Below are 57,671 nucleotides of genomic sequence, written 5' to 3'. Positions count from 1 at the left end.
TGAGGACACCCTCGAGCACTGTGGGAGCGAGCTTGCTCGCGATGAGGCCGGCACATCCAGCATTGATGTTGGCTGACACTCCGCCATCGCGGGCAAGCCCGCTCCCACAGTTGAACTGTGTCGGACGCGAAATCTGTGAACACCTTCGAACATTGTGGGAGCGAGCTTGCTCGCGATGAGGCCGGCACATCCAGCATTGATGTTGGCTGACACTCCGCCATCGCGGGCAAGCCCGCTCCCACAGTTGAACTGTGTCGGACGCGAAATCTGAGGACACCCTCGAGCACTGTGGGAGCGAGCTTGCTCGCGATGAGGCCGGCACATCCAGCATTGATGTTGGCTGACACTCCGCCATCGCGGGCAAGCCCGCTCCCACAGTTGAACTGTGTCGGACGCGAAATCTGTGAACACCTTCGAACATTGTGGGAGTGAGCTTGCTCGCGATGAGGCCGGCACATCCAGCATTGATGTTGGCTGACACTCCGCTATCGCGAGCAGGCTCGCTCCTACAGGGATTGCGTTTAGTCGGCGGGCTGCAGTGCCCACTCGCGCAACACATTCTTGGTCACTTTGCCCGCCGCATTGATCGGCATGCTTTGCAGCACCTGCACCCGGCGCGGAACCTTGTAGTTGGCCATCTGCTCGCGGCACCAGGCGAGGAACCGTGCCTGTTCGATTTCCATCCCGGGAGCAGGCAGCAGGAACGCCATCGCCACTTCACCCATGCGCTCATCGGGAATGCCGATCACCGCTGCCTGGGCCACGCCCGGATAGGTCAGCAAACACTGTTCGATCTCCGCCGGGTACACATTGAAGCCACCGGTGATGAACATGTCCTTGAGGCGGTCGGTGATGCGCAGGTAACCCTGTTCGTCGAGCATGCCGATGTCGCCGGTGTGCAGCCAGCCGTCGGCGTCGAGAATCTCCTGGCTGGCTTCGGGGTTGTTGAGATAACCCTGCATCAGGTTGTAGCCGCGAATCTGCACTTCACCGGGAATGTTCGCCGGCTGGCTGCGGCCGCTGTTGCCGACACAACGTACTTCTACCCCCGGCATCGCCCGGCCACTGGTATTGGCGACCAGTTCCGCAGAGTCGCCGGCGCGGCAGATCGTGGCGAAACCGCAGACCTCCGTCAGGCCATACGCTGTGACGATGGTGACGAAGCCCAGTTCGTCGCGCATGCGGTGGATCATCTCCACCGGGATCGCCGCCGCCCCGGTCACCGCCACGCGCAAGGAGCTCAGGTCGAATTCACTGCGTTGCGGATGGGCCAGCAACGATTGATACAGCGTCGGCGGCCCGGGCAACACGGTGATGCGTTCGCGCTGCACGCATTCGAGCACGGCCTGCACGTCGAACACTTGTTGCGGCAGGAGGGTGCAGCCACGCATCAGCGCTGCCAGCCAACCGGCCTTGTAGCCGAAGGAGTGGAAGAACGGATTGACGATCAGGTAGCGATCGCTCTCGCGCAAGCCAACGATATCGCTCCAGTCGCGCACGATGCGCAGGTTCTGACCGTGGCTGGTCATCACGCCTTTGGGTTTGCCGGTGGTGCCCGAGGTGAACAGCACGTCGGACAAGGCCTGCGGGCCAACGCTCTGTTCGCGGGTGCGCAAGGCCAGGTGCGGCACGTCGACCCCCAGGTCCATAAACCGTTCCCAGGCCAGGGTGCCTGAGTTGGCACCGCGCACGCTGACGATGTGGCGCAGCTCAGGCAGGTCTTCCGACGCCAGCATGCCGGGGTAGTCCGCGCCGAGGAATTCGCCGATGGCAAACAGCACGCAGGTGCCGCTTTCGCGCAGGATGTAGCCGGCCTCGCTGCCTTTCATCCGGGTATTGAGCGGCACCAGGGCGGCGCCGACACTTTGCAGGGCACCGGCGGCGACAATCCATTCCCACACGTTGGGTGCCCAGACCGCCACGCGGTCCCCGACCTGTACGTCGAGGGCCAGCAGTGCGCGGGCAGCCTGGCGGCGCAGTTGGTCCAGTTGTCGGTAGCTGATGACGTGGCCCGCGTCCTCGATGGCCGGGCGGTCGCCGTAGGCCTGGGCCGCGTTGGCGAACAGTTGAGCGATGGTCAGTGCGGTGGCGACAGGCGGCATGGGGCCTCCCCGGTTAGAAGACAGTTGCGAAAAAGGGAGTAGGCCGGGCAGGGCGCCCGGCCGGATTGCGAATTACTGCGCGGGTGGGGCGAAACGGCGACCGGCGGAAAAACCACCGTCCACGGCGATCATCTGGCCGCTGACAAAGGACGCTTCGTCGGACGCCAGGAACAGCGCGACGTTGGCCACTTCTTCCGGTTGCCCGGAGCGGCTGAGCATGTGTTGCGAGGCGAAAAACGCGTGGACCGCCTCATTTTCGCGGACCATGCTGGTCATCGGCGTTTCGATCAGGCCCGGGCACAGGCCGTTGACGCGAATGTTGGCGTAGCCGTAGTCGATGGCCATCGAGCGGGTCAGCTGGTTGATGCCGCCCTTGGACACGTTGTAGGCCACGTTGCCGTCGCAGCCTTGCAGGCCGAAGATCGAACCGACGTTGATGATCGAGCCGCCGCGTTGCGACACCATCGATTCCAGCGCGTATTTGCTGGTGAGCATGCTGCCGGTCAGGTTGATGTCCATCACCCGTTGCCAGGCGGCGGTGGTGGTCTGGGTCACGCTGCCCTGGTCGGCGACGCCGGCGGCGTTGACCAGCACGTCGATGCGCCCGAAGCGGCTGACGACTTCTTGCATGACCTGCTGCACCTGCGCTTCGTCGCGCACGTCCAGGGTCATGAACAGGCCGGGAAAGTCTGCCGGTGCGCTGCCGATGTCCAGCCCGACCACTTGCGCGCCTTCGGCAGCGAAACGGCGCACGCAGGCCAGACCGATCCCCGAAGCGCCGCCGGTGACCACCGCGACCTTATTCTGCAAACGAGCCATAACTGCACCTCTTTATTGTTGTGGGCTAATGCTGTGGCCGAGTCTAACCGCAGACCGGACCTGAGTGATCGTCCAATGAGACTAAGCAACAGATCTCAAGACCGGCACATTTCAACTGTAGGAGCGAGCCTGCTCGCGAAAAACGCTCAGAGAATGCGGTCATTCAGACAGGGCGCATTATCGTTGACGTCCATCGCGAGCAGGCTCGCTCCTACAGGGGGATGCGTATCTTCAATCCGGGAATTTCAGGCGTACCCGGGCACCCGTCGGTCGGCTTTGGCAGGCCAGTGTCCAACCGTCCGCGAGTTCTTTTGCGCTCAACACGTCGTTGCGCGCCAATTGGATTTCGCCTTCCTTGACCACACACATGCACGCGCCGCAGAAACCTTCTTCACAGGACGACGGCACATCCAGGCCGGCGGCCTTGCAACTTTGCAGCAGGGTGTCGCCCGGCTGGCAGGTAATTTCGTGTTGCTGGCCATCGAGTTCGACGATCAGCGCTTCGCACTGCGAACCCATCGCTGCCTCGCGGGCGAGGGCTTCTTCGGCCAATAGTTCGTCGGGGTCCGGCGGTGAGACGAAACGTTCGACATGGATGCGCTCGGCCGCTTCGCCCAGTACCAGCAGCGTGCGCTCCACGGTGTCCATGAACGGTCCAGGCCCGCAGATGAAGTAGTCGCCACCGGCCGATCCGCGCAGCAGATGACGGACCTGATGGTTCGTCAGGAAACCCTGCACCGAATCGAGGACGTGCACCACGTGCAGTTGATCAGGATGCGCCTTGATCAACTGGCACAGTTCGTCCTTGAAAATCACCGACGCCTCATCGCGGTTGGCGTAGATCAACTTGATCGGCCGCCGGCTGCTGTGCAGCACCGATTTGAGGATGGAAAACACCGGGGTGATGCCCGAACCGCCCCCGAACAGGACCAGGGGCTTTTCGGTGTCCGCCTGCGGGTCCAGGCAGAAATGCCCGGCCGGTGGCAGCACTTCCAGCCAGTCGCCGACCTGCACTTCGTTCATCCAGTTCGACACCCGGCCACCGTCGACCCGTTTCACCGTGACCTTGGGCAGCGCGTCCGCGAGGGGCGAGCTGGCCATGGAATAGCAGCGGGTCAACAGTTTGCCGGCCAAGGGCACGCGAAAACTCAGGAACTGGCCCGGTTTGTAGCGAAAGCGCTCACGCAGGGTTGGCGGTACGTCCAGCACCAGCGAGCGCGCATCGGCGGTCTCGTCGATCACCGCGCACACTTGCAATGAGACACTTGCCGTCGTGTGTTCGGCCGGGGTCAGGTTCTGTTGTTGCGTGCCCATGTTCACCTCGGCCTCAGAGCCCGCTGATCAGTTGGGCGTTGTCGACGCGGATCTCGGCACCGTTGACGAAGCGCGACTCGTCGGCGGCGAGGAACAGCACCACGTTGGCAATGTCCCGTGGCGCGGCCATGCGGTTCATCGGGTCCTGGTCGAGGGCTTCCTGCGGGATTGGCTGACCACCGGCCAGGGCCTGGGTCATCGGCGTGTTCACGCCATCCGGGTGCACGCTGTTGCAGCGAATGCGGTAGCCCTGCTGCTTGCAGTGCAGCGCAATGGAACGGGTCATCGCCGCCACCGCGCCTTTGGACGCCGAGTAAGCGCAGAACATCGGCATCGCGCCCAAGGCCGCGACTGACGACATGTTGATGATCGAGCCGCCACCGGTTTCCTTCATGGCCTGGATCGCGTACTTGCAGCCGAGGAAGTAGCCTTCGCCGTTGATCTTCTGCACCTTCTGCCACAGCTCCAGGGTGGTGTCTTCGATGCTTCCCAGGGCGAGGATCGCGGCGTTGTTGACCAGCACATCGAGACGGCCGAAGTGTTCGACGGTGGTTTTGACCACCTGTTGCCAATCGCTTTCGCTGGCGATGTCGTGGCGGATGAACAGCGCGTTGGCGCCGATTTCCGCAGCGACCTGACGGCCGGCTTCTTCATTGAGGTCGGTCAGTACCACTTTGGCACCTTCGCGGGCCAGCAGCAGGGCGTCTTCGCGACCGATGCCGCTGGCGGCGCCGGTGATGATGCAGACTTTGCCTTCTACACGTTGCATTGTTGTTCTCCTGATCGTGCGGTTTGAAGTGCGATTTGGTCGGCCACGTGGGCGGCAGCCCGGCGACCGGAATAAATGCAGTCGGCCAGGGACAGGCCGGAGACATACAGGTTGGAAGCGACCCCGACCGCATTGCGGCCGGCGCTGTAGAGACCGTTTATTGGCTGGCCGGCGTGGTCCAGCACCCGACCGCTGTCTTCGCAGACCTTCAGTCCGCCGAGTGTGATGACCGGGCAGGGGAAGAGTTTGCTGTCGAAGGACAGGTCGAGGGCGTACCACGGGCCTTGGTCGAGGTTGGTGAGCATTGCGGCGGATTTGCCAAACTCGTCGGCGACCTCACCGCGTGCTGCTCGGGAGTAGCGTTCGACACTTTGGCGCAGCAGTTCGGGCGGCAGGTTGCAGCGTTTGGCCAACCCGGCCAGGCTGTTGCTGCGCTTGGCGTTGAACAGCAGATTGAGCAGCACCGGCAGGCGTTGGAAATTCCAGACTTTGCCGGGGCCGACCTGACTGAGTGCTTCTCGAACCAGCGCCCGATTGAGAATCAGAATGGCGCGGCCATCCTGTTCTTCGACCATGGCGTGGCCGAGGGTCGCGCCGTAGATTTCTTCGTTGGCGTATCGCTGTCCGCGAGCATTGACGATCAGCCCGCGGGCCCAGGCCAGTGGCGGGTTGATGAAACGCCAGGCGCTGACCTTGTCCATCCGCGCCACGCTGCCACCGGCGCTCTGGCCCAAGGCGATGCCGCTGCCATTGCACCCGGTGGCGCCCAGCGGCAAACCGGCCAGGTACTGCGGCGCGTGTTGGCGCACCAGATCGCGATTGAAGATAAAGCCGCCGCTGCTCAGCAACACCGCCTGTTCGGCGCGAATCAATTGGCGAATGGCGCTGGTCTGTTCGATGCGACGCTGACGGGCGCGCAAGCGGTCGGCCAACGCTGGGGCGTACATATGAATGGCCGCGGCCCAGCGTGACAGACGCGCATGTTGTTTGGCGGCGCGGCTACCCGACGGCAGTTGCCAGGCTTCGACGCCGATGACCTTGTCGTCGAGGTCGAGCACCAGGCGCCGCACTTCGCACTGGCTGCGCAGGCGTGCGCCGTGACGCAAGGCACTGGCCTTGAGCGGGGCGAACAGGCTGGCGCCGGACATGCCCGGGCCTTTGGTGCGGTGGCCACGGGGCGCCGGCTTGGCGCTGGCGGCGTAGGCCGGCACGGCTTCGTTGCCGGAGTAATAGAGGTAGTACTGGTCACTCGGGTATGAGGTTTTGTGCGGCGGCACGCTGGCCTCGAACGCCGCGCCTTGTCGCTCCAGCCAGGCCAGTTGCTCGCGGCTGCCGTCGCAGAAGTGCTTTAGGGTTTCGCCGCTGACGGCCTCCCCGACTTCCTGACGCAGGTAATTGAACATGGCTTCGCTGCTGTCTTCGTAGCCAGCCTGACGCTGATACGGCGTACCGCCGCCGGCATACACCACGCCACCGCTGAGTGCCGTGGCGCCGCCGCCTTCGAAGCGATCCAGTGCGAGCACCGACAGGCCACGAGCGCTGGCTTCGATGGCGGCACAGGCGCCGGCACCGCCAAACCCGACGATCAGCAAATCGCAACGCTCATCCCATGGCAACTGGTCGGCGCTGTTCACTCGCAACGCCGTCAACCCGTTCACGCCGTTCATGTCCAGGCCTCAGCCGGCTACAGCGAAGGAAGGAGTGGGTTTGGCGGTGGTGGTGTAGCTGCCGTCGAGGTAGACCAGCGGGGTGATGGCATCGGTGGTGTGAATCTGCAGGATGCGTCCGATGAACACGGTGTGGGTGCCGTAGCTGAAGTGGCCGTCCTGGCGGCAGAGGATTGCCGACTGTGCGTCACCCAGGTAAGGAATGCCGCCGGGGCTGGTCAGCCAGTTGCCACGGTCGAAGCGTGCTTCGCCCTTGATCGCGCCGCTGCACAGGTTGGCCAGGTCTTGTTGTTCGACGCCGAGGATGTTGACGCAGAAGTCGGCGCCGGTTGCCAGTGCGGCGTGGGGCGAGGCGGTCTTGTTGACGCAGATCAGCAGCGATGGCGGTTCGGTGCTCAGGGAGTCGACCGCGGTGGCGGCCATGGCGAAGCGTTCGGTGCCGTTGCTGGTGCTGATAATGGTGACTGACTTGGCCAGGCGGCGCATGGCCTGGAGCATGTCGGCTTTGAGATTGACGTCGTTCATCGCACTGGGCCTTTTTGTTGGTTGGGGAGTGCGATGGATTCTTGCTCTGGCTCTGGTCTGGGGCATCGTCCGAGGGGACTAGGCCTTGGCGGCCTCTGGGCCGACCAGGCTGTCGGGTTGATTGAGTACATATCCGTTTCTGCGGTAACGGCGGCTAATGGTTTCGCCCTGACGGCGACTCACTTTTTTTAACAAGCGCCTCAAAAAAAGTAAGCAAAAAAAGCGCTCGCCCCGAGCGTCCGGCCCCTCGCCAAGGCTCGGGGTTCCTTCACTCCGGTATTCATCCGGGGGCATTGCCCTCCGGTCTGCTTCGCGAGACCTACATGCAATGAGTTCGGCTGCGCCGAACGGCGCTACGCGCCAGTCCCCGGATGAACACCTCCGCTCAGCCTCCCGAGGGGGCGGGTGGATCAAGATCAAAAGCTGCAGGCGAGCTAACGCTCGGCCTGATGAGTGGTGAAGAGCGAAGGCGTACGCTGACCTGCTTTTGCTCTTCTGTGGGAGCGAGCTTGCTCGCGATGGCGGCCCGACGGCCGACCGAAATCTTGCAGATGTACTGAGTACCGGTGGGAGCGAGCCTGCTCGCGATGGCAGCCTGCCAACCAACACATCCCTTTCAGATACACCCCCTGATACCTGTTCCCCCAAAACCATATGGTCCGTTTGAGGGATGTCCACTCTGTTGCGCATTGCTTGAATGCCAGTGTAGGGGCGCTACACCCGCCCCGTTGCACGCGCGCCCCGGCGGATGGGGTGAACAAAGGAGAACAATAAAAATGCTCAACCAAGACCTGATTCGCCAGCGTCTGAGCCAACGTGCCCGTGAGTTGGTGCCGATCCTGCGTGAACGCGCCCTGAATGCCGCGCAAGCAGGCCAGTTGCCTGAAGAAACCCTGAAGGATTTCCAGGACGCCGGGTTCTTTCGCATCCTGCAACCGTCCCGTTGGGAAGGTTATGAACTGGAGCCCAAGGATTTCTTCGACGTACAGATGACCCTTGCCGAAGGCTGCATGTCCTCGGCCTGGGTACTGGGGGTGGTGGCGATCCACAATTGGCAACTGGCGTTGTTCGACGACCGCGCGGCCCAGGATGTCTGGGGTAGCGACTCCAGCGTGTTGATCTCCTCTTCCTATATGCCGGTGGGCAAGGTCGAGCGGGTCGACGGTGGCTTCAAGTTGAGCGGTCGCTGGGGTTTTTCTTCCGGCAGCAAGCATTGCGACTGGGCGTTCCTCGGTGCGCTGGTGCCGCCGGCAGAGGCGGGCGGGGTGCCGGATTATCGGACGTTCCTGGTGCCGCGCAGCGACTACCAGATTCTCGACAACTGGAACGTCATGGGCCTGGAAGCCACCGGTTCCCACGACATTCTGGTGGAAAACGCTTTCGTTCCCGAGTACCGCACTCATCGCTCCCTGGACGGTTTCATGCAGAACAGTCCGGGCAACGAGGTGAACACTGCACCCTTGTTCCGCCTGCCGTTCGGGCAGATTTTCGTGCGTGCGGTTTCGTCGTCCGCTATCGGTGCCCTGCAAGGCGCGGTGGATCAGTTTGTCGAGCACAACCGTGCCCGGGTCGGGGTCAATGACGGTCGCAAGATGGTCCAGGACCCGGCCGCGCAAGCGGCGCTGGCTAATGCCATGGTCTGCGTCGACGAGTGCAAGACCGCGCTGCATCGCAACTTCGCCCTGATGCTGGAGCGCGCGCAGAAGGGTGAGCCGTTGAGCATGCCCGAGCGGGTGAAGATGCGTTACGACTCGGCGCTGGTGGCAGACAAGTGCGCCAAGGCCGTTGGCGACCTGATGTTCAACAGCGGTGCTTCGACGATCTTCCGCAGCCATCCGATCAACCGTGCCTTCCGCGACATTCACACCGGTCGCGCCCACGTCGCCAACAGCCCGGCCAAGTATGCCTGGAACCTCGGTGGGGTCAGCATGGGTCAGGACAGCAGCGACTTTTTCCTCTGACTTTTTTACTGAATCGGGCTAGTCCGTTTGCGTGATTCGAGCGCCCCGTCGATGCACGAGCATTGACGGTAAGGCGAAGGTCTACGGCGCCGACTGCGCATCCAAATAAGCACAAGGATCAACCATGAAATTTTCCCTGATTTACGAAGCACAGACGGTGGATTCCAGCCGTGAAGGCGACCGCAAGATTTTTGAAGACACCGTTGAGCAGGCCGTGCTGGCCGACAAGCTTGGCTTCGACACCTTTTGGTGCGTGGAACACACCGCGCTGAGCAACTACTCGCACATGTCCGCGCCGGAAACCATGCTGGCGTTCGTGGCCGGTAAAACCGAGCGCATCGGCATCGGCCACGGCGTGGTCTGCTTGCCGCCGGCGATGAACCATCCGGTGAAAGTCGCCGAGCGCATCGCCACCCTCGACCTGTTGTCCAAGGGCCGTGTGCACTTCGGCGTGGGCAAGGGCGGCACCCAGCAGGAAGCCGGCACCTTCGGCTACGACCTGGCGACCTTGCAGCCACAGATCGACGAGATGATGTACTTGATCCCGAAAATGTTCGTACAGGACGAGATCGAGCACAACGGCGACTTCGTGCAGATCCCCAAGCGCCCGATCCATCCAAAGCCTTACCAGGATCCGCACCCGCCGATGTACCTGGCATGCACCAACACCGAGTCGCTGAAAAATGCCGGCGGTCGCGGCATGGGCGCACTGGTGTTGGGCTTCGGTGGCCCGGAAGAGATCGCCAAGAAGGTCGAGGTGTATCACACGGCCTACGACAACCGCGATGAGAAGAAGCAAGTGGGCTTCCGTCCTAACCGTCACATCGCCGCGCTGTGCCCGGCCATTGTGCTGGACGACAACGCAGAAGCGCGCCGCATCGGTATCCGTGGCCAGCGTTACTTCATGGAATCCCTGGGCTACTGGTACGGCGGTGGCGAGCGTCCGGACCCGGAGAAGTGGAAAGACGACACCTACGTCGATGGCAACGGCCAGAGCGTGATCAAGTCGCGCTTCGCCTCGGAAGAAGTCAGCGTCGACTTCTCCGACCCGACCATGGCGATGATGAACCCGAACCACGCCTACGGCACCGTCGAGGATTGCATCGGCTACGTGCAGCGCCTGATCGATGCCGGCGCCGACGAAATCCTGTTCATCTGCCAGATGGGTACTGTGCCGCAGTGGGCGCAACTGGAAACCCTGAAGAACATTGGCGAGAAGGTGATTCCGCATTTCCGTAAGGGCTAAGTCCTGCCACATAAGGCATGAACACCGCACAACCCTTGTGGGAGCGGGCTTGCTCGCGAAGAGGTCGGCACATTCAACATTCATGTTGCCTGACACACCGCCTTCGTCGGAACGCCGCCCGGAGCAAGCCCGCTCCCACAGTTTGATCGCATTTCAGGTCCGGCACGGACGTCAGGCCAACTTTCCAACGGGTCCCCAAGGCCCGTTTTTTTATGCCTGCCGAATAAGATTGAACACCGCATACCCCTTGTAGGAGCGAGCCTGCTCGCGATGAACCGGAGAGCGCCGCGGGGTGTCAGGTTTCCAGCGTTATCGTTGACGACCATCGCGAGCAGGCTCGCTCCTACAGGTTTTTGGCCTATAGATAGCGCCTGTTTAACGGCTGTCAGCGTTACTTGATGAAAGCTACAATGCCTTGCGTCGTTGCCTACAGGTACGCCAGAATCCGCCGGCTTGTGCGCCTTGGACCCCCTCGGTAACTTGATTCGCGTCACTGCTCTTCAGTGATCGGGTTTAGCAGCTCGGGTATAACCTAAGTCGTACGACGCTTCTATCAGTCAGGTTTTTGCGCCTGCATTTTGATGGTAGCTGTACGCAGGGCGCCCTTGGGCGCGCCGGCTTCTTAGGTTCCCCGGTCTGCTAACCTGCGTGCAGCTGCCACCCTCTTCGTTTAGCAGCAGGAGGTTGGCACATCATTAGGAACCTGAGATATGTTCAAAGTCACACCAAACCCACCGAACACCGATCCAGCATCCCCATACGAACCCGATTCAAAAAAACTGCACGAGGCCGCCGAGCGTGCCCTCGCTTACCACTTCCCCTCGACCGCCGACATCAAAGCCGCCCCTCGAACCATCAGCACCTTGTTCACCGTCGCCCCCGGGGCCACGACCGAAACCCTGGTGGTCTATCTGGTCGAGACGCAGGCCTCGGTGGATGTGATGGTGCATCAACTGGTGGATCATCTGGAGGGCGGTGACCGCAATGCCCTGCTGGGCATTTCCAATAGCGTGATGCTGGCGGAGATCACCGCAAACCGTGTGCTGGATCAAATCGAACAACCTGCATAAAGCCGCCCTTTGTGGGAGCGAGCCTGCTCGCGAAGAGGCCGGCACATTCAACATCCATGTTGCCTGACACACCGCCTTCGCGAGCAGGCTCGCTCCCACAGGTTTTTCGCGTCACAAGCCATCAAATCCGCTAGTCCCATTGGACGATGTTGCCCCTCCCCGAACCCGTTTGAATAGGCCCTACATAAAGTCTCCCCCGGCAGTCGCCGAAGGGCGGCACCGCCTGAGTAAAACGAGGAGTGCATCCATGGATATCCGTGGTCTGGGTTACGTCACCCTGTTATCCAGCGACCTGGCGCAATGGCGCCATTACGCAAGCCAGGTGCTGGGCATGATGGTCATCGGATCTGATGACGACGAGCACCTGTACCTGAAAATGGACGAGCGCCACTACCGCATCCTGGTGCAGAAGAACGCCGAGAACAGCTTCGGTGCCTGCGGCTGGGAAGTGGCCGGCAGAGCAGCCCTGGAACAGGCTGTCAGCGAGTTGCAACAGGCCGACGTGCAAGTGACCCGTGGCACCGCCGCCGAAGCGGAGCTGCGCAAGGTCCAGGAACTGGTGCACTTCAGTGATCCGGATGGCAACCGCCACGAAATTTTCTGGGGCCCGTTGCAGGACTTCGCCCGTTTCGTCTCGCCAGTCGGCGTCAAAGGTTTTGTCACCAACGACCTCGGCATGGGCCACGTCGTATTGCCGGCCCCGGCCTTCGAGCGCTGCCGCGATTTCTACGAACAGGTGATGGGTTTCGGTCTGTCCGACCTGATGAAAGTCCGCTTCACCCCGGACCCGGCCGAGCCACAAAAACGCATCCACTTCCTGCACTGCAACAACGGCCGCCACCACTCGCTGGCGATTTTCGAGTGCCCGATGCCCCACGGTTGCGTGCACATGATGGTCGAGGTCAACGCGCTGGACGAAGTCGGCCGCGCCCTGGATCGCGTCCACGCCAATGGCGTGAAGCTGTCGGCCACTCTCGGTCAGCACACCAACGACCAGATGATTTCTTTCTATATCAAGACCCCGTCCGGGTTTGACCTGGAATACGGCTGCGATGGCCTGGTGGTCGACTGGGACCGCCACACGCCGTTCGAAAGCACCGTGGTCAGCCACTGGGGCCACGACTTCAGTGTCGGTCGCCAATGAGGAACAAGACGATGGACAAGCAAATGAGCACCGCCGAAATTGTCGGCCAACTGCGTGACGGCATGACCATCGGTATCGGTGGCTGGGGCCCACGCCGCAAGCCGATGGCGCTGGTGCGCGAGATTCTGCGCTCGGACCTCAAGGACCTGACCGTGGTTGCCTACGGCGGTGCCGATGTCGGCATGCTCTGCGCTGCGGGCAAGATCAAAAAACTGGTGTTCGCCTTCGTCTCCCTGGATTTCATTCCGCTGGAGCCGTATTTCCGCAAGGCGCGCCAGGAAGCGGCGCTGGAAGTGATGGAAATCGACGAAGGCATGCTGCTGCTCGGCCTGCGGGCGGCGGCGATGAATGTGCCGTTCATTCCGACCGCCGTGGGCCTGGGCACTGATGTGCTGCGCCACAACCGCCAGATCAAGTTGATCGCCTCGCCCTATGCCGATGACAAGGATTGGGTTGCCATGCCGGCGCTCAAGCTCGACGCGGCGCTGGTGCACGTCGACCGCGCCGACAAACGCGGCGTGTGCCAGATCAGCGGACCCGATCACTACATGGACGACCTGTTCGTGCGGGCCGCGACCCACAGCTACGTGACCTGCGATGAGCTGGTCGACAGCGAGTATTTCCATCAGGACAGCGCTCACGCGCATCAAGTGTTCTGGGAACGCAACCTGACCACCGCCGTGGCCCACGTGCCGGGCGGGGCGCATCCGTCTTCGTGCGCGCCGCTGTACGGTTTCGACGTCGCGCACTTCAAGGCCTACAACGCCACGGTCCAGGCGGCCGATGGCTGGCAGGGCTACGTGCGCGACTACGTCGACTGCACCCACGAACAGTATCTGGAAAAGGTCGGCGGCCTGGCTGCGATCCGTGAACTGCCGTTGCCGATTTTCTAAGGAGCCTTTCGATGAGCACTACTGATTTCAGCCTCGCTGAGTTGATGATCTGCGCGGCCTCTGAAGCCTGGCGCGAAGACGGCGAAGTATTGGCCTCCGGCATCGGCGTGATCCCGCGCCTGGCCGCTTCGCTGGCCATGTTGACCAGCAACCCGCAACTGCTGATGACCGACTCCGAAGCCTACATGGTTGCCGAGCCGGTGCCCTTGGGCGCGCGCAAAGGCTATGAACCCAAGCGCGACAGCTGGATGGGTTTCTCGCGGATTTTCGACAACGTCTGGGGCGGCAAGCGCCACGCGCTGGTCGGCCCGACCCAGATCGACCGTTACGGTCAGGCGAACATTTCCTGCATCGGCGACTACGCCAAACCGAAAGCGCAGATGCTCGGTGTGCGCGGTTTCCCCGGCAACTCGATCAGCCATGCCAACTCGTTTTGCGTGCCGAGCCATAACCGTCGGGTGTTCGTCGAAGGCGAGGTCGATATGGTCGCCTCGGTCGGCTACAACCCGGCTCGCCTGGCGCGGGGCTGGTCGCTGGACGATATCGATATCCGCCTGATCATCACCGACCTCTGCATCCTGGATTTCCAGGGCCCGCAGCGGCAGATGCGCATCCGGTCGCTGCACCCCGGCGTGACGGCGGCGCAAGTCCAGGACAACACCGGCTTCGAGCTGCACGTTCCAGATGACTGCCCGACCACGGCAGCACCGACGGCCGAGCTGTTGCAGCTGATCCAGCGCCTGGACCCGCACAACCTGCGCTCCCTGCAACTCAAAGACAACCCGCCAGGCCAACGCTGAGCAACGCGTTGCGGAGAAAAGTGATGGCTGAACATAACGATAACAATCAGGCCGAGGTGGTGCTGTACGAGGTGCGTGGCGCGGTGGCCCTGGTCACCATGAACCGCCCCGAGTTCCACAACGCGCAGAACTCGCAGATGACCTATGCGCTGGACGCGGCGTTTCGCCGGGCCTGCGATGACGATGAAGTGAAGGTCATTGTGCTGCGTGGCGCCGGCAAGCATTTCTCCGCCGGGCATGACATCGGTACACCGGGCCGCGACGTCGACAAGACCTTCGACCGCGCCAGCCTGTGGTACGACCATGTGAACAAACCGGGCGGCGAGTTTCTCTATGCCCGCGAGCAGGAAGTCTATCTGGGCATGTGCCGCCGCTGGCGCGAAATGCCCAAGCCGACCATCGCCATGGTCCAGGGCGCGTGCATTGCCGGTGGGCTGATGCTGGCCTGGGTCTGCGACCTGATCGTCGCCAGCGAGGACGCCTACTTCGCCGATCCGGTGGTGCGCATGGGCATTCCCGGTGTGGAGTATTTCGCCCACGTGCATGAACTTAATCCGCGCATCGCCAAGGAATTCCTGTTCCTCGGCGAGCGCATGCCAGCGCCGCGTGCCTATCAGATGGGCATGCTCAATCGGGTGGTGGCTCGCGACGAGCTTGAACAACAGACCCTCGACATCGCCGGGCGCATCGCACAGATGCCGCGCCTGGGCCTGCAACTGAGCAAGCAAGCGGTGAACAACGCCGAAGACCTGATGGGCAAGCGCGCGACCATGGACATGGTGTTCGGCCTGCATCACTTCGCCCACGCCCACAACGAACTGGTGTCCGGCGACCGCCTCGGTGGCTACGACGCCAAGGCCATGGCCAGTTCCCAGCGCAAAGCGGGCGAGGCGTGAACATGGCGATCTCGTTGAATACCCGTTTGACTGAACTGCTCGGTTGCCGCTACCCGATCATCCAGACCGCCATGGGCTGGGTCGCCGACCCGAAACTGGTGGCGGCCACGGGCAATGCTGGCGGCTTTGGTTTTCTCGCCGGGGCGACCATCGAACCGCAGCAGATGGAAGCGGCGATTATCGAAACCCGGCGCCTGACCGATCAGCCGTTCGGCGTGAATTTCCATATGTACCAGGCCAATGCCGGCGAGATCGTCGAGCTGGTATTGCGCCACAAAGTCCGGGCGGTCAGCTACAGCCGTTCGCCGGGCAAACAAATGATCAGCCGCCTTAAGGATGCCGGCGTGGTGTGCATCCCCACGGTGGGCGCGCTCAAGCATGCGCAGAAAGCCGTGGAAATGGGCGCCGATGCGGTGACCGTACAGGGCGGCGAGGGCGGGGGACACACCGGTTCCGTACCGACCTCGATGTTGCTGGATCAGGTGGTCAATGCCGTATCGGTGCCCGTGGTGGCGGCCGGCGGATTCAAGGATGGCAAGGGGCTGATTTCGGCCTTGGCCTACGGCGCCGAAGGCATCGCCATGGGCACGCGGTTCCTGATGTGCGCCGACAGCCCGGTGCCCCAGGCGACGCTGGCGCGTTACCTGGCGGTCAAGGACCCGGCGGCGATCATCATCAGCCGCGCCATCGATGGCATGCCGCAACGGATGATCCGCAACGAATTGCTCAACCAGCTGGAAAACAGCGGTGGTCTCAAGCGCCTGTTGCTGGCGTTGCAAAGTGGCCTGGCCTACCGCCGCCACACCGGCATGAGCCTGACGCAACTGTTGACCAGCGCACTGAAGATGCGCGGCAGCGGAGAGTTGACCGCCGCGCAAAGCATCATGGCCGCCAACGCGCCGATGGTGATCCAGAAAGCCATGGTCGACGGGCAACCGGCCTCGGGCGTGTTGCCCGCCGGGCAGATCGCCGCATCCATCGACAGCTTGCCCAGCTGCGCCCAATTGATTGAACAGATCGTCCGCGACGCCGAAGCGCGCCTGGGCGAGCTGTGCCGCCGTGTGTCGTAAGGGGCCATGCATTGTGAAGGAAGGAAACCATGAAACCATTTAGCGTCAGCATCGAACACGGCATTGCCGAACTGGTCTTCAACCGACCACCGGTCAACGCCTTCAATTGCCAGGGCTGGGCCGATATCGCCAGCGAGATCGAGGGCCTGGGCCGCAACAACGACGTGCGGGTGATCGTGATCCGTGCCGAAGGTCGCGGCTTCTGCGCCGGGGTCGATATCAAGGAACTGGCCGCCGACGGCAACCTGATCGTCGCGGTGAACAAGGGCAACTACGACAGCTTCAAGGCCATTCACCGCAACCCGAAACCGGTGATCGTCGCCGTGCACGGCTTTGTGCTGGGCGGCGGCATCGGCATCTGCGGTGCCGCCGACATCATCGTCGCTGCCGAGTGCGCCACTTTCGGCGTGCCGGAAGTGGATCGCGGGGCCATGGGCGGCGGTGCGCATTTGCAGCGTTTGTTCCCGGTGCAGAAAGTCCGCCACATGTACTTCACCGGCGAGGCGATCGACGCCGCCGAGGCCTACCGCCTGGGCGCGGTGGAGCGGGTGGTCAAGCGCGAAGACTTGCGCGAAGCCGCGTTGCAGATCGCCCGCACCATCGCCGCCAAGAGCCCCGGCATGATCAGCCTGGCCAAGGAGGCGTTGAGCGGCATCGAAGACGGCAATCTGGAAGACAAATACCGCTGGGAGCAGGGCTTCACCCTCGAAGCCTACCGCTCACTGGACTCTCAGGAAGCACGCGACTCGTTCGTCGAGAAACGCGATGCCCGATTCAACGGCTGAAGGCATATCCATGGACCTGACCTATACCCCGGCCCAGCAGGCCTTTCGTGCCGAGGCGCGGACCTGGCTGGCGGCCAATGTACCGAGTGAACCGCTGCAATCGTTCGACACCGAGCCTGGCTTTGCCCAGCATCGGGCGTGGGAAGCCAAGCTCAATGAAGGCCGTTGGGGCATGGTCACCTGGCCGACCGAACTCGGCGGACGCGGCTGCGACCTGATCGAGTGGCTGATTTTCGAAGAGGAATACTACCGCTCTGGCGCCCCGGCACGGGTCAACCAGAACGGCATCTTCCTGCTCGGCCCGACCCTGATGGAGTACGGCAGCGCAGAGCAGAAGGCGCGATTCCTGCCGCGCATGGCCACCGGCGAAGACATCTGGGCCCAGGCCTGGTCCGAGCCGGGTGCCGGTTCCGACATGGCGGCGATCCGTTCCAAGGCAGAGCGGGTGGGCGACCACTACGTGATCAATGGCCAGAAAACCTGGTCGACCCGCGCGGTGTGGGCCGATTGGGCGTTCGGTATTTTCCGTACCGACTCGCAGTCCCAGCGTCATCACGGCCTGACCTTCATCCTGCTGCCGCTGGACACGCCGGGCATCACCGTGCGGCCGATTCCGCAGCTCAACGGCTTGCCGGGTTTCGCCGAGATTTTCTTCGACGACGTCAAGGTGCCGGTGGAGAACGCCCTCGGTGGCGAAGGCATGGGTTGGCACGTGGCGATGTCCACCGCCGGTTTCGAGCGTGGTTTGTTGCTGCGTTCACCGGCACGCTTCCAGGAAACCGCCAAGCGTCTGGTGCAACTGTACCTGGCCCACCGCGAGCAGGCCGACCGCGACCCGGCCATTGGCGAGGCGGTGATGCGCGCCTGGCTGGATGCCGAGGCCTACACCCTGAGCACCTACATGACCGCCTCGCAACTGGTGCAGGGCGGCAAGATCGGGCCGGAGTCGTCGACCAACAAGATCTTCTGGTCGGAACTCGATCAGCGCATGCACGACACCGCCATGAGCATTCTCGGCCTGCGTGGCGAGCTGCTGCCGCAAGCCCCGGCCGCCGGTGACGTCGGCCATTGGCTGGAAGGTTTCCTGTTTGCCCAGGCCGGGCCGATCTACGCCGGCACCAACGAGATCCAGCGCAACATCATTGCCGAACGCATGCTCGGCATGCCGCGTGCCTGAGGAATAGACCATGGACTTTAGTTTCAGCCGCGACCAATTGCTGTTTCAGGACAACGTCCGCAGCTTCCTGATCAACGAAGTCACCCCGGAACGCATCCGCGAACTGTGGCAGAGCGACAGCGGGCGCAGTGAGCAACTCTGGGCGCAACTGGTAGAACTCGGCCTGACCGCCCTGACCGTGCCCGAAGCGCAGGACGGCATGGGCATGAATGAGCTGGACTTCGTGTTGATCGCCCAGGAGTGCGGTTACGCCGGGCTGCCCGAACCGCTGGTGGACACCATGCTGATCGGCGTACCGATGCTCGCCGCCCTCGATGAGCAACACGCGCCACTCAAACAAAAATGGCTGTCGCGAGTGGCCGAGGGCCGTGCGCGTCTCGCGGTGGCCGAGCCAGGTAATCCGCTGGTCAGCGATGCCCATGTCGCCGATCTGCTGTTGCTGGCCAATGGCGATGAAGTGCATGCCTTGGAACGTGATGCCGTGTGCCTGACCCGCAACGAGTCGGTCGACCCGAGCCGCCAACTGTTCCAGGTCGAGTGGACGCCAACACCTGCCACTTGCGTTGCCAGCGGTGAACAAGGGCGGCGCCTGTGGGCAGCCGCCTTCAACCGTGGTGCCCTCGCCAGTGCCGCGCAATTGCTCGGGCTGGCCAAACGCATGGTCGACCTGGCGGTGGACTACACCTTCGAGCGCAAGCAGTTCGGCAAGCCGGTGGGTTCGTTCCAGGCGGTCAAGCACTTGATGGCCAACGTCGCAGTGCAGATCGAGTTCGCCAAAGGCCCACTCTATCGCGCCGCCTATGCGGTGGCCGAGCAGCAACCGGGGCAGGACGTGCTGGTGTCCCACGCCAAACTGGCAACGGCCGAAGCGGCCATGCTCGCGGCGAAGAACACCATCCAGGCCCACGGCGCCATGGGTTACACCTGGGAAGTCGACTTGCATCTGTTCATGAAACGCGCCTGGGCCCTGGACAAGGTCTGGGGCGATCGCGGCCATCACAAAGGGCGGATTCGCGCGGCGCTGTTTGACGGCAAGCTCGCGCTGGGAGCGGGTAGTACGTTCTAACCAGTCATTAAGGGTGACTACATCCCTGTGGGAGCGAGCTTGCTCGCGATGAGGCCGGCACATCCAACATCAATGTTGACTGACACTCCGCCATCGCGAGCAAGCTCGCTCCCACAGGTTTTTCGGCGCTCTCAATACTCGATTTCATTTTTTATACCGAGGTAGACCATGCCTGAAGCTTATATCGTCGACGCCCTGCGCACGCCCACCGGGCGGCGCAAGGGTGGTCTGAGCCAGATCCACGCCGCCGACCTGGGCGCCCATGTGTTGCGCGCGCTGGTCGAGCGCAACGCCATTCCCGACGAGGATTACGACGACGTGATCTTCGGCTGTGTCGACACCATCGGTCCGCTGGCCGGTGACATCGCCCGCACCAGTTGGCTGGCGGCCGGCCTGTCGCAAGCGGTGCCGGGCACCACCATCGATCGCCAGTGCGGTTCGTCCCAGCAAGCGGTGCACTTTGCCGCTCAAGCGGTGATGAGCGGCACCCAGGACGTAGTCATCGCCGGTGGCGTGCAGACCATGACCCAAATCCCGATTTCCTCGGCGATGATTGCCGCCGAGCCCTTGGGCTTCACCGATCCATTCAGCGGTTCCGAAGGCTGGGTGCGGCGCTATGGCGCGCAACCCCCGACGCAGTTCCGTTCGGCGCAGATGATCGCCGAAAAGTGGGACCTGTCCCGGGCGCAACTTGAAGCCTATTCGCTTGAGTCCCATCGACGTGCCTTGCAGGCCATCGAGCAGGGCCGCTTCAACCGCGAGATCGTGCCACTGGCCGGCGTGCTGCATGACGAAACGCCGCGCCAGACCAGCCTGGAAAAAATGGCCGAGCTGGAATTCCTGTTCGGCTGCGACCGGGTGACCGCCGCGGTGTCGAGCCAGACCTGTGACGCGGCCAGCGCGATGCTGATCGTCTCGGAAGCGGCGCTCAAGCGTTACGGCCTGACGCCACGGGCACGTATCCATCACCTGAGCGTGCGTGCCGAAGACCCGATCTGGATGCTCACCGCGCCAATCCCGGCCACGGCTTACGCACTCAAACGCGCCGGCATGAAACTGGAAGACATCGACCGGGTGGAGATCAATGAAGCCTTCGCCTCGGTGGCCATGGCCTGGTTGAAAGAGACCGGTTATCCCCATGAACAGACCAACGTCAACGGCGGCGCGATCGCCCTCGGTCATCCATTGGGCGCCACCGGCACCCGCTTGATGTGCACCTTGCTGCATGAACTGGAACGCAGCGGCGGACGCTTCGGCATGCAGACCATGTGCGAAGGCGGTGGACAGGCCAATGTGACGATTATCGAGCGTTTGTAAACCAGGATGCACACCGATCCTGTAGGAGCGAGCCTGCTCGCGATGGACTCAAGAACGACGCGGTTATCCAGATACCCCGCGTATTCGTTAACGACCATCGCGAGCAGGCTCGCTCCTACAGGGGATTGTGTCGACCCGTGATGAATTTGAAGGATGTAGAACATGAAAATCTGTGAAAACCGCGTCGTGATCATCACCGGTGCCGGCGGTGGTCTGGGCCGTGCCTACGCGCTGGCCTTCGCTGCCGAAGGCGCGAAAGTGGTGGTCAACGACATCAACCGCGAAGCGGCGCTCGCCGTGGTCGGCGAAATCCTCGGCCAGGGCGGCAGCGCCGTGGCCAACAGCGATGACATCACCCGCTATGACTCGGCGGGGCTGATCGTGCGCCAGGCCATCGAAACCTTCGGCGACCTGAATGTGGTGGTCAACAACGCCGGCATTTGCCGCGACCGAATGTTCGCCAGCCTCAGCGAAGCCGACTGGGACGCCGTGGTAGCCGTGCACCTCAAAGGCCACTTCTGCATTTCCAGCCACGCGGTGAAGTACTGGCGCGAGCAGGCCAAGGGCGGTGCCAAGGTCGATGCGCGGATCATCAACACCAGCTCCGGTGCCGGTTTGCAGGGTTCCATTGGCCAGTCCAACTACGCGGCGGCCAAGGGCGGTATTGCCTCGCTGACGCTGGTGCAGGCGGCTGAACTGCGCCGCTACGGGATCACCGCAAACGCCCTGGCGCCGGCCGCGCGCACCGGAATGACCGAGCAAGTGTTCGCCGACGCCATGAAAAAGCCTGAAGAAGGCTTCGATTACTTCGCCCCGGAAAACGTCGCACCGCTGGTGGTGTGGCTGGGTTCCGAGGCATCTGCCGAGGTGACCGGGCAGATGTTCGAAGTCGAGGGCGGCAAGTTGTCGATCGCCGACGGCTGGCGCCGTGGTCCGCAACTGGATCGTCAGGGCCGTTGGGCAGTAGGCGAGATGGGCGAAGCCGTCGCACAGCTGGTGGCTCAGGCCGTTCCGGCGGCGAAGGTTTACGGCAGCTAAAAAAGTCCGGTCCGGGGAGGGGCGTGCATGGCTATAATCGGCCCACGTTCCAAAACCGATCACCTGTGGGAGCGAGCCTGCTCGCGATGGACGTTAACGATAACGCGTTGATTCTGGATAAACGCGTTGCGCCTGAGTCCATCGCGAGCAGGCTCGCTCCTACAGGTGGTCGACGTTTCCCTCCGTCACCACACGAGACCTGCCATGACCATTTCCCTGTACGACGCTTCCGTGCCTGTTTTCCAGCAAATGCTCAACGCCCTGAGCGATGTACTGAAGAAGGCCGAGGCTCACGCCACCGAAAAAAACATCGACCCTAACGCCTTCCTGCAAGCGCGCCTGTTCCCGGACATGTTCCCGCTGGTGCGTCAGGTGCAGATCGCCGTTGATTTCGCCAAAGGCATTTCTTCGCGTCTGGCCGAAGTCGAGCTGCCGAAGTACGACGACACTGAAACCACCTTCGCCGAGCTGCAAGCACTGATCGCCAAGGTTCTGGCCTACATCGGCGAGTTCACGCCGGAGCAGATCAACGGCAAGGAAGGCATCGAGATCGTCACCCGTCCGGGCACGCCTAAAGAGAAGCGCTTCAGCGGCCAGTCCTACCTGCTGACCTACGGCCTGCCGCAGTTCTTCTTCCACATCACCACCACTTACGCACTGCTGCGCCACAACGGCGTGGAAGTGGGCAAGCGCGACTACATGGGCGCGTTCTAAACCGTCCAGGTACAAAAAAGCCCCCGCAACCTTTGGCTGCGGGGGCTTTTTCATGTGTACGAATTTTTCCGCTGCACCACGAACCCTGTGGGAGCGAGCTTGCTCGCGATGAGGGAGTGTCAGTCGACATCAAAGTTGAATGACCCACCGCTATCGCGAGCAAGCTCGCTCCCACAGGGGGTTGTGTCAGGCCAGGCGTTCTGCTTTTGCCTCTTCACCCAGGCAAGCCGCCGCGGTGAACAGCACATCGGTGGACGAGTTCAGCGCGGTTTCCGCCGAGTCCTGCAACACACCAATGATGAAACCAACCGCCACCACCTGCATGGCGATCTCGCTCGGGATGCCGAACAGGCTGCACGCCAGTGGAATCAGCAACAGCGAACCACCGGCCACGCCCGAGGCGCCGCAGGCGCAGATGGCTGCGACGACGCTCAACAGGATCGCGGTCGGAATGTCCACGGCGATGCCCAGCGTGTGCACGGCCGCCAGGGTCAGTACGGTGATGGTGATCGCTGCGCCGGCCATGTTGATGGTCGCGCCCAGCGGGATCGATACCGAGTAGGTGTCTTCGTGCAGGCCCAGACGCTTGCTCAACTCCAGGTTGACCGGAATGTTCGCCGCCGAGCTACGGGTGAAGAACGCCGTGATGCCGCTTTCGCGCAGGCAGGTGAGCACCAGCGGGTACGGGTTGCGACGCAGCTTCCAGAACACGATGAGCGGGTTCATCACCAGTGCCACGAACAGCATGCAGCCCAGCAGCACGGCCAGCAGGTGGGCGTAACCGATCAAGGCGCCGAAACCGGAAGTGGCCAGGGTCGAGGCCACCAGGCCGAAGATGCCTAGCGGTGCGAAGCGAATCACCACTCGCACGATCACGGTCACACCGTTAGACAGGTCGCCCAGTACTTCACGGGTGGTGTTGCCGGCATGGCGAATGGCGATGCCCATGCCGATGGCCCAGGCCAGGATACCGATGAAGTTGGCGTTCATCAGGGCACTGACCGGATTATCGACCACGCTCAGCAACAGGCTTTGCAACACTTCGCCAATCCCGCCTGGCGCTGTGACCGCGACGTCCTGGGTCGACAGCACCAGGTTCGACGGGAACGTCATGCTGGCAACCACCGCCACCACGGCCGCGGCGAAAGTGCCCAGCAGATACAGGAACAGAATCGGCCGGATGTGGGTTTCCTGGCCGTGCTTGTGGTTGGCAATCGACGCCATGACCAGCACGAACACCAGAATCGGCGCGACGGCTTTCAGCGCCGAGACAAACACTTTGCCGATGAACGCCGTGGACTTCGCCATGTCGGGGGCAATCAGCGCCAGGGCAATACCGGCGATCAGGCCGATCACGATCTGTGTGACCAGGCTCAAGCGTTTAAGGCGGTGCAATAGAGAAGGGGATGAAGCAGTCATAAAACGGCATCTCTGATTTTTTATAAGTGCAAGGTTTCACCGCGCATGCAGCCCGCAGGAAACCGAAGAGGATCGTGACATCGACGCCAAAAATGGCCGACGAACACTGGGTGTACGTTTTTCAGGGCGCGGACTTTATCACAGCGTAGGAGTGATCTTTCAGACCTGTGACGAACTGCCACCCTGGCATTCAACGAGATAGGCAGGTTCGTGCAACCGCGTTCGGAAACACTCTGTTAAGATTCGCCATCCTCATTTTCATGTCTGCCAGTGGGCCTTCGGGCTATCGCTGGTGTCGTCGTTTTCTGGAGTTCTGCATGCTGTTGCCCATTCTTCTGTTGTCTGCCGCCGGCTTCACGGTGCTGACCACGGAATTCGTCATCGTTGGCCTGTTGCCGGCTATCGCCCGGGATCTGGAGGTCAGCATCCCGCAGGCCGGCCTGCTGGTGACCCTGTTCGCTTTCACCGTCGCCGCGTTCGGGCCGTTCCTGACGGCGTATTTCGCCCGCTTCGAGCGCCGCAAGCTGTTCATCTCGGTGCTGATCATGTTTGGCCTGGCCAACACGCTCGCGGCGCTGGCGCCGAACATCTGGGTCATGGCGTTTGCCCGATTGATCCCGGCATTGGGGCTGCCGGTGTTCTGGGCCTTGGCCAGTGAAACGGCGGTGGACATTGTCGGGCCGGATTACGCCGGTCGCGCCATCGCCAAGATCGGCTTCGGCATCGTTTGCGCCACGGTGTTCGGCATTCCCGTGGGCACGCTGATTTCCGATGCGTTCGGCTGGCGCAGTGCCTTCGCGATTCTGGCGGTCATCGCCTTTGCCAAGGCGTTGCTGCTGTTTATCTATCTGCCCAAGACCAACCTGCACCAGCATCAGGTGAGCTTCCGGTCGCAGTTCAAGATCCTGCGCAGCCCGCTGATGCTCGGTCACGTGCTGCTGTCAGTGATTGTGTTCAGCGGCATGTTCACCGCCTACACCTACCTGGCGGACATTCTTGAGCGCCTGGCCGGCTTCAACGGCACCGTGGTTGGCTGGTGTCTGATGGGCTTCGGCGCGGTCGGGTTGATCGGCAACTCCCTGGGCGGCCGGGCGGTGGATCGTCATCCGCTGATGGCGTCGATGATGTTCTGTGCGTTCATGATTGCCGGCCTGGTGGCGCTGGTGCCGAACATCCATTCGCCGCTCGGTCTGGCGGCGGCGATGGGCATCTGGGGCGTGACCCAGGCGGCGTTGTTCCTGGTCAGCCATGTGCGCCTGATGAAAGCGGCGCCCGAAGCGCCGGCCTTCGCCGCGTCGCTGAACATCGCCGGGGCCAACCTCGGTATCGGTCTGGGGGCGATGATCGGTGGTCGGGTGATCGACAGCGTCGGCCTGCAAGGCCTTGGCTTTGCAGCCGCCGCTTTCATTCTGGCGTCGATCCTGCTGGCCATCGCCCTGATGACGTTCAAGCCGCGGGAAGAGGTTACAGCGCTGTAAACAACTCGCGTCGGGCACCTTCGGTAATGGCGACAATGCCGGGGTGCATGACCTTGCGTTCCACTGAGATGGCATAGAACGACTCGCTCACCGCGTCGGTCTGGCCGATCACTTCCACGCCATATTGGCGTTGCACTTCATCGGCAATCACGCTCGGGCCGATGAAGATTCCGCTGCCGGATTGGCCGAAGGCCTGCATCAGGGCGCTGTCGTCGAACTCACCGACAATTTTCGGCTGGATCTGTTGCTCGGCGAACCAGCGTTGCAAGCGGCTGCGCACCACGGTTTCCGGGCCGGGAATCAGCAGTGGCGCACCGTGCAGGTTACGCGGAAAGTCCCGGCCGTATCGTGCCGCCAACTCAGGGGTGGCGAAAAAGCTGATCCCGCACTCACCGAGTTTCTGGCTGTAGCCCTTGATGTCCAGGTGCGACGGCATCGGGCTGTCGGATATCACCAGGTCCAGGCGCTGGATCGCCAGGTCGGCCAACAAACGCTCAAGCTTGTCTTCGCGACAGGTGATGCGCAGCGGTTCGCTCAGCTCCATGGTCGGTGCGATCAGGCGATAGACGATGGACTTGGGCACCACGTCGGCCACACCAACGCGAAACAGGATCTGCTGTTCATTGGGTTGTGCCCGCAGCATCAGTTCCAGTTCGCCACCGAGCTGGAACATTTGTTCGGCATAGGGCAGGGCCTGGCGGCCGGCCTCGGTCAGTTCGAGTTGCCGTCCGACTCGCCGAAACAACTCGATGCCAAAGGTCTGTTCCAGCAATGAAATCTGCCCGCTGATGGTTTGTGGAGTGAGATTCAGTTGCTCGCAGGCGCGCACGATGCTGCCGGTCTTGGCCACCACCCAGAAGTAATGCAATTGCCGATAGTTGAGCATGGCGTCTAACACTTCGTAAAAATCGAAGTATAACCGCTGAAAATACGAATTTTCCTGAAGTATTCACTTCCCTAGAATGCATCGCTATCAACGGGCCATCGTTTAGGTCCCGTTCGTTCTATCGAGGAAAGCATCATGAAGCTTAAAGCCACGGCACTGTTGATTACGTCTTTACTGGTACTGGCCGGTTGCGACCAGGCCGAGAAAAGCGCGCAACAATTGATGGGCAAGGCTGCCGAAAGCGCCAAACAGGCGATTGACGATACCCACAAGGCCGCCGAGCAAGCACTCAGTGACGCCACCAGCGGGTTGATCAGCAAAAAAGAATCATCGGAAAAAGACTCGGAAAAAACCGAATCTTCCTCCCAGGAAATCTAAACCGTATTACAACGAGTCAGGACTGACCCATGGACTACCTTTTACAACTTGCCGCCAGCCCCACCGCCTGGGTCGCCCTTGCCACCCTGATTGTGATGGAGATCGTGCTCGGCATCGATAACCTGATCTTCATCTCGATCCTGACCAACAAGCTGCCCTTGCACAATCGACAGCGGGCACGGCGCATCGGTATCGGCATGGCGTTGATCCTGCGCCTGGGTTTGCTGAGCACCATCGCGTTCATCGTCCAGTTGACCAATCCGGTGATCGAGATTCTCGGCCACGCGCTTTCCTGGAAAGACATGATCCTGATTGCCGGTGGCCTGTTCCTGTTGTGGAAGGCAACCACCGAGATCCATCACAGCATGGACCCGGCACCGGAAGATCCGAAGTCGGCGACCTCGACCGTGACCCTGGGCTTCGCTGCCGCGATCGGTCAGATCCTGATGCTGGACATGGTGTTCTCCATCGACAGCATCATTACCGCTGTCGGCATGACCGAGCATTTGCCGATCATGGTCATCGCGGTGGTGGTGTCGGTCCTGGTGATGTTGCTGGCGGCTGATCCGCTGGCCAAGTTCATCAACGACAACCCGACAGTGGTGATGCTGGCCCTGGGCTTCCTGATCATGATCGGCATGACGCTGATCGCCGAAGGCTTCGGCGCCCATGTACCGAAAGGCTACGTCTATGCGGCCATGGCATTCTCGGCTGCGATCGAGGTGTTGAACATGATATCCCGCCGGTCCAGGCAGAAGAGGTCTGCCACTGAGGCTTAACCCAGACTAAAGGAAACGGCCGCCTGAACTCGAAGGAGTGCAGGCGGCCGTTTTTGTTGGTCTCGGGTAAAGGTCTGGTCAGTGGGCGTTGGCGTGTTGGTTCGGCGTCTTGTCCGCTTCCGGCGCAGGAGCCTGCTGGACAGGGTGATGGTGGCGACGAGTAATGCGCAGCACGCCCCACAACATGGCGGCGGCTACCGCCAACCAACCGCCAATCAACATCATAATGATCATGGTCAGGCTCATCTGTGCCTCCTCTTTGCCCTTCTGTGGGCACACGTGCTTCGCTGTCGTTCCTTCAGGGAACAGTCTAGCCGTTGCTGTATTTCAGGCTATTGACCGAAAGTCGGCAGTTACCAACCAGTTCGCTCTATCGAATGCACGCGACTACCGTTTAGAGCTATACCGTAGCGGTGCGGCGCCCTATGATCGACGACCAAGCCGGGAATGGGATTGCCTGGCGTTTGAACCTGAACAAGAGAGAGATGATGGTGCGGGTATTTTCTCGAATTTTGTCGGCCATGCTCATCGCCGGTTGCGTGGCAAGCCTGGCGGGCTGTGCCGGGAGCGTTGCGCCCGAGATCAAGCGTTTGCCGGAGCGTGTCGAGCTCAGCGGCCGATTCTACCGGGGCGATGCGTATCAAAGCGGGCCGCAGGTGCTGGCCAGCATGCTGTCTCAGCAGGGTATCGTGATCACCCCGGGGTTGCTCGAAAAACCCTTGCATTTGCCGGGGGGCGAAGCCCAGTTGCAACAGAACATGCAGAACCTGGCCCGAGAGTACGGGATGGTGGTTTATCCCCTCGACAGCAACCTGCCGGCCTTGTTGACGCAAGTCGCCGCCGGTTATCCGGTGATGGTGCGCTTTACTGAAGGCTCGGCCATGTGGGCCGAACCGCGATACGCCATTCTTGCCGGCTATAACCGCCAGAAGCAGACGGTCCTGCTGCGGGCCGGGATGAATCGCCGCGAACTGATGAGCTTCAGCTCCTTCGAGTCGGCGTTCAAGGACGCCGGTGGTTGGGCTGTGCTGATCCAGAATCCGACGCAAATCCCGGCCCATGTCGATCAGCAGCGTTGGCTCAAGGCCGCCAGCGATCTGGCTCAGGCCGGTCAGGAACAGGCCGCCGCCAAGGCTAAAAAAGCCTTGGCCAGCCAGTAAGTCCGTTGGTCACCCGTCGGGCACCTTCGCCCATCGCCAGCCTCTGATCTTTAAGGGCCCGGAACATTATTTCGGGCCGAGATCAGGAGGCGCCCATGGCTCATTCCACAACGCCCGTCGGTCCGCATTCGTCTGAACATTCGTCTGGCAACGAGCTGGGTTTCGATCCCGATTCCCCGGACCTTGCCGATCCTCAGGTCGACCCGATCGGGCCCGCCAAGGCCCCGCGGGATGTGAAGCCGGGTGACAACCCCAAGGCTCCCGCCAAGCCCTACGATCCACTGGGTGACCTGAAGCCTTAGGTCCGATGGAGGTGTGTATGTCTACCGATTCCAGTTTCGACGACAAACGTCCGGAAACCGTCCCCACAACCCCCGAGCAAAGCACCGATCCGGTGATGGATCCCGACAGCCCGTTGAGGGATCCCTTGGCGCGGCCAACGGTAGTGCCCACTGAAAAGCCGAAGGGGTGGAGAGATCCAAGTGCCGGCGACGGTATTCCGGATGACGACCAGATGCCGCTGCCCAACGACTGAGTGTCTGGCGAAAAAAAGCCCCGAATGATCGGGGCTTTTTCATGCGTTTGCAGCAGGGTTACTTCGACGCTTCAACCACGCCACTCTGCCGCTGTTTGAGGTTCTTGTCTGCCTTGTACTGCAAGGCTACGGAAGGCACGTCCGCGCTCTTTCCGCTCTCTACCCAATTACGCATGCGCGTAGCATCGGCAAAATGGGTGTACTTGCCATAGGCGTCAAGGATCACCAAGGCCACCGGGCGGTTACTCATTCGGGTCACCAGCACCAGGCAGTGACCTGCTTCGTTGGTGAAACCGGTTTTTGTCAGCTGGATGTCCCAGTCCGGCTTGCGGACCAAATGGTCGGTGTTGCGGAAACCCAGGCTGTACTTCGGTTTGCGAAACGAAACGGTCTTTTCCTTGGTTGTACTCAGCTCGGTCAGCAGCGGGTACTTGTGCGCGGCGATCAACAGTTTGCTCAAATCGCGAGCGGTCGAAACGTTGCGCGGCGAGAGACCTGTCGGCTCGACGAAATGGGTATTGGTCATGCCCAAGGCCCGGGCCTTGGCGTTCATTGCAGCAATGAACGCGACATAGCCACCCGGATAGTGGTGGGCCAGGCTTGCAGCGGCTCGGTTTTCAGATGACATCAGGGCAATCAGCAGCATCTCCCGGCGCGGCAGTTCGCTCTTGAGCTTGACCCGGGAGTACACACCTTTCATTTCCGGTGTGTCGCTGATGTTGATGTTGATGTATTCATCCATGTTTTGCCGGGCTTCAACCACGACCAGGCCGGTCATCAGCTTGCTGACGGACGCGATTGGGACGACGACGTCCGGATTGCTGGCATAGATGACTTTGTTGGTCTGCATATCCAGCAGTAAAGAGCTGCCGGAAGCGAGCTTGAGTTGCGAGGTATTTCGAGGCGCTGCGGTGGTTTCGCCAGCGCTGGCGATTGGCGTGATGAAAGTCCCTGTAACTGCAAAAAATAGGCTCAGGATGGAAAGACGGATTTTCACGCTGGCAGACTCATAATGTATTGATAAGCCGTTTTGTAACGGGCTATTTCCCAAAAAGCGCGACATTCTGGAGTATGGCTGAATAACTGTCGATGGTTGATCAAGTAGCAGGTGAAAGTCCTGAGAAACATGAAAAAAAAGTCATTTTCCGGCGAGCGGTCGGTGTTTTCCGTGGGCAAAAAAAACCCCGCCAGGGCGGGGTTCCTTGTCACGCTGACAGCGTGCACGTTGAAACTCAGCTGTGCAGGGTTTCAGCGGCGTACAGGGTGTTTTCCAGCAGGCAGGCACGGGTCATCGGGCCTACGCCGCCCGGTACCGGAGTGATCCAGCCGGCGCGGGGCAGGGCGGTTTCGTAGATCACGTCACCGACCAGCTTGCCGTCGTCCTGGCGGTTGATGCCGACATCGATCACGATCGCGCCTTCCTTGATCCATTCGCCCTTGACCAGGCCCGGCTTGCCGGCGGCGACGACGACCAGGTCCGCACGGCCGACATGGCCGGCCAGGTCCTTGGTAAAGCGGTGGGTGACCGTCACGGTGCAACCGGCCAGCAACAATTCCATGGCCATCGGGCGGCCAACGATATTGGACGCGCCGACAACCACGGCATTCATCCCGTAAAGGTCGACACCGGTGCTTTCCAGCAGGGTCATGATGCCTTTGGGGGTGCATGGGCGCAGCAGCGGGATACGCTGGGCCAGGCGACCGACGTTATAAGGATGGAAACCGTCGACGTCTTTATCCGGACGAATGCGCTCCAGCAGCCTGGAGGCGTCCAGGTGTTCGGGAAGTGGAAGCTGAAGCAGAACGCCGTCGATTGCAGGATCGTCGTTCAGGCGATCGATCAGCTCGGTCAGCGCTTCTTGAGTGGTTTCGGAAGGCAGGTCATAGGCTTGGGATAGAAAGCCGACCTCTTCACAGTCTTTACGCTTGTGCGAGACATAAACCTGAGAGGCAGGATCGCTGCCGACCAGGATCACCGCAAGGCCGGGCGTGCGCAGGCCTTGCTGGCGACGCTCGGTGACACGTTGGGCGATCTGCTGGCGCAGGCTGGCGGCGATCGATTTGCCGTCGATAAGTTGTGCAGTCATTGCGCGTGATTAACCATCGAGAGGGGAAAAAAAGAGAACGCATTCTCGCATGTCATGCGGTGAGGGCAAAGGCGCTTGGTCTGCAAATTCCCCTAACTCCTTTAATTAAATGAATTTTTTTTAAAAAGGATTTGACGACCTTCGGGTGGCTCTATACTATTCGTCGCACTTGTCGGGCACAGCCTAGCACTGGTTAGGAAGGTTGAGCGGGATTACTATTCTGCAAGACTGGAAAGCACTTAGTTTGTAGTCCTCCAAGGTTACAGCTAACAAGGCGCCCGTAGCTCAGCTGGATAGAGCATCCGCCTTCTAAGCGGATGGTCGCAGGTTCGAGTCCTGCCGGGTGCGCCATTAGGCAGCTTTGGCACAAGTAACGCGATATGGTGGGCGTAGCTCAGTTGGTAGAGCACGGGATTGTGACTCCCGTTGTCGTGGGTTCGATCCCCATCGTCCACCCCATATTTCGAAAGGCGCCAGATTAACAGTCTGGCGCCTTTGCTTTAAAGGCTTCACCCGCGGATGTGGTGGAATTGGTAGACACACTGGATTTAGGTTCCAGCGCCGCGAGGCGTAAGAGTTCGAGTCTCTTCATCCGCACCAATTAAAGCTTCACTCAGGCACTTGGCCTGGCTGGAGCTTGATAAAGAAGTTTGTTTGGCTTCTTTAACAGGCAATATGGTGGGCGTAGCTCAGTTGGTAGAGCACGGGATTGTGACTCCCGTTGTCGTGGGTTCGATCCCCATCGTCCACCCCATATTTCGAAAGGCGCCAGATTGAAAAGTCTGGCGCCTTTTTTGTTTCGGCGGCCGCAGGTTTTGGGTCGCAAGGGCAGGGCGTTTCGTCGTATTTATGTTTCTCGATGATGCTGTGTTGTCCGCCGGCCTCGCTTGCGAGCTCGGTCGTCAGGGAGATGGTTGGCGTCCTCCTCTATATATGGAAAGGTTGGCGCAGAGCCCTGGCGTGATTGGTTGTATTTGCCATCGGGGCGAGGTGCATTCGTGCATTCGCACCTATAAATTGCCTGCTGCGTTTTTACCCGTTTTCAGTAGGGTGACTTCTTGAGTTTGACCCACTAGAATGCATGCCCTTGATTCTGGGGTCGGAAACGGCCGGCTAACGTCTGTGCAACGAGGAATATCCATGCAAGTTTCTGTTGAAAATACTACTGCTCTTGAGCGCCGCATGAGCGTCACCGTGCCGGCTGAGCGCATCGAGAGCCAGGTCAACAAGCGTCTGCAGCAGACCGCCCAAAAGGCCAAGATTGCTGGCTTCCGTCCAGGCAAAGTGCCAATGAGCGAAATCAAGCGCCGTTTCGGTGCTGACGCTCGCCAGGAAGCTGTAGGCGACGTGATCCAGTCTTCTTTCTACGAAGCTGTGGTTGAGCAGAAGCTGAACCCGGCTGGCCAGCCTTCGATCGAGCCTAAATCCCTGGAAGCGGGCAAGGACCTGGAATACGTAGCCGTATTCGAAGTGTTCCCTGAGTTCACCGTTGCCGGTTTCGAAGGTATCACCGTCGAGCGTCTGAGCGCTGACGTGTCTGATGCCGATCTGGACAAGATGCTGGACATCCTGCGCAAGCAGAACACCCGTTTCGAAGTGGCCGATCGCGCCGCTCAAAACGAAGACCAGCTGAACATCGATTTCGTCGGCAAAGTCGACGGTGAAGTGTTCGCTGGCGGTTCCGCCAAGGGTACTCAGCTGGTTCTGGGTTCCGGCCGCATGATCCCTGGTTTCGAAGATGGCCTGGTTGGCGCAAAAGCCGGTGAAGAGCGCGTTCTGAACCTGACTTTCCCAGAGGACTATCAGAACCTGGACCTGGCTGGCAAAACCGCCGAGTTCACCGTGACCGTCAACACCGTTTCCGAGCCAAAACTGCCAGAACTGACCGAAGAATTCTTCGCTCAATTCGGCATCAAGGAGACCGGTCTGGAAGGCTTCCGCGCCGAAGTTCGCAAGAACATGGAGCGCGAACTGCGTCAGGCGATCAAATCCAAGGTCAAGAATCAGGTAATGGACGGTCTGCTGGCCACCAACCCGATCGAAGTGCCAAAGGCCCTGCTGTCCAACGAAGTTGACCGTCTGCGCGTGCAGGCTGTCCAGCAGTTCGGTGGCAACATCAAGCCTGACCAACTGCCGGCCGAGCTGTTCGAAGAGCAAGCCAAGCGCCGCGTAGTGCTGGGCCTGATCGTGGCTGAAGTGGTCAAGCAATTCGACCTCAAGCCTGACGAAACCCGCGTTCGCGAGATGATTCAGGAAATGGCTTCGGCCTACCAGGAACCTGAGCAAGTTGTGTCCTGGTACTACAAGAACGACCAGCAACTGAACGAAGTTCGCTCGGTTGTGCTGGAAGAGCAAGTTGTGGATACTGTTCTGCAGAAAGCTAGCGTGACCGACAAATCGGTCTCTTACGAAGAAGCGGTCAAGCCGGTAGAAGCTCCACAAGCCGACTGATCACTTTTGCGGTAAGAAGCAAACACCATAAGCCAGCCTTCGAGCTGGCTTATGCGTATTCAAGACATAACTATTTGGGAGTGACTGCAGAGCATGTTCCGTAATTCGTATATTCAGCAGAACTCTGATATCCAGGCCGCAGGCGGCCTGGTCCCGATGGTTGTCGAGCAGTCCGCTCGTGGCGAGCGCGCCTACGACATCTACTCGCGTCTCCTCAAGGAGCGGGTGATCTTTCTGGTTGGTCCGGTAGAGGACTACATGGCCAACCTGATCTGTGCGCAACTGCTGTTCCTTGAAGCGGAAAACCCGGACAAGGACATCCATCTCTACATCAACTCCCCGGGCGGTTCGGTGACGGCGGGCATGTCGATCTACGACACCATGCAGTTCATCAAGCCCAACGTGGCGACCACCTGTATCGGTCAGGCGTGCAGCATGGGTGCGTTCCTGCTGACGGCCGGTGCAAAAGGCAAGCGCTACTGCCTGCCGAACTCGCGTGTGATGATTCACCAGCCACTGGGCGGTTTCCAGGGCCAGGCGTCGGATATCGAAATCCATGCCAAGGAAATCCTCTTCATTCGCGAGCGTCTCAACACGCTGATGGCCCAGCACAGCGGGCGCACTCTCGAAGAAATCGAGCGCGATACCAATCGCGACAATTTCATGAGTGCAGAAGCCGCGCGTGAGTACGGGTTGATCGATGAAGTGATCAGCCAGCGCCCTGCTTAAAATAAGCAGCTCAAAATAAGGTTGGTCGGCGGGTCCGATCACCAGCGGGCTTGAAAAAGCCCGCAATAGCCTTCATCTTGTGTTGCAAGCCTATCGGATTTGGATCGAACGAATGACTGACACCCGCAACGGCGAGGACAACGGCAAGCTGCTCTATTGCTCCTTCTGTGGCAAAAGCCAGCATGAAGTACGCAAGTTGATTGCCGGCCCCTCGGTCTTTATCTGCGACGAGTGCGTCGACCTGTGCAACGACATCATCCGCGAGGAGGTGCAGGAAGCACAGGCCGAAAGCAGCGCGCATAAATTGCCTTCGCCTAAAGAAATCAGCGGCATCCTTGATCAGTATGTGATTGGTCAGGAGCGTGCGAAAAAGGTTCTGGCCGTAGCGGTGTACAACCACTACAAGCGCCTGAACCAGCGTGACAAAAAGAATGACGACGTCGAACTCGGCAAGAGCAACATTTTGCTGATCGGCCCGACAGGCTCGGGTAAGACCCTGCTTGCCGAAACACTGGCCCGTTTGCTGAACGTTCCGTTCACCATCGCCGACGCAACCACCCTCACCGAGGCGGGTTACGTGGGTGAAGATGTCGAGAACATCATTCAGAAGCTGCTGCAGAAATGCGATTACGACGTGGAAAAAGCCCAGATGGGCATTGTCTACATCGATGAAATCGACAAGATTTCGCGCAAGTCTGACAACCCGTCGATTACCCGGGACGTTTCCGGTGAAGGCGTGCAGCAGGCCCTGCTCAAGTTGATCGAAGGCACGGTCGCTTCCGTTCCACCACAAGGTGGTCGCAAGCATCCGCAGCAGGAATTCCTGCAGGTCGACACCCGTAACATCCTGTTCATCTGCGGTGGTGCGTTCTCTGGTCTTGAGAAGGTCATTCAAAACCGTTCCACCAAGGGTGGCATCGGTTTCAACGCAGAAGTGCGCAGCAAGGAAGAAGGCAAGAAAGTCGGTGAATCCCTGCGTGAAGTCGAGCCTGACGATCTGGTCAAGTTCGGTCTGATCCCTGAATTCGTCGGTCGTCTGCCGGTACTTGCCACGCTGGACGAGCTTGACGAGGCTGCGTTGATGCAGATCCTCACCGAGCCGAAAAATGCCCTGACCAAGCAGTATGCCAAGCTGTTCGAGATGGAAGGCGTGGATCTGGAATTCCGCAGCGACGCTCTGAAATCGGTCGCCAAGCGTGCCCTGGAGCGTAAAACCGGTGCCCGTGGCCTGCGTTCGATTCTCGAAGGTGTATTGCTCGACACTATGTATGAAATCCCCTCGCAATCGGAGGTGAGCAAAGTAGTGATCGATGAAAGCGTGATAGAAGGCAAGTCCAAGCCACTGTATATCTATGAAAACAGTGAGCCGACCGCCAAGGCCGCGCCAGACGCTTAAGCGTCACGCAGCTTGAATAAAGAAGGGGCCTTCGGGCCCCTTTGCTATTTGGGACCTGGCCTGCAGGCGTTGATTTGCCAGCGATGGCGGTCCTTGAAGGCGTATCCGACCCATCGCAGCAGCTTTCGTAAGCTGCAATCTTTCAAGTGGACCTTTTATCCGCTTGTTTTTTTCCAAGGCAGCCCCCATCTTGGTTTCAAGCTTACTTCCATCTGTTTCCGGCCTTGCGGCCGCCGTAGAGGCGAAATCATGAAGACAACCATCGAATTGCCTCTCCTGCCATTGCGTGATGTCGTGGTTTATCCGCACATGGTTATCCCGCTGTTCGTGGGGCGCGAGAAATCCATCGAAGCCCTCGAAGCTGCGATGACGGGTGACAAGCAGATTCTTCTGCTGGCCCAGAGAAACCCGGCTGACGACGATCCCGGTGAAGAGGCCCTGTACCGCGTTGGTACGATTGCCACTGTTCTGCAGCTGCTGAAGCTGCCTGATGGAACGGTCAAGGTTCTGGTCGAAGGCGAGCAGCGGGGCGCCGTTGAGCGCTTCAGCGAAGTGGATGGCCACTGCCGTGCCGAAGTCTCCCTGATCGACGAAGTTGAAGCACCAGAGCGCGAGTCGGAAGTGTTCGTTCGCAGCCTGCTGTCCCAGTTCGAGCAATATGTGCAGTTGGGCAAGAAAGTCCCGGCTGAAGTCCTGTCGTCGCTCAACAGCATCGATGAGCCAGGCCGCCTGGTGGACACCATGGCCGCGCACATGGCGCTGAAAATCGAACAGAAGCAGGAAATCCTCGAAATCATCGATTTGTCGGCCCGGGTCGAGCACGTCCTGGCGTTGCTGGATGCCGAGATCGATCTGCTGCAAGTCGAAAAACGCATTCGCGGCCGCGTCAAAAAACAAATGGAACGCAGTCAGCGCGAGTACTACCTGAATGAGCAGATGAAGGCCATTCAGAAAGAGCTCGGCGACAGCGACGAAGGTCACAACGAAGTCGAGGAGCTGAAAAAGCGTATTGATGCCGCCGGTCTGCCGAAAGACGCGCTGGCCAAGGCGACGGCCGAGCTGAACAAGCTCAAGCAGATGTCGCCGATGTCCGCGGAAGCGACCGTGGTGCGTTCGTACATCGACTGGCTGGTTCAGGTGCCGTGGAAGGCCCAGAGCAAGGTGCGCCTGGACCTGGCGCGCGCAGAAGACATTCTGGATGCCGATCACTATGGCCTCGAAGAGGTCAAGGAACGCATCCTCGAATACCTCGCCGTGCAAAAGCGCGTGAAAAAAATTCGTGGTCCGGTGTTGTGCCTGGTCGGTCCTCCAGGGGTGGGTAAAACGTCCCTGGCGGAGTCGATTGCTCACGCCACCAACCGCAAATTCGTGCGCATGGCCCTCGGCGGTGTGCGTGATGAGGCGGAAATTCGTGGTCATCGCCGTACTTACATCGGTTCGATGCCAGGAAGATTGATTCAAAAAATGACAAAAGTGGGGGTTCGCAACCCGCTGTTCCTGCTCGATGAAATCGACAAAATGGGCAGCGACATGCGGGGCGATCCGGCATCGGCGTTGCTGGAAGTGCTCGATCCCGAGCAGAACCACAACTTCAACGATCACTATCTGGAAGTCGATTACGACCTGTCCGATGTGATGTTCCTTTGCACCTCTAACTCGATGAACATCCCGCCGGCGTTGCTGGACCGGATGGAAGTGATCCGTCTGCCGGGCTACACCGAAGACGAGAAGATCAATATCGCCGTCAAATACCTTTCGCCGAAGCAGATCACGGCCAACGGCCTGAAGAAAGGCGAGCTGGAGTTTGACGCAGAAGCGATCCGCGACATCATCCGCTATTACACCCGTGAAGCCGGTGTGCGCGGGCTGGAGCGCCAGATTGCCAAGGTCTGCCGCAAGGCCGTCAAGGAGCATGCGCTGGAAAAGCGCTTCTCGGTGAAGGTTACCGCAGACATGCTGGAACACTTCCTGGGCGTGCGCAAATTCCGCTACGGTCTGGCCGAGCAGCAGGATCAGATTGGCCAGGTGACCGGGCTGGCGTGGACCCAAGTGGGCGGCGAATTGCTGACCATCGAAGCCGCTGTCGTGCCGGGTAAAGGCCAGTTGATCAAGACCGGTTCCCTGGGTGACGTGATGGTCGAATCGATCACCGCGGCCCTGACCGTTGTCCGCAGTCGGGCGAAGAGCCTGGGGATCCCCCTGGACTTCCATGAGAAGCGTGACACGCACATCCATATGCCGGAAGGGGCGACTCCAAAGGACGGTCCTAGCGCCGGCGTGGGCATGTGCACGGCCTTGGTATCGGCATTGACCGGCATTCCGGTACGCGCGGATGTCGCCATGACCGGCGAAATCACTTTGCGTGGCCAGGTACTGGCCATTGGCGGCTTGAAAGAAAAACTGCTGGCTGCCCATCGTGGCGGAATCAAGACCGTGATCATTCCTGAAGAGAATGTGCGCGATCTCAAAGAGATTCCGGACAATATCAAGCAGGATCTACAGATTAAACCGGTTAAATGGATTGACGAGGTCCTGCAAATTGCGTTGCAATACGCGCCGGAGCCCTTGCCGGACGTGGCTCCGGAGATAGTCGCGAAGGATGAGAAACGCGACGCAGATTCTAAGGAAAGAATTAGCACGCATTAGTACGTATTTGCCTGGGGGGCTTTCTTGACAGCTTTTTAGAGCCCTTGTTATAAAGCGGCTCTTAAGTGTCTGTAGGCCATTCAGCACTCGTTTTTGCTTTCACCAAAAAAACTTAGAATCATACTCAAATAGATATAAGGGGACTTAGAGTGAACAAGTCGGAACTGATTGATGCTATCGCTGCATCCGCTGATATCCCGAAAGCTGCTGCTGGCCGTGCGCTGGACGCTGTAATCGAATCCGTCACTGGCGCTCTCAAGGCTGGCGACTCTGTTGTTCTGGTTGGTTTCGGTACTTTCTCCGTAACTGATCGTCCAGCTCGCATTGGTCGTAACCCACAGACCGGTAAGACGCTGGAAATCGCAGCAGCCAAAAAACCAGGTTTCAAAGCCGGTAAAGCACTGAAAGAAGCTGTCAACTAAGTTCGATTCAGGTTTTTACCCATCCGGGTCGGGGTCATGCCTGACTTGGCAGCGGAGCGGCAGTCCTGACTGCAGGTCGCCGGTTCAAGACACCGAGGGTCGCCAGTTCGAGCCCTCGATCCGCTCCGCCAGTTACGAGAAGGCGCATCCTCGGATGCGCCTTTCTTCTATTCGGATTCTACCCACGCTCCACGGTTGCCTAATTTTGAAGTTCAACCGTTTCTGGGGGACGCATGCTGCAGAATATCAGGGACAATTCACAAGGCTGGATTGCCAAGACTATTATCGGGGTCATCGTTGCACTGATGGCTTTGACCGGTTTCGACGCCATTTTTCAGGCCACGACGACCAAGAATGAAGCGGCGAAGGTCAATGGCGAAGAAATCAGCCAGAACGAGCTGAGCCAGGCGGTCGATATGCAACGCCGTCAGCTCATGCAACAGCTCGGCAAGGATTTCGACGCTTCCTTGCTCGATGAAAAAATGCTGCGCGAGTCGGCTCTCAAGGGTCTGATCGATCGCAAACTGCTGCTGCAAGGCGCAGAAAGTTCGAAATTCGCTTTTTCCGAAGCGGCTCTGGATCAGGTCATCCTGCAAACTCCTGAGTTTCAGGTGGATGGCAAGTTCAGCTCCGAGCGTTTCGACCAGGTGATTCGCCAACTCGGCTATAGCCGCATGCAATTCCGCCAGATGCTGGCTCAGGAAATGCTGATTGGTCAGCTGCGTGCCGGTCTGGCCGGTAGCGGTTTCGTGACCGATGCACAGGTGCTGGCATTTGCCCGTCTGGAAAAACAGACCCGCGATTTCGCCTCCCTGAACATCAAGGCCGACCCGGCAGCGGTGAAGCTGACCGACGATGAGGTCAAGGCCTACTACGACGAGCACGCCAAGGAATTCATGACGCCGGATCAGGTGGTCATCGATTACCTCGAACTGAAGAAGGCTTCCTTCTTCGATCAGGTCAGCGTCAATGACGAAGACCTGCAGGCGGCCTATCAGAAAGAAATCGCGAACCTGTCCGAGCAACGCCAGGCGGCGCACATTCTGATTGAAGTGAACGACAAGACCTCCGAGGCGCAAGCCAAGGCGAAGATCGAAGAGATCCAGGCCCGTCTGGCCAAGGGCGAGAAATTCGAGGCTCTGGCCAAGGAATTCTCCCAGGATCCGGGTTCGGCGAACAACGGCGGTGACCTGGGTTATGCCGGTCCTGGCGTCTACGACCCGGCGTTCGAGAAAGCCCTGTATTCGTTGGCCAAGGACCAGGTTTCCGCGCCGGTTCGCACCGATTTCGGTTTCCACCTGATTAAGCTGTTGGGCGTGGAAGCGCCTGAAGTACCGACATTCGCCAGCCTGAAAGACAAGCTGACCCGCGAATTGAAGGCCCAGCAGGTCGAACAGCGTTTTGTCGAGGCGACCAAGCAACTGGAAGACGCCTCGTTCGAAGCCTCCGATCTGGCTCAGCCAGCGCAGGACCTGAAGCTGACCGTCCACACGTCCAAGCCGTTCGGCCGTGAAGGCGGTGAGGGTATTGCGGCCAACCGTGCCGTGATCACTGCCGCGTTCAGCCCGGAAGTCCTGGATGAGGGCGCGAACAGCACCGCCATCGAGCTCGATCCGGAAACCGTGGTCGTGTTGCGTGCCAAGGAGCACTTGAAGCCTTCGCAATTGCCGCTGGAAAGCGTCTCTGCCGCGATCCGTGTGCAATTGGCCAAGGAGCACGCCAGCGCCGATGCCAAGACCAAGGCTGAAGCCCTGATTGCCAGCCTGCGCGATGGCAAGACCCCGCTGGATCAGGCGGTCGACGGCCAGGCCTGGAAAGTCACCGAGGCGGCGACTCGCGCTCAGGAAGGGGTCGACCCAGCGGTGCTGCAAGCGCTGTTCCGCATGGCGAAGCCAGCGGCCAAGGACAAGCCGACCTTCACCAGCGTGACGCTGGCTGATGGCAGCCTGATGATCGTGAGCCTCAATGGCGTGAACGAAGCCGCGGCGCCGACCGAAGAAGAGAAAGCGCAGTATCGTCGCTACCTCGCTTCGCGCATCGGCCAGCAAGACTTCGCGGCCTACCGCAAGCAGCTGGAAAGCCAGGCGGAGATCAAGCGTTACTGATGCCTGACCAGGTTTAGCGCTGCACAGAAGACCCCGGCCGGAAGGCCGGGGTCTTTTTTTTTTTTGTTTTGCCGTACGTCATTTGCCGCGGTGACGTTTGCACAAAACCGGGGTCAATCAGCCTGTAACCGTTTTAAGACATGATCGATGCTCCGCTAAGCATCGATCTGTTGCACAATATGCCCCGAACCGTTTTCCTCAGGATGTTCAATGTTTAAATCACTTCCCATGCGGGTTGTCGGGTTGGCAGCCGTGCTTGCCGCTGCGGCCGGTTGTTCATCGAACAAGACCGCCATCTATGAGCATGAGAATTTCGACGACTCCGGTACCTTTTCCCGCAACTATCCGGTCACCGATACCCAGAGTTGTGAAGCCGCCCGTCGCGCCTTGCTCAGCCAGGGATACATCATCACCAGCAACGATCCGAAGCTGGTCAGCGGTCACAAGAGCTTTCAGCAGACCGGCGAGAATCACATGGAGATCAGCTTCAGTGTGGTGTGTACCGATGACGGCAGCGAAGGGCATCACGCGACCGTATTCGCCAATGCCCTGCAGGATCGTTATGCGCTGAAGAAGACCAACAACTCCGCCAGTCTCGGTGTGGGTGTGTTGGGCTCGGTGTCGATGCCGATCGGCTCCTCCGATGACTCGATGGTCAAGGTCGCCAGCGAAACCGTATCGTCTGCCAAGTTCTACGAGCGTTTTTTCGCACTGGTCGAGCTGTTCCTGCCGCCGGAAGCGAAAAAGGCTGCGCACATCCCCGAAAAGCCGAAAACCGACCTGGGCATGCCTGAAGCCAAGGCGGCACCGGCACCGCTGGCACCTGCCCCGGCAGCAGCTCCCGCGGTAGAGCCTGTGGCACCTGCATCCGTTGAAGCGGCTCCAGCGGCCTCCGAGCCGCTTGCCCCGCCTCCTGAAGCGGCGCCGATTACCCCGGTTCAGAACACAGAACCGGCACCTTCGGCAGAAACCATTACGCCACCGACGAACCTGACGAACCCGACGAACCCGACGGACATGCCGCCACCGAGCGAGCCGATTCCGGCGATTCCTGTCTCTGGCCAGTGATCGATCGCGTTACGGGATCGGCCAACGAGTAACGATCCCGTAGCAGGCGCAAAGATTGACCCGCATCAAGCAAGTCCGCTGTTCTGTGCCCTCCCGCGAAAAAACCAATGATAAATTCCTGACCAGCTGCTACGTTTTATTCAGTAGCGACAGAGTGTCGTGTCCGCGTCATTTTTCCTTCACGCGGGCACTTTATGCTCAAGGGATTGGTCATTTATTCAGACGTTTTTCAATAAGGGTTGGGGGATTCAAAAATGGACGATTATCAAGAAGAGCTGCTCGAGTACCAGGCATTCGAACTGGACCCACTGGAGCCGGCGGAAGACGCTACCGAGTTGTAGGCATCAGGCGGATTGGCGATGACTGCGGCGAAATTCGCCGGGTGTCTGCCCGTTCCAGCGTTTGAAAGCGCGTTGAAACGCTTCGGCTGAGGCAAAGCCCAGCAGGTAGGCGATCTCTCCGAACGCCAATTCGGTGTCGCGTATGTAAGTCATGGCCAGGTCGCGGCGGGTGTCGTTGATAATCGCACGAAATTGTGTGCCTTCATCGGCGAGCTTGCGGCGCAAGGTCCAGGTGGGCAGCTTCAGGCGTGCCGCCACCTCTTGCAGGTCGGGCTCCCGGCCACCATTGAGCAAGGGTCCCAGCAGCGCGATGATGCGTTCACGCAGGCTGCGGGTGCGTGTCAGTTGTTCCAGTTCCCGCTCACACAGTTGCAGCAAATGCCGCCAGGTACTCGGGCAATGCTCGGGGTTGCGCTGGGCGAGACTTGCCAGGCTCAAGCGCAGTTGATTGCGCTCTGCGCCAAACTGAATCGGACAGTCACCCAACACGTCATAGGCCGCGCGGTAACCGGGCTCCTCGAATTCGATCTCGATGCGTTCGGCGCGCAGCGGGGCAGGGCTGACACTGGATAATTGCTGCAACCAGCCGGCGATGATCGAATCCACCACAAAGCGGTTATAGGCGTTATAGGGGCTGATCGAATAGAAGCGCAGCCAGGCGCCCTGGGCGTCTTCGTGAAAGCTTGATTGACCCCGATAATTGGAGCCATACAAGGCTTCGAATCGAATCAGGCAGCGCGCGGCTTCTCGTACCGTCGGTGCCTGCGCCGCGGTGATGCCAGCGAGGCCTGCCTGGCTCAGGCGACTGAGCTGACCCATGCGCAAGCCAAGGGCCGGGTTGCCGGTCAGTTGAATGGCGCCGTGGCCCAGGCGCATGTAGCGTGGTATCGACAGCCGGGCACCGGCTTCGCTCAGGCGCGCGGCATCAAGGCCGTATTGATCGAGCAGTGGCTGTGGATCGACGCCATGACTGCGCACGGCATCGGCCAAGCTATGAACAAAGCCCACTGACAGATCGCCAAGGCGCATCGGCTGCGGTTTCATGGCTTACAACCAGAGGTTCAGCAAACGCGCACCCTGGGCGTTGCCGTCGGCAAAGTGCTGGCCGTTGCTGCTGAGGAAGCTATGCCCGGCGCTGGCCTGATCCCAGAACTGACCCCGCAGGAACACACTCATGCCAGCGACGGCTTGACTGGCCGGCATCCGGGTCGTGAGGGTCAGGCGCTGCCAGGCCTGGCCTTCACTGACTTCTCCAGGCTTCAAGTTGACCGATGCCGGCGCCGACGAACTCCTGTAGCCGCGCCACGGTTGATCCCAGGTGCCACGGCCGGCAACAAAGGCCGGTACCGCAACCAGTTGTACGCTTTGGTCGTTGAGCTTGAGGTAGTTTTCCGGGTACCAGCTGTCGTGGCCAATCAATACGCCCAACCTTCCTGCGGGGGTATCAACGACGTTGAGCGAGTGCTCGCCGTTCGCCTTGATCCCGTTCTGTTCAGCGAAGAACGGGTGTATCTGACGCTGGGGCTGGCCGATCGGCAAACCCTCGCTGTTGAACACCACGCTGCTGTTGTACAGCGCGCCGCGGCCGATTTTCAAAGTGCCGTCGATGATGCTTGGTTCGGGCAGCACGATAGAGCCCGCCACCAGCGTCACGTGGAATTCTTTGGCCAGCCCTCCGAACAATGCCTGGTAGTCCCTGGCCATCGCCTTGGCTTTCATGCGCAGGTGGGCATCGTCCAGGCGGTTGCCGCCCTCGGCGTTGATCAACGCCTTGGCGAACTTCAGGGGATTGCTCACCGCCAGCCAGTTCATGGCCTCCTTGAGGGTGCTGGCCTGATACAGCTCATCCTTCTCGCCGCTGACCATCAGCCAGGTACCGACGTGCTCCGGCAATACGACGACGGTCTTGCTGTTCAACAAGCCCTGGTCTCGGGCTGCCTGCAGATAGGCCGCGAGCTTGCGGTGCAAGCGCTCGGGGCTTTGATAGTCGGTAGGAAACAGTTCGGGCTGGATGCCCAACAGATTGCCGCGGTCCGCAGGCGTACCCTGGTCGACAGCCAGGTTGATCCGCAGGTCCGAAAGGTAATGACCCACCGGCCGGTCAGCGGCCCACATCGCGTAGGTCGTGAGGGCGGCGAGCAACGCCATGGAAAATGTCAGGTACAAAAGTTTGCGCATGGGGAAACAGTTTACAGCCTGGAGCCGGGCGTGGCTTTTCATTAGGAACTGGATCGAGCATAAAGGGAATCAAGGGCTTAGTGGGCAAATTTCAGCGGTGACGGTTTTTTTCGCTGGTGGTTGCCGTTCTGCGCCGAGATGCAGCAATGAATGACCGGGTTAAACGAGAGATGAATTGACGGGGTGGGGATCATGGAAGGGGAGCACCGGTCAGCCGTCATTTGGCTAGACCGGCTGGCAGGTGAACGTTATTTGGTGACCAGCAGTTCCGGGCCGAGGTAGTCGTTGATCTGGTCGATATCATCGTCGCCCAGGCTGCCCACCGAGGAGGCCAGGCGCAGGCGCGACATCAAATAGCGCAACTTGGCATCGAACAGGTCGTGGCGCGCAACGAAGAGCAGCTCTTCGGCATTGAGGACGTCCGAGTTGGTGCTGGTGCCACCTTCCTTGAAGCCTTTGCGTGACGATGCCAGTGAGCGTTCGTTGGACGCTACGGCCTTCTCCAGCGCGCGAATGCGTTTGGCGCCGCTCAGTATGCCTTGAAACTCTCGGGTGGTTCCGGTGATGACTTCCTGTCGCGCGGCGTCGAGTTCGTCCGTGGCCTTGTCGCTATTGGAACTGGCCTGGCGTGTCAGCGCGCTGACGCCGCCACCACTGAACAGCGGGACATTGACTTCCAGTCCGATCGAACTGTAGCGGTTGCGTTGATTCAGCTCGGAGAGTGATTGGCTCTCACCCGCGGTGTAGCCCGCAACGAAATCCAGGGTTGGCCAGTGGCCGGCCCTGGCGCGCTTCACTTCTTCTTCGGCGAGGTCGCGGCTATAGCGGCGCGCATGGAGCAGCGGGCTATCGGTCTGGGCTTTGACCAGCCAGTCCTGCAAGTTGCTCGGCAGCAGCGGTGGTGTATCGAAGCTCGGACGCAAGGTGGTCAGCGACTCGGGGGTTTCACCGATGTATTCCTCGAGCTTGCGGCGCGCGTTGACCAGGTTGTCTTGCGCTTCGATCAGCTCGGCTTCGGCGAGGTCGCGGCGAGCGGCCGACTCGTCGATGTCGGTGACGGTGCCGGCCCCCAATTCCATGCGCCGTTTCGCCGAGGCGAGTTGTTCTTCGAAGGCGTTCAGCTTGGACTTGGCCAGGGTGATGGTTTCGCTGGCCAGGAGCACATCGAAATAGCTTTCGGCCAGGCGCACCGCGGCGTCCTGGCTCTTGGCATCGAATACCGCGTTGCTGTAGTCGGCACGCTGCTGACCCTGGCGGTACTCGGCCATTTTCTGTTTGTTGAACAGTGGTTGGCGCAGGCGCACGTTTGCGCCCTTGGAGTCGTAGTCGAGATCCCTTTCGATACCGCTCTGGCGTTGTGTGCCATTGACCTTGTTGTCGTAGGCCGAGGCGTTGATCTGCGGTAGCAGGCCGGCCGTGCCGATGGCGCGGTTTTCCCCGCCGGCCTCTTTTTCATGCACGGCGGCCTGGTAGATAGGGCCCTGGAACTGCAACAGATCCCAGGCTTGCTTGAGGTCCATGGCGTCGGCCGGCAAGGCCAACCCCATCAGGCAGAAGAGCAGGCAATGACGGTCCATTTCATTGTTCCTTGAATGAGCTGTCCACACGTTCGAGCATTGGTTTAAGAAGATAGCTCAACATATTGCGTTCGCCTGTCTTGATGGTGACGCTGGCGGGCATTCCAGGGCGAATATGATTGGTTCCAAGCAGGCTCATGCCATCGGGGGTGACCTCCACCTGGGCCAGATAGAACGGCTCCTTGCTTTCCTCGTCGAGCAGGCGGTCGGCGGAGATGGTCATCACGCGCCCGGGGATGTTTGGCGTCTGGGCATGGTTGAAGGCCGGAAAGGAAATGTCCACAGGCAGGCCGGGGAACATCTTGTCGATGGCCTGCACGGGAATCATCGCGTCGACCTGCAACGGTTCGTTGACCGGAACGATTTCCATGATCTTGAAGCCGGGCTGAATGATCCCGCCGACGGTGGCGATGCTCAGGGCCTGGACCATGCCGTCGATCGGCGAGCGGATCACCGTGTGGGTCACTTCATAGTCCAGCGCGCGTAAGCGGTCGGCCAGGGTGGTGTTTTCCTTGGCGGTGTCGGTCAACTGCGATTCGACTTCCTTCAGGTAATCGTGCTGGCGCTGCAGGATGCGCAGCTTGATTTCGGTGGTCTGGCTGCGCACGCGAGCGATGTTGTTGAGGTTCTCGGCCTGGCCGGCGGAGAGGTCGGCATTGCTGCGTTCCAGCTCAAGCAGGCGGTTGCGCGGCACATAGCCTTCGGCTGCCAGCACACGGGTGCCTTGCAGTTCCTGGTTGAGGAAGCTGATCTGCGAAGCACGGGCACCATAGACCTGCTGCAGGCCCTTGAGCTGCACGGCCGACGCCGCCAGGTTCTCCTGCAGGATGCTGATTTCGCCAGCGAGACCGGCGCGCCGGGTGTCGAGCAGGCGCTGTTGCAGGTCCATGGCGGCTTCCAGGCGGTAGTCATCCTTGAAGCGCTTGAGCAGTTCAGGGTCGAATTTCACCACGTCGCGGTTGTCACGTTCCGCTTCCAGTCGGTTCTCCACCGTCTTGCTGACGATGTACTGAGCGCTGACCGCACCCTGTTCGGCAAGGGCACGCAACGAGTCGAGACGGACCACCTCCTGGCCTTTTGTCACCAGATCGCCTTCGCGAACGAGAATGGCGTCCACGGTACCGCCGCTCAGATGCTGCACGGCTTTGCGATTGCTGGTGACCTTGACCGTACCTGTCGCTACCACGCCGGCATCCAGCGGCGCCAACCAGGACCACAGGAGAAAGCCGCCGAAGCCGGCGATCACCAGCCAAATGCCTAACCGCGCGGGTTTACGGACATCCAGATCGATCAGGCTCTTGGGATCGGAGGGAATTATTTCGGTATGTTGGCTCATTTGCATGATCGGTCACTCCCGTGCTTTGACGGAGGCCAGCGGAGTTGACGCGCCTGCAGGGATCACACTGGCCTTGCGCAGCGCTGCGAATACTTCATCGCGCGTGCCGAGCATCTGCACGCCGCCGTCGCGCATCATCAGCACCTTATCGACGGCACAGAGAACGTTGGGACGGTGAGAAATCAGAATGACGGTGGCGCCGCGGTCCTTGAGTTCGGCCAGCGCATCCACCAGGGCTTTTTCGCCGACGTCGTCGAGGTTGGCGTTCGGCTCATCCAGTACGATCAGATTGGGGTCGCCATACAGCGCGCGGGCCAAGGCGATGCGTTGCTTCTGACCACCGGAAAGCGGGCTGCCATCGGTGCCCAGGCGGGTGTCATAACCCTGCGGAAAACGCAGGATCATCTCGTGCACTCCAGAGCTCTTGGCGGCGCGGATGACCGCTTCGCTGTCTACCTCGCCAAAGCGCGCAATGTTGTCGGCGATGGTGCCCTCGAACAGCTCCACATCCTGTGGCAGGTAGCCGAGCCAGGGGCCAAGTTCGCCCTTGTTCCAGGTGAACATGTCCGCACCGTCCAGGCGCACCTTGCCTGCCTGCGCCGGCCAGACGCCGACCAGCAGGCGCGCGAGGGTGGATTTTCCCGAGGCGGACGGGCCGATAATGCCAAGGCTTTCGCCGGGGATAAGGCTGAAGCTCACCCCGCGCAGAATCGTGTTGTTGGTACCGGGGGCACCGGCATATACATTCTCCACGGCCAGCATGCCCAATGGCCGCTGCAGCGACATGCTCGGTGGCCTGCGCGGAAAGTCTTGCAGCATCTCGTTGAGCCGGCCCCAGGCCGAACGGCAGCCGAGCAGTTGCTTCCACGACGCGATGACCTGCTCCACCGGGCCCAGAGCACGGCCGGTGAGGATCGAGCAGGCAATCATCATCCCCGGTGTGATCTTGCCTTCGATCGCCAGCAGTGCGCCGGCGCCGAGGATCAGAGACTGCAAAGTGATCCGCACGAAGCGCCCGGTGCTACTGATAATGGCGGCGCGGTCGGAGGCCAGGGTCTGCATTTCCAGAATACGCAAATGGCTTTGGTACCAGCGCTTGCTGATCGAGGGCAGCATGCCCATGGCCTCGATGACCTCGGCATTGCGCAAGTTGTTGTTGGCGTATTGGGCTGAGGAGAGGGCGGCCTGGTTGGCTTCGGCCAACGGCTTCTGCGTCGCCTTCTCGGTGAGCCAGGCCAGGACCACCAGAATCAGCGAGCCGATCAGCGTGATCAGTCCGAGTATTGGGTGAATCAGATAGGCGACCAGAAGGTAGATCGGCGTCCACGGTGCATCGAAGAAAGCGAACAGGGAGTTGCCGGTGACGAACTGACGAACCTGGGCGAGGTCCTGCAGGGCCTGGGCCGGGTTACCTCCGGCGCGGCTCAGGTTGCGCTCGAATGCAGCGGTGAAAATGCGTCGGTTGAGGTCCATGTCGAGGCAGTTGCCGACCCGGATCAGTACGCGGGTGCGGACCATTTCCAGCGTGGACATCAGCAGGAACAGACCCACCACCAGGACCGTCAACATCGCCAGCGTCGTGACGTTGCGACTGACCAGGGCTCGATCATAGACCTGCAGCATATAAATAGCTGGCGTCAACATCATGACGTTTATGACGCCGCTGAACCCTGCCAGCAAGTAAAAGCTGCGGCGTAGACGAAAGAGCGCGTCGGCCAGCTCGGAACGGATGCTCGACTGCCTGGACATGTTGGTCCTCCCACTTCGAAAAGCCGGTTGCCCTTTTTGCGCAACAGCTAACGATAAATGTAGTTCCTTAAACAGCTTATGGACACGCAGGCTGGTCGCTCTATGGATGGCGAGTCTTCCGAAATCGCTGCGTTACTCCCTTATGCAGCAGCGTAGGTGGCGACGATACAGTCCGAAATAACATTTCGCTCTATACCTGCACTCAACTTTCTATATGTCTTTTAAAAACAGCTAGTTGTGATGGCCAACACCAGTCGTCTGTTTTAGCGACGTAATATTGACAAAGATTTGCTATGGAACTTTAGTCTTAGTTATCGGGGGGCCCGCCCGCCTGAAGCCTGCCATCGTTTTGGCAACGCAAGGCGCGGTGATTTTCCCGGGAGGAGCAAAATCATGTCGATCATTTCGTTCTTTTGCAGAGGGAAGGGGCTGTCCAGGACGTTCGCCTTCACTTCCAGATTCCATGGCCCGCCCAAGGCCCGAATCCGCTCTGCCTGATCGCCCGGCGAGCAATTCATTTCGCGAATTCCAGGCGCGTATCCCGGGTCCCGGGTAACGCCAGCTCTCGCAAAAAAACATAACCAACAAACTGCGCAAGCCAGCACTTGAATTGGCGCGGGAGGATTCTCTCGTCCCGCGCCTTTACCCAGACAGATCGAGGGCAATCCAAAATGGCCAATTTCACCAAGTCGGACCTGGAGTTCATCCTCAAGCAAATCTTCATCGCTGAAGCGAATGCCGACGGTACCAGCCTCATTGATTTGCTTCCCAACACTCAGGTGCCGTTCGGCCTGCGTACCGTCGATGGCAGCTTCAACAACCTGGTCACCGGCCAGACTGATTTTGGCGCGGCAGACACTGACTTTCCGCGCCTGCTTGACCCTTCCTTTCTATCGGCGGAATACGCCGGAACAGGTACGGTGATCGACCCGCAACCACGGATTATCAGTAACCTGGTCGTCGACCAGACCGCCAGCAATCCGGCGGCCTATGCCTCAGCGTTCGACCCGGGCCTGGACGGAGTGCTCAACTTCGGCGTGGTGGGTAATGACGACGTACTCAAGGATGGCGTACAGATAGTCGCCAGCCCCGGGCTGGATGGCGTGTTCGGCACGGCCGATGACAAGGATGTGTTCTTCTTTCCCAACGAGTCGCCGGATGTCGGCCTGACCGCCAGCTTCAACTCGTGGATGACTTTCTTCGGCCAGTTCTTCGACCACGGTCTCGACCTGGTCACCAAGAGCACTACCGACGTCGTGTTCATTCCGCTGCAGGCGGACGATCCGTTGTTCGTCCCGGGCAGCCCGACCAACTTCATGGTGCTGTCACGTGCAGTGCATACCGTCGGCGCGGACGGAGTATTCGGCACGGCCGATGATGGCCAGACCAATACCACCTCGCCGTTCGTCGACCAGAGCCAGACCTACAGCTCGCACCCGTCGCATCAGGTGTTCCTGCGCGAGTACGTGCTCAACGCGGCAGGCGATCCTGTTGCAACGGGGCGCTTGATTACCAACCGCGACCTCGGTGCCGACGGCCTGTTCGGCACTGCCGATGATGGCAACGGCGAAAATGGCGGCATGGCGACCTGGGCAGTGGTCAAGGCCCAGGCCCGCGACATTCTCGGCATCAACCTGACTGACGCCGATGTACACAATGTGCCATTGCTGGCAACCGATGCGTACGGCAACTTCATCCGCGGGCCGAACGGCATGCCGCAGGTGGTGATTCGCATCAGTAACGGTGCTGACGGCATCGCCGGGACGGCTGATGACGTCACGCAACTGGTCGAAGGCAACCGGGCAGCTCCCATCAGTCTGGCCAGTGCCGTGAGTACCGGGCATGGTTTCCTCGACGACATCGCCCACAATGCCGCGCCGGTAGTCGTCGGCGGGGTTCTGCAGGCGGATGCCGACATCGCTGTCGGCAATGCGCAGATAACTGACGGGGTCGGCAACAACCTGACCTATGACAACGAACTGCTCGACGCCCACTACATTGCCGGCGATGGCCGGGCGAACGAGAACATTGGCCTGACCACCGTGCACCATGTGTTCCACTCCGAGCACAACCGCCTGGTCCAGCAAACCAAGGACACCCTCATTGCCGCTGGCGACCTGGCCTTCCTCAATGAGTGGCTGGTGGACGACGTGGCCGCGATACCGACTACACCCGCCGAGATTGCGGCGTTGGTGTGGGACGGCGAACGCCTGTTCCAGGCCGCCAAGTTCGGCACCGAAATGCAATACCAACACCTGGTGTTCGAAGAGTTCGGGCGGACCATTCAGCCGCAGATCGACGAATTCCTTGCACCCAGCGGGTATGACACTTCAATCAATCCGGCAATTCTCGCCGAGTTCGCCCACGTGGTGTACCGCTTCGGTCACTCGATGTTGACCGAAACTGTCGACCGCTTCGATCCCGCGTTCAATCCGCTGCTCACTGACCCGACCAACCCGGACTCGCAACTGGGTCTGATCGCGGCCTTCCTCAACCCTCTGGCGTTCGCCAGCAGCGGGTTGACTGCGGACCAGGCGGCAGGGGCGATCATTCGCGGTTTGACCCGGCAGGTCGGCAACGAACTCGATGAGTTCGTCACCGAAGCGTTGCGCAACAACCTGCTCGGTCTGCCGCTCGATTTGCCGACCCTGAACCTGGCACGTGGTCGCGACACGGGCATCCCCACCTTGAATGAAGCGCGTCGCGAGTTCTACGCATCCACCGGCGACAGCCAACTCAAGCCGTACATCAGCTGGGCTGACCTGGCAGACAGCCTCAAGCATCCCGAGTCGCTGGTCAACTTCATCGCGGCCTATGGCACGCATAGCACGATCACGGCGGCGCTCACGCTGGCAGACAAACGCGCTGCAGCCCTGGCGCTGGTATTGGGTGGCGTGGGTTCGCCGGCTGACCGCCTGGACTTCCTCAACAGTACCGGTGCCTATGCCAACGTAACGCTGGCCGGCGCGGATGGGGTACTGGGTACTGCAGATGACCTGACCGGTGTGACGGTCACGGGCGTCGACGACATCGACTTCTGGGTTGGTGGCCTCGCCGAACAGAAGATGCCGTTCGGCGGCATGCTCGGCTCGACCTTCAACTTCGTGTTTGAAACCCAGATGGAGGCGTTGCAGAACGGCGACCGCTTCTACTACCTGGCGCGTACCGCGGGCCTGGACTTCGGCACCGAGTTGGAAAACAACTCCTTTGCCAAGCTGATCATGCTCAACACCGATGTTACCCACCTGTCGAACACTGTGTTCCTGACGCCGACGTTCACCCTCGAGGTGGATCAGACAGCGCAGTTCACCGGTCTTGGCGTGGACGGCCGCGCCGATCCGACGGGCGGCATCATGATCAACGGCGTCGAAGTCGTGTCGCTGGTGATTCGCGACAACCCCGACACCGTGGGGCCGGACACCAATTATCTGAAGTACACCGGTGAAGACCATATCGTCATGGGCGGCACCGCCGGCAATGACATCATCATTTCCGGTGAAGGCGATGACACCCTTTACGGCGACGGCGGCAACGACCTCCTCGAAGGCGGTGCCGGTAACGATGCGGTACTGGGCGGCGCGGGCGATGACATCATCAGCGACTCGTTCGGTGACAACCGCCTGGAGGGCAATGACGGCAACGATGTGATCGTGGCTGGCAGCATGCTGGTTGGTGGCAACCTGATCCTGGGTGGCGACGGCCAGGACTTCATCATCACCACTGAAGACATCTCCCTTACCTTCGGCGGCCAGGGTGACGACTTCATCCTGGGTGCCAAGACCAACCTGCCGGCTACCGGTGGCGAAGGTGATGACTGGATCGAGAAGGGCACCCAGGACGGTGCACCTGGCGATAACGCCTCGCCGTTGCTCAATGACGATGTGATCGGCAACGACATCTTTACTGGTGGTGGCGGTTTCGACGAAATGATCGGCGAGGGCGGCGATGACATCTTTGTCGGCAGCGATGCCCAGGACAAGATGGAAGGCATGTCCGGTTTCGACTGGGTGACCTACAAAAATGACAGGGCCGGCGTGACCGCCGACCTGACCATGGCCGCGCTGGCACAGCCCCACGGCAATACACCAAGCCAGAATGCCGGCATATTCAATCCGGTCGGTGCCTCGCCAGCCTCGATTCTCGACCGTTTTGCCGAGGTCGAAGGCTTGTCCGGTTCGAGTTTCAGCGATGTGCTCAAAGGCGATAATGTCAATGCGGACACCATCATCAACCACGGCGGTACCACGGGCAGTGCGCTGACCAATGTGGCATTGATCCGCGGACTGGACCAGTTCCTCGCCGATGCCGGTCTACCGGTCACCGGCTTTGCCACTGGCAACATCATCCTCGGCGGTGATGGCAGCGACCTGATCGAGGGTCGCGGTGGCGATGACCTGATCGATGGCGACAAATGGATCAATGTCAGAATTGCCGTTTATGACCCGGCTGACGTCAACCATGTCGGCCCCGAGATCGCCACTTTCGACAGCATGGTCGATATGATCCCGTTCATTCTGGACCGCACCATCAACCCTGGTCAGCTCCAGGCTGTGCGGGAAATCATGCCCGGCACCTCGACTGGCGGGGCCGCCTTCGACACTGCCATTTTCTCCGGGCTTGAGGCCGAGTATGCGGTTACTGTCGACGACCGTGGCACGGACGATGTGACGGACGATGTCTGGACGGTGGCCGATAGCGTAGTGGGTCGCGACGGCATCGATACCTTGCTGAATATCGAACGCCTGCAGTTTTCCGATAACCAGCAAGTGCTGGTGGCGGGGCTCAATGCTCAACCGGATGGCAGTCCGACTGTCGCGGATGGCAACGGCGGCGCGATCACCGTGGGCGATATACTGACTGTCAGCGTGGCCGGCGTGACCGATGACGACAACGTCGTGGCGGGTAATCCGCAGGGGTTGATCACCAACTCCTCGGTGTCCTACATCTGGCAGTTCGAGGCCGATCCAGGCACTGGCATATTCGAGGACATCATTCTGTTGCCGGCTGGCGACCTGGCGTTCCAAAGCGCCGATGGTACCGCGTTCAAGGTCTCTCCTGATCTTGCCGGGTTGTCGTTGCGGGTCAAGGCGATCTATCAGGACGGTCACGGCACCACGGAGATCCTGTTCTCCACGCCGACGGCTGCCATCGTTGCCGGTGCACCGGTTACGCCAACGGCGCAGGTACCTGTAGTCGATGCCACCGCGGGTGGCGCGGGACTGCACATGGTCCGCTCCGACCTCAACTTCATCCTTGACCAGATCAAGATTGCCGAGGCGGATGCAGCCGGTCAGGACATCCTCTCGCTGATCCCGAACATCCGCGCACCGTTGGGCCTGCGTACGGTCGATGGGTCGAACAACAACCTGTTGAACCTCAACGGCACCAACAACACCGAGTTTGGCGCCGCCGATAACCTCTTTCCGCGGGTGACCGATCCGGTCTTCAATCCGGCGGAAGGGGGAACGTCGTATGCGCAGAACAACGGCATTGTGATTGACTCGCAGCCACGCACCATCAGTAACCTGATCGTCGATCAGACGGCGAACAACCCGGCGGCCTATGCCACGGCTTTCGACCCGGGCCTGGACGGTGTGCTCAACTTCGGCGCAGTAGGCAACGACGACGTGCTCAAGGAAGGCGTACAGATTGTTGCCAGCCCCGGGCTGGATGGACAGTTCGGTACTGCCGACGACCACGATGTGTACCTGTTCGAGAACACCACTTCGGACGCGGGATTGTCCGCGCCGTTCAACGCCTGGATGACCTTCTTCGGGCAGTTCTTCGATCATGGCCTGGACCTGGTGACCAAAGGCGGTTCGGGCACCGTGTTCATCCCGCTGCAACCGGATGATCCGCTGTTTGTTCCAGGTAGCCCGACGAACTTCATGGTCCTGACCCGCGCGACCAACCAGCCAGGGGCGGATGGCGTTCTTGGCACGGCCGACGACATCCATGAGCACACCAACACCACCTCGCCGTTCGTGGACCAGAACCAGACCTATAGCTCGCACCCGTCGCACCAGGTGTTCCTGCGCGCTTATCAAATGACCGACAACGGCCCCATAGCGACCGGCAGGCTGATCACCAACCGTGACCTGGGTGTGGATGGCACGTTTGGTACCGCGGACGACATCGAACTTGGTGGCATGGCGACCTGGAAGGTGGTCAAGGCGCAAGCCCGCGACATCCTGGGTATCAACCTTACCGATGCCGATGTCGACAACGCCCCGCTGTTGGCGACTGACGCCTATGGCAACTTCATCAAGGGGCCGAACGGCTTCCCGATGGTGGTGATGACAGGGGATGACGGTATTGGTGGCACGCCTGATGACGTCCTTGTCGAAGGCAATCCGCTTGCTCCCCTTGACCTGACCAATGCTGTGCGCACCGGTCACCAGTTCCTCGTCGACATCGCCCACAATGCCGTGCCGGTAGTCGTTGGTGGGGTTCTGCAGGCGGATGCCGACACCGCTGTCGGCAATGCGCAGCCCGTTGGCCCAGGCGGCAACAACCTGACCTATGACAACGAACTGCTCGACGCTCACTACATGGCTGGCGACGGCCGGGTCAACGAGAACATCGGCCTGACCGCGGTGCATGCGATCTTCCACTCCGAGCACAACCGGCTGGTTGCGCAGACCAAGGACACCGTGCTCGATTCGGGTGACGTGGCCTTCCTCAACGAGTGGCTGCTGACTCCGGTGAGCGCGTTGCCAACCAACCAGGCTGAGTTCGATGCGCTGGTGTGGAATGGCGAGCGCCTGTTCCAGGCGGCCAAGTTCGGTACCGAGATGCAGTACCAGCACCTGGTGTTCGAGGAGTTTGCGCGGACCATCCAGCCCAACATCGACCTGTTCTTCGCACCGACCCAGGTCTATGACGTCGACCTCGATGCCTCGATCGTCGCCGAGTTCGCCCATACCGTGTACCGGTTTGGCCACTCGATGTTGACCGAGACCGTCGATCGCTACGATATCGACTTCAACGTGGTGAGCGATCCCAACAGCGCTGATCCCACTCAGCAGCTCGGCCTGATCGCGGCGTTCCTCAACCCGTTGGCGTTCGCCGCCAGTGGCGTGTCGGCAGAGGATGCGACCAGTGCAATCATACGAGGGGTGACCCGGCAAGCCGGTAACGAAATCGACGAGTTCGTCACCGAGGCGCTGCGCAACAACCTGCTCGGCCTGCCGCTCGACCTGCCGGCGATCAACATCGCCCGTGGCCGCGACGTGGGGATTCCCTCACTCAATGCGATCCGCCGCGACATCTACAGCCAGACCGGTGATACCCAACTCAAGCCGTACACCAGCTGGGTCGATCTGGTGCAGTACCTCAAACATCCGGAGTCGTTGATCAACTTCATCGCGGCCTATGGCACGCATGACACGATCACGGCGGCGACCACACTTGAAGGCAAGCGCGCGGCAGCTCTGGCGCTGGTCTTCGGTGGTGTGGGTGCACCGGCTGACCGTCTGGACTTCCTCAACAGCACTGGTGCTTTTGCCAACGTAACGCTGGCCGGTACGGATGGCGTGCTGGGCACTGCCGACGACCTGAGGGGTGTGACGGTCACTGGCGTCGATGCCATCGATCTCTGGATCGGCGGCCTGGCCGAACAGAAAACCCCGTTCGGCGGCATGCTCGGCTCGACCTTCAACTTCGTGTTCGAGAACCAGCTGGAAAAACTGCAGGACGGCGATCGCTTCTACTACCTGGAACGTACCGCTGGCCTGACGATGAATGCCGAGCTTGAAAGCAACTCGTTCGCCAAGCTGATCATGGCCAACACCTCGGCCACTCACTTGCCGGGCCTGGTGTTCTCGGACCCGGGCTTCTACCTGGAAGTGGACCCAGGCAGGCAATTCAACGAAGGCCTGCTCGCGGCCGATCCGCTCGGCCCGAACGGCGAGCAGGTGGTGTTCCGCGACAACCCGCTGACCGTGGGGGCGGACACCAACTACATCAAGTACACAGGTGACCAGCATATCGTGCTGGGCGGTACCGACAACGCAGACATCCTCATTGCCAGTGAAGGCGATGACACGGTCTGGGGTGATGGCGGCAACGATCGCATCGAAGGCGGTGACGGCAACGACCAGTTGCGCGGTGGTGCCGGCGACGACATCATCACCGACACCGGCGGCGACGATAACCTCCAGGGTGGCGACGGCAACGATGTGCTGCACGGAGGCAACGGCGTCAACCTGCTCATTGGCGGGTTCGGCAACGACTTCATCATTACCGGTGAGGACGCCTCTGAGGCCATTGGTGGCCAGGGCAATGACTTCATCCTGGGCAGCAAGGCCAACGAACAGGACATGGGTAACGAAGGCAACGACTGGATCGAGAAGGGCACCTCGGACGGTGCACCTGGCGACAACTTCGACCCGCTCGGCAACGACACTGTGATCGGCCACGATGTCTACATCGGCGCCAGCGAGAACGATAAGTTCAACGGCGAAGGCGGCGACGACATCATGGTCGGCAGTCTCGGCTTCGGTGATCGCTATATCGGCGGCTCCGGCTATGACTGGGCGACCTTCAAGGGGCTGGCCCAAGGCGTGAGCATCGATTT

Annotated in this window: 44 protein-coding genes and 4 tRNA genes (1 of these 48 only partly in view); 32 read left to right on the top strand and 16 right to left on the bottom strand. The window is 60.5% G+C overall.

The features are described from left to right. Positions 1–521: 521 nt before the first annotated feature. The 6 genes from WHX55_RS21350 to WHX55_RS21325 form a co-directional block, all read right to left on the bottom strand. Positions 522–2,102, bottom strand: coding sequence for a FadD3 family acyl-CoA ligase (locus WHX55_RS21350; protein WP_353741251.1), 1,581 nt, complete (start codon positions 2,100–2,102; stop codon positions 522–524). Between the two features lie 72 nt (positions 2,103–2,174). Beyond that, positions 2,175–2,921 (bottom strand): SDR family oxidoreductase, encoded by a 747-nt coding sequence (locus tag WHX55_RS21345; protein ID WP_150759513.1) that lies wholly within the window; start codon positions 2,919–2,921, stop codon positions 2,175–2,177. A 231-nt stretch (positions 2,922–3,152) separates the two neighbouring features. Then, positions 3,153–4,235 (bottom strand): ferredoxin--NADP reductase, encoded by a 1,083-nt coding sequence (locus tag WHX55_RS21340; protein WP_353741250.1) that lies wholly within the window; start codon positions 4,233–4,235, stop codon positions 3,153–3,155. Positions 4,236–4,248: 13 nt separating this feature from the next. Continuing rightward, positions 4,249–5,004 carry a glucose 1-dehydrogenase gene (locus WHX55_RS21335; RefSeq protein ID WP_150759511.1) on the bottom strand — a complete coding sequence of 252 codons (756 nt, stop codon included), beginning with the start codon at positions 5,002–5,004 and terminating at the stop codon, positions 4,249–4,251. After that, entirely contained in the window at positions 4,992–6,671 is a 1,680-nt protein-coding gene (locus tag WHX55_RS21330) for an FAD-binding protein (RefSeq protein WP_353741249.1), read from the bottom strand. The genes WHX55_RS21335 and WHX55_RS21330 overlap by 13 nt, the downstream gene beginning before the upstream one ends. Before the next feature lie 9 nt (positions 6,672–6,680). Further along, entirely contained in the window at positions 6,681–7,196 is a 516-nt protein-coding gene (locus WHX55_RS21325) for a flavin reductase family protein (protein WP_150725857.1), read from the bottom strand. Positions 7,197–7,972: 776 nt separating this feature from the next. On the opposite strand from WHX55_RS21325, the gene WHX55_RS21320 reads away from it, so the two are divergent. The 14 genes from WHX55_RS21320 (at position 7,973) to WHX55_RS21255 (ending at position 22,373) form a co-directional block, all read left to right on the top strand. Next, entirely contained in the window at positions 7,973–9,157 is a 1,185-nt protein-coding gene (locus tag WHX55_RS21320; protein ID WP_353741248.1) for a flavin-dependent monooxygenase, read from the top strand. A 124-nt stretch (positions 9,158–9,281) separates the two neighbouring features. After that, positions 9,282–10,403 (top strand): LLM class flavin-dependent oxidoreductase, encoded by a 1,122-nt coding sequence (locus tag WHX55_RS21315; RefSeq protein ID WP_056722369.1) that lies wholly within the window; start codon positions 9,282–9,284, stop codon positions 10,401–10,403. Between the two features lie 710 nt (positions 10,404–11,113). Continuing rightward, positions 11,114–11,473 (top strand): hypothetical protein, encoded by a 360-nt coding sequence (locus tag WHX55_RS21310; RefSeq protein ID WP_353741247.1) that lies wholly within the window; start codon positions 11,114–11,116, stop codon positions 11,471–11,473. A gap of 247 nt (positions 11,474–11,720) precedes the next feature. Further along, positions 11,721–12,617 carry a VOC family protein gene (locus WHX55_RS21305; RefSeq protein WP_353741246.1) on the top strand — a complete coding sequence of 299 codons (897 nt, stop codon included), beginning with the start codon at positions 11,721–11,723 and terminating at the stop codon, positions 12,615–12,617. An 11-nt stretch (positions 12,618–12,628) separates the two neighbouring features. After that, the gene (locus tag WHX55_RS21300) at positions 12,629–13,510 is read left to right on the top strand and encodes a CoA-transferase (protein ID WP_353741245.1); all 882 of its coding nucleotides are present in this window, start codon (positions 12,629–12,631) and stop codon (positions 13,508–13,510) included. 11 nt (positions 13,511–13,521) lie between these two features. Further along, positions 13,522–14,310 carry a ketoacid CoA transferase gene (locus tag WHX55_RS21295; protein ID WP_353741244.1) on the top strand — a complete coding sequence of 263 codons (789 nt, stop codon included), beginning with the start codon at positions 13,522–13,524 and terminating at the stop codon, positions 14,308–14,310. Positions 14,311–14,333: 23 nt separating this feature from the next. Then, the gene (locus WHX55_RS21290; protein WP_151214479.1) at positions 14,334–15,206 is read left to right on the top strand and encodes an enoyl-CoA hydratase; all 873 of its coding nucleotides are present in this window, start codon (positions 14,334–14,336) and stop codon (positions 15,204–15,206) included. Between the two features lie 2 nt (positions 15,207–15,208). Further along, the gene (locus tag WHX55_RS21285; RefSeq protein WP_353741243.1) at positions 15,209–16,276 is read left to right on the top strand and encodes a nitronate monooxygenase; all 1,068 of its coding nucleotides are present in this window, start codon (positions 15,209–15,211) and stop codon (positions 16,274–16,276) included. Between the two features lie 29 nt (positions 16,277–16,305). Further along, positions 16,306–17,061, top strand: coding sequence for an enoyl-CoA hydratase family protein (locus WHX55_RS21280; protein WP_353741242.1), 756 nt, complete (start codon positions 16,306–16,308; stop codon positions 17,059–17,061). Positions 17,062–17,071: 10 nt separating this feature from the next. Next, positions 17,072–18,238 (top strand): acyl-CoA dehydrogenase family protein, encoded by a 1,167-nt coding sequence (locus tag WHX55_RS21275; protein ID WP_150759542.1) that lies wholly within the window; start codon positions 17,072–17,074, stop codon positions 18,236–18,238. 10 nt (positions 18,239–18,248) lie between these two features. Further along, positions 18,249–19,304, top strand: a complete 1,056-nt coding sequence (locus tag WHX55_RS21270; protein ID WP_353741241.1) for an acyl-CoA dehydrogenase family protein — start codon at positions 18,249–18,251, stop codon at positions 19,302–19,304. A gap of 168 nt (positions 19,305–19,472) precedes the next feature. Further along, positions 19,473–20,621, top strand: a complete 1,149-nt coding sequence (locus tag WHX55_RS21265) for an acetyl-CoA C-acetyltransferase (RefSeq protein ID WP_353741240.1) — start codon at positions 19,473–19,475, stop codon at positions 20,619–20,621. A gap of 162 nt (positions 20,622–20,783) precedes the next feature. Beyond that, a complete protein-coding gene (locus WHX55_RS21260; protein ID WP_353741239.1) occupies positions 20,784–21,659 on the top strand; it encodes an SDR family oxidoreductase in 876 nt (291 codons plus the stop codon). 204 nt (positions 21,660–21,863) lie between these two features. Next, a complete protein-coding gene (locus WHX55_RS21255) occupies positions 21,864–22,373 on the top strand; it encodes a DUF1993 domain-containing protein (protein WP_150753043.1) in 510 nt (169 codons plus the stop codon). Positions 22,374–22,559: 186 nt separating this feature from the next. Here the strand turns inward: WHX55_RS21255 and sstT are convergent, their stop codons facing one another. Next, the gene (sstT, locus tag WHX55_RS21250; RefSeq protein ID WP_150725871.1) at positions 22,560–23,792 is read right to left on the bottom strand and encodes a serine/threonine transporter SstT; all 1,233 of its coding nucleotides are present in this window, start codon (positions 23,790–23,792) and stop codon (positions 22,560–22,562) included. A 317-nt stretch (positions 23,793–24,109) separates the two neighbouring features. On the opposite strand from sstT, the gene WHX55_RS21245 reads away from it, so the two are divergent. Then, on the top strand, positions 24,110–25,270 hold the full coding sequence (locus WHX55_RS21245; RefSeq protein WP_150725872.1) for an MFS transporter: 1,161 nt from the start codon (positions 24,110–24,112) through the stop codon (positions 25,268–25,270). On the opposite strand, the gene nhaR is transcribed toward WHX55_RS21245, so the two are convergent. Further along, positions 25,257–26,156 (bottom strand): transcriptional activator NhaR, encoded by a 900-nt coding sequence (gene nhaR, locus WHX55_RS21240; protein WP_150759498.1) that lies wholly within the window; start codon positions 26,154–26,156, stop codon positions 25,257–25,259. The two genes, WHX55_RS21245 and nhaR, sit on opposite strands and share 14 nt — an antisense overlap. A 135-nt stretch (positions 26,157–26,291) precedes the next feature. On the opposite strand from nhaR, the gene WHX55_RS21235 reads away from it, so the two are divergent. Together WHX55_RS21235 and WHX55_RS21230 are read left to right on the top strand one after the other, a co-directional pair. After that, complete coding sequence (locus WHX55_RS21235; protein WP_102672741.1) at positions 26,292–26,534, top strand: hypothetical protein; 243 nt, start codon at positions 26,292–26,294, stop codon at positions 26,532–26,534. Between the two features lie 29 nt (positions 26,535–26,563). Further along, a complete protein-coding gene (locus WHX55_RS21230) occupies positions 26,564–27,313 on the top strand; it encodes a TerC family protein (protein WP_353741238.1) in 750 nt (249 codons plus the stop codon). A 78-nt stretch (positions 27,314–27,391) separates the two neighbouring features. Here the strand turns inward: WHX55_RS21230 and WHX55_RS21225 are convergent, their stop codons facing one another. Beyond that, positions 27,392–27,559 (bottom strand): hypothetical protein, encoded by a 168-nt coding sequence (locus WHX55_RS21225; RefSeq protein ID WP_191625006.1) that lies wholly within the window; start codon positions 27,557–27,559, stop codon positions 27,392–27,394. 179 nt (positions 27,560–27,738) lie between these two features. Between WHX55_RS21225 and WHX55_RS21220 the strand changes: the two genes are divergently transcribed. The 3 genes from WHX55_RS21220 to WHX55_RS21210 all read left to right on the top strand — a co-directional run bounded on the left by WHX55_RS21220 (position 27,739) and on the right by WHX55_RS21210 (position 29,008). Further along, complete coding sequence (locus tag WHX55_RS21220) at positions 27,739–28,473, top strand: peptidase C39 family protein (RefSeq protein ID WP_353741237.1); 735 nt, start codon at positions 27,739–27,741, stop codon at positions 28,471–28,473. 95 nt (positions 28,474–28,568) lie between these two features. Continuing rightward, a complete protein-coding gene (locus WHX55_RS21215) occupies positions 28,569–28,775 on the top strand; it encodes a DUF6021 family protein (RefSeq protein WP_057714089.1) in 207 nt (68 codons plus the stop codon). 17 nt (positions 28,776–28,792) lie between these two features. Next, on the top strand, positions 28,793–29,008 hold the full coding sequence (locus WHX55_RS21210) for a hypothetical protein (protein ID WP_150753039.1): 216 nt from the start codon (positions 28,793–28,795) through the stop codon (positions 29,006–29,008). Between the two features lie 58 nt (positions 29,009–29,066). Here the strand turns inward: WHX55_RS21210 and pbpG are convergent, their stop codons facing one another. Together pbpG and folD are read right to left on the bottom strand one after the other, a co-directional pair. Beyond that, positions 29,067–30,005, bottom strand: a complete 939-nt coding sequence (gene pbpG / locus WHX55_RS21205; protein ID WP_353741236.1) for a D-alanyl-D-alanine endopeptidase — start codon at positions 30,003–30,005, stop codon at positions 29,067–29,069. Positions 30,006–30,240: 235 nt separating this feature from the next. Next, on the bottom strand, positions 30,241–31,095 hold the full coding sequence (gene folD, locus WHX55_RS21200; RefSeq protein WP_008001570.1) for a bifunctional methylenetetrahydrofolate dehydrogenase/methenyltetrahydrofolate cyclohydrolase FolD: 855 nt from the start codon (positions 31,093–31,095) through the stop codon (positions 30,241–30,243). 274 nt (positions 31,096–31,369) lie between these two features. Here folD and WHX55_RS21195 point away from each other — a divergent pair. The 11 genes from WHX55_RS21195 (at position 31,370) to WHX55_RS21145 (ending at position 41,912) form a co-directional block, all read left to right on the top strand. Beyond that, positions 31,370–31,446: transfer RNA gene (locus tag WHX55_RS21195), tRNA-Arg, on the top strand. Between the two features lie 32 nt (positions 31,447–31,478). Beyond that, positions 31,479–31,554, top strand: a tRNA-His gene (locus tag WHX55_RS21190). A gap of 56 nt (positions 31,555–31,610) precedes the next feature. After that, positions 31,611–31,695: transfer RNA gene (locus WHX55_RS21185), tRNA-Leu, on the top strand. Positions 31,696–31,773: 78 nt separating this feature from the next. Beyond that, positions 31,774–31,849: transfer RNA gene (locus tag WHX55_RS21180), tRNA-His, on the top strand. Positions 31,850–32,235: 386 nt separating this feature from the next. Next, positions 32,236–33,546, top strand: a complete 1,311-nt coding sequence (tig, locus tag WHX55_RS21175) for a trigger factor (RefSeq protein WP_057714092.1) — start codon at positions 32,236–32,238, stop codon at positions 33,544–33,546. Between the two features lie 93 nt (positions 33,547–33,639). Next, entirely contained in the window at positions 33,640–34,275 is a 636-nt protein-coding gene (clpP, locus tag WHX55_RS21170; RefSeq protein ID WP_151214474.1) for an ATP-dependent Clp endopeptidase proteolytic subunit ClpP, read from the top strand. Positions 34,276–34,387: 112 nt separating this feature from the next. After that, on the top strand, positions 34,388–35,671 hold the full coding sequence (clpX, locus tag WHX55_RS21165) for an ATP-dependent Clp protease ATP-binding subunit ClpX (protein ID WP_007982210.1): 1,284 nt from the start codon (positions 34,388–34,390) through the stop codon (positions 35,669–35,671). A 249-nt stretch (positions 35,672–35,920) separates the two neighbouring features. After that, a complete protein-coding gene (gene lon, locus WHX55_RS21160) occupies positions 35,921–38,317 on the top strand; it encodes an endopeptidase La (RefSeq protein ID WP_008048849.1) in 2,397 nt (798 codons plus the stop codon). A gap of 149 nt (positions 38,318–38,466) precedes the next feature. Next, on the top strand, positions 38,467–38,739 hold the full coding sequence (locus tag WHX55_RS21155; protein WP_002552737.1) for an HU family DNA-binding protein: 273 nt from the start codon (positions 38,467–38,469) through the stop codon (positions 38,737–38,739). A gap of 233 nt (positions 38,740–38,972) precedes the next feature. Beyond that, positions 38,973–40,844, top strand: a complete 1,872-nt coding sequence (locus WHX55_RS21150) for a SurA N-terminal domain-containing protein (protein ID WP_353741235.1) — start codon at positions 38,973–38,975, stop codon at positions 40,842–40,844. A 210-nt stretch (positions 40,845–41,054) separates the two neighbouring features. Further along, positions 41,055–41,912 carry a DUF2242 domain-containing protein gene (locus WHX55_RS21145; RefSeq protein ID WP_150758964.1) on the top strand — a complete coding sequence of 286 codons (858 nt, stop codon included), beginning with the start codon at positions 41,055–41,057 and terminating at the stop codon, positions 41,910–41,912. A gap of 344 nt (positions 41,913–42,256) precedes the next feature. Here WHX55_RS21145 and WHX55_RS21140 read toward each other — a convergent pair whose 3' ends face one another. From WHX55_RS21140 to WHX55_RS21120, 5 genes are all read right to left on the bottom strand, one after another. Beyond that, complete coding sequence (locus WHX55_RS21140) at positions 42,257–43,297, bottom strand: AraC family transcriptional regulator (protein WP_151214471.1); 1,041 nt, start codon at positions 43,295–43,297, stop codon at positions 42,257–42,259. Positions 43,298–43,300: 3 nt separating this feature from the next. Then, entirely contained in the window at positions 43,301–44,431 is a 1,131-nt protein-coding gene (locus tag WHX55_RS21135; protein WP_150758962.1) for a carbon-nitrogen hydrolase family protein, read from the bottom strand. 248 nt (positions 44,432–44,679) lie between these two features. Then, the gene (locus tag WHX55_RS21130; protein ID WP_150753032.1) at positions 44,680–46,008 is read right to left on the bottom strand and encodes a TolC family outer membrane protein; all 1,329 of its coding nucleotides are present in this window, start codon (positions 46,006–46,008) and stop codon (positions 44,680–44,682) included. A 1-nt stretch (position 46,009) separates the two neighbouring features. Beyond that, positions 46,010–47,350 carry an HlyD family type I secretion periplasmic adaptor subunit gene (locus WHX55_RS21125; RefSeq protein WP_353741234.1) on the bottom strand — a complete coding sequence of 447 codons (1,341 nt, stop codon included), beginning with the start codon at positions 47,348–47,350 and terminating at the stop codon, positions 46,010–46,012. A gap of 6 nt (positions 47,351–47,356) precedes the next feature. After that, positions 47,357–49,093, bottom strand: coding sequence for a type I secretion system permease/ATPase (locus WHX55_RS21120; RefSeq protein WP_150758961.1), 1,737 nt, complete (start codon positions 49,091–49,093; stop codon positions 47,357–47,359). Between the two features lie 671 nt (positions 49,094–49,764). Between WHX55_RS21120 and WHX55_RS21115 the strand changes: the two genes are divergently transcribed. Continuing rightward, positions 49,765–57,671: the 5' portion of a peroxidase family protein gene (locus WHX55_RS21115; protein ID WP_353741233.1), read on the top strand. The gene runs 2,776 nt beyond the window's last position; the window shows 7,907 of its 10,683 coding nt (coding positions 1–7,907); it begins with the start codon at positions 49,765–49,767; the stop codon falls past the right edge of the window.

It is taken from the genome of Pseudomonas fluorescens (assembly GCF_040448305.1).
GTDB classification, from domain to species: domain Bacteria; phylum Pseudomonadota; class Gammaproteobacteria; order Pseudomonadales; family Pseudomonadaceae; genus Aquipseudomonas; species Aquipseudomonas fluorescens_BH.
This window is presented reverse-complemented; position numbering and strand designations above follow the sequence as displayed.

What these genes read in the sequence shown, in the direction of transcription:
- WHX55_RS21225 (WP_191625006.1), bottom strand. Translation starts at nt 27,559, where the DNA reads ATGAGCCTGACCATGATCATTATGATGTTGATTGGCGGTTGGTTGGCG.
- WHX55_RS21210 (WP_150753039.1), top strand. Translation starts at nt 28,793, where the DNA reads ATGTCTACCGATTCCAGTTTCGACGACAAACGTCCGGAAACCGTCCCC.
- WHX55_RS21125 (WP_353741234.1), bottom strand. Translation starts at nt 47,350, where the DNA reads ATGCAAATGAGCCAACATACCGAAATAATTCCCTCCGATCCCAAGAGC.
- lon (WP_008048849.1), top strand. Translation starts at nt 35,921, where the DNA reads ATGAAGACAACCATCGAATTGCCTCTCCTGCCATTGCGTGATGTCGTG.
- WHX55_RS21325 (WP_150725857.1), bottom strand. Translation starts at nt 7,196, where the DNA reads ATGAACGACGTCAATCTCAAAGCCGACATGCTCCAGGCCATGCGCCGC.
- WHX55_RS21265 (WP_353741240.1), top strand. Translation starts at nt 19,473, where the DNA reads ATGCCTGAAGCTTATATCGTCGACGCCCTGCGCACGCCCACCGGGCGG.
- WHX55_RS21290 (WP_151214479.1), top strand. Translation starts at nt 14,334, where the DNA reads ATGGCTGAACATAACGATAACAATCAGGCCGAGGTGGTGCTGTACGAG.
- WHX55_RS21345 (WP_150759513.1), bottom strand. Translation starts at nt 2,921, where the DNA reads ATGGCTCGTTTGCAGAATAAGGTCGCGGTGGTCACCGGCGGCGCTTCG.
- WHX55_RS21270 (WP_353741241.1), top strand. Translation starts at nt 18,249, where the DNA reads ATGGACTTTAGTTTCAGCCGCGACCAATTGCTGTTTCAGGACAACGTC.
- WHX55_RS21260 (WP_353741239.1), top strand. Translation starts at nt 20,784, where the DNA reads ATGAAAATCTGTGAAAACCGCGTCGTGATCATCACCGGTGCCGGCGGT.
- WHX55_RS21350 (WP_353741251.1), bottom strand. Translation starts at nt 2,102, where the DNA reads ATGCCGCCTGTCGCCACCGCACTGACCATCGCTCAACTGTTCGCCAAC.
- WHX55_RS21295 (WP_353741244.1), top strand. Translation starts at nt 13,522, where the DNA reads ATGAGCACTACTGATTTCAGCCTCGCTGAGTTGATGATCTGCGCGGCC.
- WHX55_RS21275 (WP_150759542.1), top strand. Translation starts at nt 17,072, where the DNA reads ATGGACCTGACCTATACCCCGGCCCAGCAGGCCTTTCGTGCCGAGGCG.
- WHX55_RS21130 (WP_150753032.1), bottom strand. Translation starts at nt 46,008, where the DNA reads ATGGACCGTCATTGCCTGCTCTTCTGCCTGATGGGGTTGGCCTTGCCG.
- nhaR (WP_150759498.1), bottom strand. Translation starts at nt 26,156, where the DNA reads ATGCTCAACTATCGGCAATTGCATTACTTCTGGGTGGTGGCCAAGACC.
- folD (WP_008001570.1), bottom strand. Translation starts at nt 31,095, where the DNA reads ATGACTGCACAACTTATCGACGGCAAATCGATCGCCGCCAGCCTGCGC.
- WHX55_RS21340 (WP_353741250.1), bottom strand. Translation starts at nt 4,235, where the DNA reads ATGGGCACGCAACAACAGAACCTGACCCCGGCCGAACACACGACGGCA.
- WHX55_RS21300 (WP_353741245.1), top strand. Translation starts at nt 12,629, where the DNA reads ATGGACAAGCAAATGAGCACCGCCGAAATTGTCGGCCAACTGCGTGAC.
- WHX55_RS21245 (WP_150725872.1), top strand. Translation starts at nt 24,110, where the DNA reads ATGCTGTTGCCCATTCTTCTGTTGTCTGCCGCCGGCTTCACGGTGCTG.
- WHX55_RS21335 (WP_150759511.1), bottom strand. Translation starts at nt 5,004, where the DNA reads ATGCAACGTGTAGAAGGCAAAGTCTGCATCATCACCGGCGCCGCCAGC.
- sstT (WP_150725871.1), bottom strand. Translation starts at nt 23,792, where the DNA reads ATGACTGCTTCATCCCCTTCTCTATTGCACCGCCTTAAACGCTTGAGC.
- WHX55_RS21230 (WP_353741238.1), top strand. Translation starts at nt 26,564, where the DNA reads ATGGACTACCTTTTACAACTTGCCGCCAGCCCCACCGCCTGGGTCGCC.
- WHX55_RS21215 (WP_057714089.1), top strand. Translation starts at nt 28,569, where the DNA reads ATGGCTCATTCCACAACGCCCGTCGGTCCGCATTCGTCTGAACATTCG.
- WHX55_RS21120 (WP_150758961.1), bottom strand. Translation starts at nt 49,093, where the DNA reads ATGTCCAGGCAGTCGAGCATCCGTTCCGAGCTGGCCGACGCGCTCTTT.
- WHX55_RS21285 (WP_353741243.1), top strand. Translation starts at nt 15,209, where the DNA reads ATGGCGATCTCGTTGAATACCCGTTTGACTGAACTGCTCGGTTGCCGC.
- WHX55_RS21330 (WP_353741249.1), bottom strand. Translation starts at nt 6,671, where the DNA reads ATGAACGGCGTGAACGGGTTGACGGCGTTGCGAGTGAACAGCGCCGAC.
- WHX55_RS21135 (WP_150758962.1), bottom strand. Translation starts at nt 44,431, where the DNA reads ATGCGCAAACTTTTGTACCTGACATTTTCCATGGCGTTGCTCGCCGCC.
- clpP (WP_151214474.1), top strand. Translation starts at nt 33,640, where the DNA reads ATGTTCCGTAATTCGTATATTCAGCAGAACTCTGATATCCAGGCCGCA.
- WHX55_RS21310 (WP_353741247.1), top strand. Translation starts at nt 11,114, where the DNA reads ATGTTCAAAGTCACACCAAACCCACCGAACACCGATCCAGCATCCCCA.
- WHX55_RS21255 (WP_150753043.1), top strand. Translation starts at nt 21,864, where the DNA reads ATGACCATTTCCCTGTACGACGCTTCCGTGCCTGTTTTCCAGCAAATG.
- WHX55_RS21235 (WP_102672741.1), top strand. Translation starts at nt 26,292, where the DNA reads ATGAAGCTTAAAGCCACGGCACTGTTGATTACGTCTTTACTGGTACTG.
- clpX (WP_007982210.1), top strand. Translation starts at nt 34,388, where the DNA reads ATGACTGACACCCGCAACGGCGAGGACAACGGCAAGCTGCTCTATTGC.
- WHX55_RS21315 (WP_056722369.1), top strand. Translation starts at nt 9,282, where the DNA reads ATGAAATTTTCCCTGATTTACGAAGCACAGACGGTGGATTCCAGCCGT.
- WHX55_RS21320 (WP_353741248.1), top strand. Translation starts at nt 7,973, where the DNA reads ATGCTCAACCAAGACCTGATTCGCCAGCGTCTGAGCCAACGTGCCCGT.
- tig (WP_057714092.1), top strand. Translation starts at nt 32,236, where the DNA reads ATGCAAGTTTCTGTTGAAAATACTACTGCTCTTGAGCGCCGCATGAGC.
- WHX55_RS21305 (WP_353741246.1), top strand. Translation starts at nt 11,721, where the DNA reads ATGGATATCCGTGGTCTGGGTTACGTCACCCTGTTATCCAGCGACCTG.
- WHX55_RS21140 (WP_151214471.1), bottom strand. Translation starts at nt 43,297, where the DNA reads ATGAAACCGCAGCCGATGCGCCTTGGCGATCTGTCAGTGGGCTTTGTT.
- WHX55_RS21150 (WP_353741235.1), top strand. Translation starts at nt 38,973, where the DNA reads ATGCTGCAGAATATCAGGGACAATTCACAAGGCTGGATTGCCAAGACT.
- WHX55_RS21280 (WP_353741242.1), top strand. Translation starts at nt 16,306, where the DNA reads ATGAAACCATTTAGCGTCAGCATCGAACACGGCATTGCCGAACTGGTC.
- WHX55_RS21220 (WP_353741237.1), top strand. Translation starts at nt 27,739, where the DNA reads ATGATCGACGACCAAGCCGGGAATGGGATTGCCTGGCGTTTGAACCTG.
- WHX55_RS21145 (WP_150758964.1), top strand. Translation starts at nt 41,055, where the DNA reads ATGTTTAAATCACTTCCCATGCGGGTTGTCGGGTTGGCAGCCGTGCTT.